The 55,103-nt window shown below is 69.2% G+C and carries 56 protein-coding genes, 1 tRNA gene and 1 riboswitch (2 of these 58 cut by a window edge); of the genes, 29 read left to right on the forward strand and 28 right to left on the reverse strand.

What is annotated here, in order from left to right:
• Positions 1-111: the 3' portion of an N-acetylglucosamine-6-phosphate deacetylase gene (gene nagA / locus E3O39_RS06540; protein ID WP_241984995.1), read on the forward strand. Its footprint begins 1,026 nt before the window's first position; only the last 111 of its 1,137 coding nucleotides appear in the window; the start codon falls outside the window, past its left edge; the stop codon is at positions 109-111.
• Between the two features lie 19 nt (positions 112-130).
• On the opposite strand, the gene E3O39_RS06545 is transcribed toward nagA, so the two are convergent.
• From E3O39_RS06545 to E3O39_RS06560, 4 genes are read right to left on the reverse strand one after another with little or no spacing between them, the layout of a single operon-like run.
• A complete protein-coding gene (locus tag E3O39_RS06545) occupies positions 131-568 on the reverse strand; it encodes a cupin domain-containing protein (RefSeq protein WP_198413389.1) in 438 nt (145 codons plus the stop codon).
• Between the two features lie 32 nt (positions 569-600).
• Positions 601-1,020, reverse strand: coding sequence for a cytoplasmic protein (locus tag E3O39_RS06550; RefSeq protein ID WP_198413390.1), 420 nt, complete (start codon positions 1,018-1,020; stop codon positions 601-603).
• Between the two features lie 43 nt (positions 1,021-1,063).
• The gene (locus tag E3O39_RS06555) at positions 1,064-1,387 is read right to left on the reverse strand and encodes an MGMT family protein (protein ID WP_134449972.1); all 324 of its coding nucleotides are present in this window, start codon (positions 1,385-1,387) and stop codon (positions 1,064-1,066) included.
• A 22-nt stretch (positions 1,388-1,409) separates the two neighbouring features.
• A complete protein-coding gene (locus E3O39_RS06560) occupies positions 1,410-1,862 on the reverse strand; it encodes a GNAT family N-acetyltransferase (RefSeq protein ID WP_134449973.1) in 453 nt (150 codons plus the stop codon).
• A gap of 153 nt (positions 1,863-2,015) precedes the next feature.
• On the opposite strand from E3O39_RS06560, the gene E3O39_RS06565 reads away from it, so the two are divergent.
• Entirely contained in the window at positions 2,016-3,230 is a 1,215-nt protein-coding gene (locus E3O39_RS06565; protein WP_134449974.1) for an NADP-dependent isocitrate dehydrogenase, read from the forward strand.
• Here the strand turns inward: E3O39_RS06565 and E3O39_RS06570 are convergent.
• Positions 3,227-4,066, reverse strand: a complete 840-nt coding sequence (locus tag E3O39_RS06570) for a putative protein N(5)-glutamine methyltransferase (RefSeq protein ID WP_134449975.1) — start codon at positions 4,064-4,066, stop codon at positions 3,227-3,229. The genes E3O39_RS06565 and E3O39_RS06570 overlap by 4 nt on opposite strands.
• Before the next feature lie 115 nt (positions 4,067-4,181).
• On the opposite strand from E3O39_RS06570, the gene E3O39_RS06575 reads away from it, so the two are divergent.
• The 4 genes from E3O39_RS06575 to E3O39_RS06590 all read left to right on the forward strand — a co-directional run bounded on the left by E3O39_RS06575 (position 4,182) and on the right by E3O39_RS06590 (position 10,137).
• A complete protein-coding gene (locus E3O39_RS06575) occupies positions 4,182-4,772 on the forward strand; it encodes a hypothetical protein (protein ID WP_134449976.1) in 591 nt (196 codons plus the stop codon).
• A gap of 147 nt (positions 4,773-4,919) precedes the next feature.
• Complete coding sequence (locus tag E3O39_RS06580) at positions 4,920-6,842, forward strand: FAD-dependent oxidoreductase (RefSeq protein WP_134449977.1); 1,923 nt, start codon at positions 4,920-4,922, stop codon at positions 6,840-6,842.
• Positions 6,843-6,955: 113 nt separating this feature from the next.
• The gene (locus E3O39_RS06585; RefSeq protein ID WP_134449978.1) at positions 6,956-8,857 is read left to right on the forward strand and encodes a heavy metal translocating P-type ATPase; all 1,902 of its coding nucleotides are present in this window, start codon (positions 6,956-6,958) and stop codon (positions 8,855-8,857) included.
• A 53-nt stretch (positions 8,858-8,910) separates the two neighbouring features.
• Positions 8,911-10,137, forward strand: coding sequence for an MFS transporter (locus E3O39_RS06590; protein ID WP_134449979.1), 1,227 nt, complete (start codon positions 8,911-8,913; stop codon positions 10,135-10,137).
• A 14-nt stretch (positions 10,138-10,151) separates the two neighbouring features.
• Here E3O39_RS06590 and E3O39_RS06595 read toward each other — a convergent pair whose 3' ends face one another.
• Together E3O39_RS06595 and purU are read right to left on the reverse strand one after the other, a co-directional pair.
• Positions 10,152-10,508 (reverse strand): YrdB family protein, encoded by a 357-nt coding sequence (locus E3O39_RS06595; RefSeq protein ID WP_134449980.1) that lies wholly within the window; start codon positions 10,506-10,508, stop codon positions 10,152-10,154.
• Positions 10,509-10,603: 95 nt separating this feature from the next.
• Entirely contained in the window at positions 10,604-11,476 is an 873-nt protein-coding gene (gene purU, locus E3O39_RS06600) for a formyltetrahydrofolate deformylase (RefSeq protein ID WP_134449981.1), read from the reverse strand.
• A 156-nt stretch (positions 11,477-11,632) separates the two neighbouring features.
• On the opposite strand from purU, the gene E3O39_RS06605 reads away from it, so the two are divergent.
• Positions 11,633-13,057 carry an MFS transporter gene (locus E3O39_RS06605; RefSeq protein ID WP_134449982.1) on the forward strand — a complete coding sequence of 475 codons (1,425 nt, stop codon included), beginning with the start codon at positions 11,633-11,635 and terminating at the stop codon, positions 13,055-13,057.
• Here E3O39_RS06605 and E3O39_RS06610 read toward each other — a convergent pair.
• The 3 genes from E3O39_RS06610 to E3O39_RS06620 form a co-directional block, all read right to left on the reverse strand.
• Positions 12,965-13,498, reverse strand: coding sequence for a hypothetical protein (locus tag E3O39_RS06610; protein WP_134449983.1), 534 nt, complete (start codon positions 13,496-13,498; stop codon positions 12,965-12,967). The two genes, E3O39_RS06605 and E3O39_RS06610, sit on opposite strands and share 93 nt — an antisense overlap.
• Complete coding sequence (locus tag E3O39_RS06615; protein ID WP_134449984.1) at positions 13,498-14,928, reverse strand: glycosyltransferase family 2 protein; 1,431 nt, start codon at positions 14,926-14,928, stop codon at positions 13,498-13,500. The genes E3O39_RS06610 and E3O39_RS06615 overlap by 1 nt, the downstream gene beginning before the upstream one ends.
• Before the next feature lie 87 nt (positions 14,929-15,015).
• Positions 15,016-16,629 carry an amino acid permease gene (locus E3O39_RS06620; protein ID WP_134449985.1) on the reverse strand — a complete coding sequence of 538 codons (1,614 nt, stop codon included), beginning with the start codon at positions 16,627-16,629 and terminating at the stop codon, positions 15,016-15,018.
• A gap of 137 nt (positions 16,630-16,766) precedes the next feature.
• On the opposite strand from E3O39_RS06620, the gene E3O39_RS06625 reads away from it, so the two are divergent.
• The 8 genes from E3O39_RS06625 (at position 16,767) to E3O39_RS06660 (ending at position 25,598) form a co-directional block, all read left to right on the forward strand.
• Positions 16,767-19,739 carry a Na+/H+ antiporter subunit A gene (locus E3O39_RS06625; protein ID WP_134449986.1) on the forward strand — a complete coding sequence of 991 codons (2,973 nt, stop codon included), beginning with the start codon at positions 16,767-16,769 and terminating at the stop codon, positions 19,737-19,739.
• Positions 19,736-20,278: a sodium:proton antiporter gene (locus tag E3O39_RS06630; RefSeq protein ID WP_134449987.1), complete on the forward strand. Its 543-nt coding sequence runs from the start codon at positions 19,736-19,738 to the stop codon at positions 20,276-20,278. The genes E3O39_RS06625 and E3O39_RS06630 overlap by 4 nt, the downstream gene beginning before the upstream one ends.
• On the forward strand, positions 20,275-21,843 hold the full coding sequence (locus E3O39_RS06635; RefSeq protein ID WP_134449988.1) for a Na+/H+ antiporter subunit D: 1,569 nt from the start codon (positions 20,275-20,277) through the stop codon (positions 21,841-21,843). The genes E3O39_RS06630 and E3O39_RS06635 overlap by 4 nt, the downstream gene beginning before the upstream one ends.
• Complete coding sequence (locus E3O39_RS06640) at positions 21,840-22,514, forward strand: Na+/H+ antiporter subunit E (protein WP_134449989.1); 675 nt, start codon at positions 21,840-21,842, stop codon at positions 22,512-22,514. Before E3O39_RS06635 ends, E3O39_RS06640 begins: the two co-directional genes overlap by 4 nt.
• On the forward strand, positions 22,514-22,777 hold the full coding sequence (locus tag E3O39_RS06645) for a monovalent cation/H+ antiporter complex subunit F (RefSeq protein WP_174774608.1): 264 nt from the start codon (positions 22,514-22,516) through the stop codon (positions 22,775-22,777). Before E3O39_RS06640 ends, E3O39_RS06645 begins: the two co-directional genes overlap by 1 nt.
• Complete coding sequence (gene mnhG, locus E3O39_RS06650) at positions 22,774-23,130, forward strand: monovalent cation/H(+) antiporter subunit G (RefSeq protein WP_134449991.1); 357 nt, start codon at positions 22,774-22,776, stop codon at positions 23,128-23,130. Before E3O39_RS06645 ends, mnhG begins: the two co-directional genes overlap by 4 nt.
• Before the next feature lie 5 nt (positions 23,131-23,135).
• A riboswitch (ZMP/ZTP riboswitch) is annotated at positions 23,136-23,225 on the forward strand.
• A gap of 24 nt (positions 23,226-23,249) precedes the next feature.
• Positions 23,250-24,548, forward strand: coding sequence for a serine hydroxymethyltransferase (gene glyA, locus E3O39_RS06655; RefSeq protein ID WP_134449992.1), 1,299 nt, complete (start codon positions 23,250-23,252; stop codon positions 24,546-24,548).
• Positions 24,549-24,716: 168 nt separating this feature from the next.
• Positions 24,717-25,598 (forward strand): bifunctional methylenetetrahydrofolate dehydrogenase/methenyltetrahydrofolate cyclohydrolase, encoded by an 882-nt coding sequence (locus tag E3O39_RS06660; RefSeq protein ID WP_134449993.1) that lies wholly within the window; start codon positions 24,717-24,719, stop codon positions 25,596-25,598.
• Positions 25,599-25,743: 145 nt separating this feature from the next.
• Here E3O39_RS06660 and E3O39_RS06665 read toward each other — a convergent pair whose 3' ends face one another.
• Positions 25,744-26,280 carry a gamma carbonic anhydrase family protein gene (locus E3O39_RS06665; RefSeq protein WP_134449994.1) on the reverse strand — a complete coding sequence of 179 codons (537 nt, stop codon included), beginning with the start codon at positions 26,278-26,280 and terminating at the stop codon, positions 25,744-25,746.
• Between the two features lie 165 nt (positions 26,281-26,445).
• Here E3O39_RS06665 and E3O39_RS06670 point away from each other — a divergent pair, with 165 nt between their 5' ends.
• Positions 26,446-26,934: a YbaK/EbsC family protein gene (locus E3O39_RS06670; protein WP_134449995.1), complete on the forward strand. Its 489-nt coding sequence runs from the start codon at positions 26,446-26,448 to the stop codon at positions 26,932-26,934.
• A gap of 99 nt (positions 26,935-27,033) precedes the next feature.
• Here E3O39_RS06670 and galK read toward each other — a convergent pair whose 3' ends face one another.
• On the reverse strand, positions 27,034-28,194 hold the full coding sequence (galK, locus tag E3O39_RS06675; protein WP_134449996.1) for a galactokinase: 1,161 nt from the start codon (positions 28,192-28,194) through the stop codon (positions 27,034-27,036).
• Entirely contained in the window at positions 28,191-29,351 is a 1,161-nt protein-coding gene (gene galT, locus E3O39_RS06680; RefSeq protein ID WP_134449997.1) for a galactose-1-phosphate uridylyltransferase, read from the reverse strand. Before galT ends, galK begins: the two co-directional genes overlap by 4 nt.
• A 97-nt stretch (positions 29,352-29,448) precedes the next feature.
• On the opposite strand from galT, the gene E3O39_RS06685 reads away from it, so the two are divergent.
• From E3O39_RS06685 to E3O39_RS06695, 3 genes are read left to right on the forward strand one after another with little or no spacing between them, the layout of a single operon-like run.
• Positions 29,449-30,276 carry a DeoR/GlpR family DNA-binding transcription regulator gene (locus E3O39_RS06685; RefSeq protein ID WP_134449998.1) on the forward strand — a complete coding sequence of 276 codons (828 nt, stop codon included), beginning with the start codon at positions 29,449-29,451 and terminating at the stop codon, positions 30,274-30,276.
• A gap of 9 nt (positions 30,277-30,285) precedes the next feature.
• Positions 30,286-31,224 carry an aldose 1-epimerase family protein gene (locus tag E3O39_RS06690; protein ID WP_134449999.1) on the forward strand — a complete coding sequence of 313 codons (939 nt, stop codon included), beginning with the start codon at positions 30,286-30,288 and terminating at the stop codon, positions 31,222-31,224.
• A 10-nt stretch (positions 31,225-31,234) separates the two neighbouring features.
• The gene (locus tag E3O39_RS06695) at positions 31,235-32,575 is read left to right on the forward strand and encodes a DUF445 domain-containing protein (RefSeq protein ID WP_134450000.1); all 1,341 of its coding nucleotides are present in this window, start codon (positions 31,235-31,237) and stop codon (positions 32,573-32,575) included.
• Positions 32,576-32,687: 112 nt separating this feature from the next.
• On the opposite strand, the gene E3O39_RS06700 is transcribed toward E3O39_RS06695, so the two are convergent.
• From E3O39_RS06700 to E3O39_RS06710, 3 genes are all read right to left on the reverse strand, one after another.
• Complete coding sequence (locus E3O39_RS06700; RefSeq protein WP_134450001.1) at positions 32,688-33,149, reverse strand: hypothetical protein; 462 nt, start codon at positions 33,147-33,149, stop codon at positions 32,688-32,690.
• A 119-nt stretch (positions 33,150-33,268) separates the two neighbouring features.
• Positions 33,269-34,435, reverse strand: coding sequence for a cation:proton antiporter (locus tag E3O39_RS06705; protein WP_134450002.1), 1,167 nt, complete (start codon positions 34,433-34,435; stop codon positions 33,269-33,271).
• A gap of 43 nt (positions 34,436-34,478) precedes the next feature.
• Positions 34,479-34,862, reverse strand: a complete 384-nt coding sequence (locus tag E3O39_RS06710; RefSeq protein WP_134450003.1) for a hypothetical protein — start codon at positions 34,860-34,862, stop codon at positions 34,479-34,481.
• Between the two features lie 113 nt (positions 34,863-34,975).
• Here E3O39_RS06710 and E3O39_RS06715 point away from each other — a divergent pair, with 113 nt between their 5' ends.
• Complete coding sequence (locus tag E3O39_RS06715) at positions 34,976-35,950, forward strand: GGDEF domain-containing protein (RefSeq protein WP_166787423.1); 975 nt, start codon at positions 34,976-34,978, stop codon at positions 35,948-35,950.
• Here the strand turns inward: E3O39_RS06715 and E3O39_RS06720 are convergent.
• The 3 genes from E3O39_RS06720 to E3O39_RS06730 all read right to left on the reverse strand — a co-directional run bounded on the left by E3O39_RS06720 (position 35,947) and on the right by E3O39_RS06730 (position 37,648).
• Positions 35,947-36,705 carry an SDR family oxidoreductase gene (locus E3O39_RS06720; RefSeq protein WP_134450005.1) on the reverse strand — a complete coding sequence of 253 codons (759 nt, stop codon included), beginning with the start codon at positions 36,703-36,705 and terminating at the stop codon, positions 35,947-35,949. The two genes, E3O39_RS06715 and E3O39_RS06720, sit on opposite strands and share 4 nt — an antisense overlap.
• Before the next feature lie 103 nt (positions 36,706-36,808).
• Positions 36,809-37,507, reverse strand: coding sequence for a TetR/AcrR family transcriptional regulator (locus E3O39_RS06725; RefSeq protein ID WP_134450006.1), 699 nt, complete (start codon positions 37,505-37,507; stop codon positions 36,809-36,811).
• 68 nt (positions 37,508-37,575) lie between these two features.
• A tRNA-Lys gene (locus E3O39_RS06730) sits at positions 37,576-37,648 on the reverse strand.
• A gap of 144 nt (positions 37,649-37,792) precedes the next feature.
• On the opposite strand from E3O39_RS06730, the gene E3O39_RS06735 reads away from it, so the two are divergent.
• From E3O39_RS06735 to E3O39_RS06750, 4 genes are all read left to right on the forward strand, one after another.
• Positions 37,793-38,437, forward strand: coding sequence for a DNA-directed RNA polymerase subunit beta (locus E3O39_RS06735; protein ID WP_134450007.1), 645 nt, complete (start codon positions 37,793-37,795; stop codon positions 38,435-38,437).
• Between the two features lie 201 nt (positions 38,438-38,638).
• On the forward strand, positions 38,639-39,223 hold the full coding sequence (locus E3O39_RS06740) for a sigma-70 family RNA polymerase sigma factor (protein ID WP_241975328.1): 585 nt from the start codon (positions 38,639-38,641) through the stop codon (positions 39,221-39,223).
• A complete protein-coding gene (locus tag E3O39_RS06745) occupies positions 39,220-40,125 on the forward strand; it encodes an anti-sigma factor domain-containing protein (protein WP_134450009.1) in 906 nt (301 codons plus the stop codon). The genes E3O39_RS06740 and E3O39_RS06745 overlap by 4 nt, the downstream gene beginning before the upstream one ends.
• A 20-nt stretch (positions 40,126-40,145) precedes the next feature.
• Positions 40,146-41,033 carry an aminodeoxychorismate lyase gene (locus E3O39_RS06750; protein ID WP_134450010.1) on the forward strand — a complete coding sequence of 296 codons (888 nt, stop codon included), beginning with the start codon at positions 40,146-40,148 and terminating at the stop codon, positions 41,031-41,033.
• A 30-nt stretch (positions 41,034-41,063) separates the two neighbouring features.
• Here E3O39_RS06750 and pstB read toward each other — a convergent pair whose 3' ends face one another.
• From pstB to E3O39_RS06790, 8 genes are all read right to left on the reverse strand, one after another.
• Positions 41,064-41,843, reverse strand: coding sequence for a phosphate ABC transporter ATP-binding protein PstB (gene pstB, locus E3O39_RS06755; protein ID WP_134450011.1), 780 nt, complete (start codon positions 41,841-41,843; stop codon positions 41,064-41,066).
• A gap of 37 nt (positions 41,844-41,880) precedes the next feature.
• Positions 41,881-42,981 carry a phosphate ABC transporter permease PstA gene (gene pstA, locus E3O39_RS06760; RefSeq protein ID WP_134450012.1) on the reverse strand — a complete coding sequence of 367 codons (1,101 nt, stop codon included), beginning with the start codon at positions 42,979-42,981 and terminating at the stop codon, positions 41,881-41,883.
• Positions 42,981-43,925, reverse strand: coding sequence for a phosphate ABC transporter permease subunit PstC (gene pstC / locus E3O39_RS06765; protein WP_134450013.1), 945 nt, complete (start codon positions 43,923-43,925; stop codon positions 42,981-42,983). Before pstC ends, pstA begins: the two co-directional genes overlap by 1 nt.
• A 162-nt stretch (positions 43,926-44,087) precedes the next feature.
• Positions 44,088-45,185 (reverse strand): phosphate ABC transporter substrate-binding protein PstS, encoded by a 1,098-nt coding sequence (pstS, locus tag E3O39_RS06770; protein WP_134450014.1) that lies wholly within the window; start codon positions 45,183-45,185, stop codon positions 44,088-44,090.
• 158 nt (positions 45,186-45,343) lie between these two features.
• Positions 45,344-46,294 carry an NUDIX domain-containing protein gene (locus tag E3O39_RS06775; RefSeq protein WP_134450015.1) on the reverse strand — a complete coding sequence of 317 codons (951 nt, stop codon included), beginning with the start codon at positions 46,292-46,294 and terminating at the stop codon, positions 45,344-45,346.
• Complete coding sequence (locus tag E3O39_RS06780) at positions 46,291-48,465, reverse strand: RNA degradosome polyphosphate kinase (RefSeq protein ID WP_134450016.1); 2,175 nt, start codon at positions 48,463-48,465, stop codon at positions 46,291-46,293. Before E3O39_RS06780 ends, E3O39_RS06775 begins: the two co-directional genes overlap by 4 nt.
• A gap of 56 nt (positions 48,466-48,521) precedes the next feature.
• Positions 48,522-49,436, reverse strand: coding sequence for a mycothiol synthase (mshD, locus tag E3O39_RS06785; RefSeq protein ID WP_198413391.1), 915 nt, complete (start codon positions 49,434-49,436; stop codon positions 48,522-48,524).
• Entirely contained in the window at positions 49,411-50,103 is a 693-nt protein-coding gene (locus E3O39_RS06790; protein WP_241975327.1) for a response regulator transcription factor, read from the reverse strand. Before E3O39_RS06790 ends, mshD begins: the two co-directional genes overlap by 26 nt.
• An 83-nt stretch (positions 50,104-50,186) precedes the next feature.
• On the opposite strand from E3O39_RS06790, the gene E3O39_RS06795 reads away from it, so the two are divergent.
• The 4 genes from E3O39_RS06795 (at position 50,187) to E3O39_RS06810 (ending at position 53,343) form a co-directional block, all read left to right on the forward strand.
• Positions 50,187-50,450, forward strand: coding sequence for a hypothetical protein (locus tag E3O39_RS06795; protein ID WP_134450018.1), 264 nt, complete (start codon positions 50,187-50,189; stop codon positions 50,448-50,450).
• A gap of 191 nt (positions 50,451-50,641) precedes the next feature.
• Positions 50,642-51,301, forward strand: a complete 660-nt coding sequence (locus tag E3O39_RS06800) for an FABP family protein (RefSeq protein WP_134450019.1) — start codon at positions 50,642-50,644, stop codon at positions 51,299-51,301.
• A 67-nt stretch (positions 51,302-51,368) separates the two neighbouring features.
• A complete protein-coding gene (locus E3O39_RS06805) occupies positions 51,369-52,550 on the forward strand; it encodes a folate-binding protein YgfZ (protein ID WP_134450020.1) in 1,182 nt (393 codons plus the stop codon).
• Positions 52,551-52,596: 46 nt separating this feature from the next.
• Positions 52,597-53,343 carry a phosphoglyceromutase gene (locus E3O39_RS06810; RefSeq protein WP_134450021.1) on the forward strand — a complete coding sequence of 249 codons (747 nt, stop codon included), beginning with the start codon at positions 52,597-52,599 and terminating at the stop codon, positions 53,341-53,343.
• 126 nt (positions 53,344-53,469) lie between these two features.
• Here the strand turns inward: E3O39_RS06810 and phoU are convergent, their stop codons facing one another.
• Positions 53,470-54,132, reverse strand: coding sequence for a phosphate signaling complex protein PhoU (gene phoU / locus E3O39_RS06815; RefSeq protein WP_134450022.1), 663 nt, complete (start codon positions 54,130-54,132; stop codon positions 53,470-53,472).
• Between the two features lie 180 nt (positions 54,133-54,312).
• Here phoU and E3O39_RS06820 point away from each other — a divergent pair, with 180 nt between their 5' ends.
• Positions 54,313-55,103, forward strand: partial view of a cell wall metabolism sensor histidine kinase WalK gene (locus E3O39_RS06820; protein WP_134450023.1) — the 5' portion only. It continues 364 nt past the right edge of the window; only the first 791 of its 1,155 coding nucleotides appear in the window; its start codon is at positions 54,313-54,315; its stop codon lies beyond the right edge, outside the window.

The raw sequence follows: 55,103 nt of genomic DNA on the forward strand, positions 1-55,103 counted from the left end.
ACCGACTGCGGCCGCCTCGCCGCGGGGCAGCCGGCCGACCTGATCGTCCTCGATGCCGGGCTCTACGTCACCGCGACCATGCGGTCAGGCGACTGGTGCCTGCCGGCCTGAGCCGGCAGGGGAGACCGGCCTAGGCGAAGCCCCAGGCCTTCTCCTCGTCGCTCGAGGCGTCCGACAACGGGATGCCGATCAGCGGGCGCGGCGCCGGCCCGAGCGGGTGCAGGCTGGGATCGGGGGCGCGCACGGCCTGTTCCTTGAGCTCGACGAAGATCGCGTGGGTCGGCGTGGTGCCGATGTTCACGCCGGCGTGTTCCTGGGCAGGGAGCCAGGCGGTCTCGCCGGCCGGGAGTTCGACATCGACCTCCCTGCCTTCGAAGGAGAGCCTCCGGGAGTATGCGCTCAGCGTGATCATCACGCTGTCTGGGTGCTCGTGCGGGTTGGTGGTGTCGCCGGGGGCATCAAGGAATTCGAGCACGCGAACGCGGTCGTTTTCGAGCAATACCCGGTAGACGCCGGGATCCGTCACGAGCGGATCGAGGGACTGTGTGGCGTTCTGTTCACTGGACATGCCGCACGCTAACACCGTTTGCCTGCGGCGCGCTAGGAGAAGCCCCAGACGTTCGCCTCATCGTCGGTGTCCGGCGTCGACGGTGCGGCGGACTGCGGCCCGAGCGGCCGCTCGTCCGTGCGCCCTCGGGGATGCCGCGAAGGCTCCTTGAGTTCGATGAAGATCGAGTGCGTGTCGGTATGGCCGGTGTTCGCACCGGTGTGTTCCTGGGCGGGAAGCCATCGTGCGACCCCGGCGGGAAGCTCGACGTCGACGGCGCGGCCGTCCGACGAGATCCGCCGGCTGAATTCGCTCAGGGTGACCATGACACTGTCCGGATGCCGGTGCGGCGCGGTCGCGGCACCGGGCGTGTCCCGGTATTCGAGGACGCGTACCCGCTCATTCTCGAGGATCACCCGGTAGAGGCCGGGATTGGTGACGACGGGGTCCTGAAAGCCTTCTGCACTGTCCATGCGGGCACCGTACCCGGTGCCGGCGGTGCCCGCGAGGGGCAGGTCAGGTCGGTGACCAGCGCGCAGCCCGGTAATCGACCCGGTAGCCGGACTCCGCGGTGCCCAGGAGGACGAGCGGGGTGCCTTCTTCGCGGTAGTGCGGCAGCGCCCTGGCCTCGTGCGCGACCGGCGGGTGGCCGCCGGCCCGGACCACCCGCCACCAGGGGACATCCGCCCCATAGTGCGCCATGATCTGGCCGACGACACGGGCGCCGCGAGAGCCGAGCACCGCCGCGACGTCGCCGTAGGTCATCACCCGCCCGGCGGGAATCGAGTCGACGATGCCGAGGACATGCGTGACGAAGTCGCTGTCGGGGGCGAGGCGCATGGCCGGCGGAACCGTCTGGCCGCTACAGCTTGAGCGAACCGATCATCTCGCCGTATGCCGTCTCGCCGATGTCGACGAAGCCGATCCGGTGGAAGAACGACTCCGGTCCTTCTTCGCCGGGTTCCCAGATCACGGTGATGTGGTCGAAGCCCCGCTTCCTGGCCTCCTGGGCGAGTGACTCCGCTGCGAATTTGCCGACGCCCTTGCCCTGGGCGCTCGCGTCTACGTTGATCCTCCAGATGCAGGCCCGGAATTCCTCGTGCTCCGAATCGGGGTCGAAGTTGCCGTGGATGAACCCGGCCACCTCGCCGTCGAGCAACACGACGCGCTGCCACGCGGTCGCGGGATTGATCACGGAAGCCGCCACCGCATAGGAGACGGGAGCGATGTACAGCTCCTGGCCCGGTTTGAGACTGAGGCTATTGGCCGCAACAATGTTGCGTGCGGACAGTTCTTCCAGACGTAGTTCACCCATGGCAACAGGCTAACCTGCGGCTGACCGGCGTGGTAGTCGGGTTTTGTGCGCCGGGCAGGACCGGACCGAAAACTGTCTCGATGTCGAGACAGTTGCGGGGGCCTTGTAGAATTGGCTCGGCCACGTGGCCGGTACCATTCTGAGGAGAATTCATTGGCGAAGATCAAGGTTGAAGGCACCGTCGTCGAGCTCGACGGGGACGAGATGACGCGCATCATCTGGCAGGCCATCAAGGACACGCTCATCCACCCGTACCTCGACATCGACCTCGAGTACTACGACCTGTCGATCCAGAAACGCGATGAGACCGACGACCAGATCACGATCGACGCTGCCCACGCCATCCAGAAGCACGGCGTCGGCGTGAAGTGCGCGACCATCACCCCGGACGAGGCCAGGGTCGAGGAATTCGGCCTCAAGAAGATGTGGGCGTCTCCCAACGGCACGATCCGCAACATCCTCGGCGGCACGATCTTCCGTGAGCCGATCATCATTTCCAACATCCCGCGCCTGGTGCCCGGCTGGAACAAGCCGATCATCATCGGCCGCCACGCCTTCGGCGACCAGTACCGCGCCACGAACTTCCGCTTCGAGGGGGAGGGCACGCTCAGCATGACCTTCACGCCGAAGGACGGCTCGGAGGCGCAGACCTTCGAGGTCTTCCAGTCCCCGGGCAGCGGTGTCGCGATGGGCATGTACAACCTCGACAGCTCGATCCGTGACTTCGCCCGTGCCTCGCTCAACTACGGCCTCGTGCGGAACTACCCGGTCTACCTGTCGACCAAGAACACCATCCTCAAGGCATACGACGGCCGGTTCAAGGACATCTTCCAGGAGATCTTCGACACCGAGTTCAAGGCCCGCTATGAGGCTGCCGGCCTCACCTACGAGCACCGCCTGATCGACGACATGGTCGCATCCGCCATGAAGTGGGAAGGCGGCTACGTCTGGGCCTGCAAGAACTACGACGGCGACGTGCAGTCGGACACCGTCGCGCAGGGCTTCGGCTCGCTCGGCCTGATGACGAGCGTGCTCTCCACTCCCGACGGCAAGGTCGTTGAGGCAGAGGCAGCGCACGGCACCGTGACCCGCCACTACCGCCAGCACCAGCAGGGCAAGCCCACCTCGACGAACCCGATCGCCTCGATCTATGCCTGGACCCGCGGCCTCTCGCACCGGGCCAAGCTCGACGGCAACCCGGCGCTCGCCGAGTTCGCCGAGACCCTCGAGGACGTCGTCATCAAGACCGTCGAAAGCGGCCAGATGACCAAGGACCTCGCATTGCTGGTCGGCCCGGAGCAGGGCTACCAGACGACCGAGGAATTCCTCGCCGCCATCGCGACGAACCTGCAGACGCGCCTGGCCTAACCGGCCCCGCTCGTCCGGGAGAGGCCCTCGACCCCTGGGGTCGGGGGCCTCACCCGTGTGCCGATCACAACGGTCCCGTCGACGTCGTCGTGGTGCGCGGTACGGGGGAGCAGGCCGTTCCTGGCGAACAACGCGCTCGTCACCGGCGCCTGGCGCGCACTCGTCTCGATCAGGAGATGGCCGCCGGGGGCGAGCCAGCCTGCCGCCGCCGCCGCGACCCTTCGCTGCACGTCGAGCCCGTCAGAACCGCCGTCGAGCGCCAGCCGGTGCTCGTGCACCCGGGCCTCCGGCGGCATCCGCTCGATGGAGCCGGTCGGCACGTATGGCGCGTTGACGAGCAGGAGCGCGATCCGACCGCGCAGGGCCAGGGGCAGGGGGGCGAAAAGATCGCCCTCGACCACGGTTCGGCCAGGGAGGTTGACGCGGGCGCAGCGGACTGCGACCGGGTCGAGGTCCGCCGCCAGGAGGTCGAGCCCCAGCCCCGGCAGGGCCGAGAGCAGGGCGGCACCGACCGCTCCCGTGCCGCAGCAGAGGTCGACGACGATCGCACCGGGACCGGCGAGCCCTGCGGCCTCGCGCACAAGCGCCTCCGTGCGTCGCCGCGGCACGAAGACCCCGGGTTCGACGTGCACCCGCAGCCCGCAGAACAGCGCCCAGCCGAGGACGTACTCGAGCGGCTCCCCGCCCACCCTGCGCTCGAGCAGGTCCTCGAGCTCGTCCGCCGACCGGGCCTCGCCAACGAGGAGCTCCGCTTCCTCCTCGGCGAAGACGCATCCCGCCGCGCGGAGGCGTTCGACGACGCCGGGGAAGGCCGCGGCGGGATCGACAGGGGACATCGGAACCTTTCGGGTATTGCGCGCGGCATACGCACGGGAGTCGAATGCCCATAAAATCAGTGCAGGAGACATAGTTTCTCACCTGGACGAGAAAGCGACGCGGCATGGCACCTGAATGGCATTCGGTGTCCCGCACGCGACCCTCGCGTCGGATGCGGCGCCGCGGATGAACGCCATGGAACGGATCATCGACGAGGGCCTCCTCATCGCCCTCTCCGCGGTGCGGATGGCCGTGAAGAACCACATCATCGTCGGGGCTCTCCGCGAGCACGACAACTTCGACGAATCGTCCTACCAGACGGTCGCGCGCGATGAACTGCTCCTTCTTGCGGCGCAGAACGAAGAGGATGCCGCCCGCGTCGCGCAGGAAAGACGGGAACTCGCGTCCCGGCGCTGGTCGCAGGGCTTCACCGAGGATGAGCGGCTCGACATCGGCAGGCTCGGCCGCCGTCGTCGCGCCCACAAGGGTCTCGCCCTCATCCTGCACGCGGTCGCGGACGACGACAAGAAACTGGCCGCGATCGTCGAGGACGCGCAACACGACGCGAGTTATGAGATCCGGAAGGCCCTCGCCGCACGCCTGATCCGCCAGACGATCGACGGCCACGCCCCTGGCTACGCGCGGATGCGTGAGGAGCGGATCAAATACCTGCTCGCGATCGACTTCGCGATGCTTCGGGACCGGACATCCGGAACGAATCCATAGCGATTCTTCGGTTTTCACTCTGGCGGCTCACCTAGGATTGAAACAATTCAGGTCGTTGCTCTTGCTCCATTTTTCCCGCCCGATTTCCCGCCCGGGATGCGCCCCAGGTCGACGACGACCATCGGTCATCGCACGGGAAAGAACACCATGACAGGCTTCGCACACGTCCTCAAACCGGGTCGCATCGGTACCCTCGAACTCCCGAACCGGGTGATCATGGCGCCGATGGGCACCGAGATGGGCACCCCGGAGGGGCTCTTCACCGCTCAAGAGATCGCGTATTACACCGAACGCGCCCGCGGGGGCACTGGCCTCGTGATGACCGGCATCAGCGCCGTCTCCGAGGACTACGAGACGCTCAACGCCGGACTCTGCTGCGTGCACACCGATGCCGCGCTTCCGGGCCTCACCGCCCTCGCCGAATCGATCCACGCCGTCCGCGGGCTGGTCTCCCTGCAGCTCACCGCGGGCCTCGGGCGCAACATCAACGTGATCGACCCGGACCGGCTGCCGATCTCCGCCTCCGACAACCCGCACTATGCAGACCCGAGCGTGCTCTGCCGGCCGCTCGAGATCGACGAGATCCACCTGCTCGTCCGCCGCTTCGGCGAAGCCGCAGCCCGCGCCGCCGCCGCGGGGATGGATGCGATCGACATCCACGGCCACACGGGCTACCTGATCGACCAGTTCATGAGCGTCTGCTGGAACCGCCGCACGGATGTCTACGGCGGCAGTGTCGAGAACCGCTGCCGGTTCGCGACCGAGATCATCGCCGCCGTCAAGGCCAACGCGCCCGGCCTGCCCGTCAGCTTCCGCCTCTCTGTCAACCACCGTTTCGCCGGGGGCCGCACGACGGCGGAGGGCCAGGCCATCGCCGTCGTACTCGCCGCGGCAGGGCTCGACCTCATCATCGCCGACGACGGGTCATACGAAGCCATGGACTACGTCTTCCCGCCGTACTACCTCGGCGAAGCGTGCATGGTCCCGGCGGCCCGCGCACTCAAGGACGTCGTGTCCATCCCCGTGATGGCCGTCGGCAACCTCACCCCGGAGAACGCGGAGGCCGCCCTCGCCGCGGGCGACGCCGACTTCGCCGGCATCGGGCGCGGACTGATCGCGGATCCGGAGTGGGCGGGCAAGCTCACCGCGGGCGATCGCGCGGACATCCGACCGTGCATCCGCTGCAACTCGATGTGCGTCGGCAACGCCTTCTTCGCCCTGCCGCTCGGCTGCGCCGTCAACCCGCAGGTCGGCTTCGAGCGCGAACGCCGCGTCGAGAAGGCGGATGTCCTCAAACACGTCGTCGTGATCGGCGGCGGCCCCGGCGGACTCGAATCCGCACGGGTCGCCGCGCTCCGCGGCCACTCCGTCGACCTCTACGAGGCAGGGCCCCAGCTCGGCGGCGTGCTGCTGCCCGCGGCGACCCCGGAGTTCAAGAAGGAACTGCGTGCGATGATCGGCTGGTGGGAACGCCAGTTCACCCACCTCCCCGTGACCGTGCACCTCGACACGACCATCGACGCGGACTCCCTCGCGACGTTCGAGGCCGACGAGATCATCGTCGCGACCGGTTCTCTTCCGCTCCTGCCGTCCATCCCCGGCCTCGACGGTGCGAACGTGATCGACGTGCTCGACTTCCACCGCGGCGTCCCCGTCGGCCATAGTGTCGTCATCGCGGGTGGCGGCCTCTCGGGCTGCGACGCCGCCCTCGAACTCGCCGGACAGGGCTGCAACGTCACGATCGTCGAACTCGCCGACGAGCTCGCCCGCGACATGATCGTGATCAACCGGATCACCCTGCTGCGCGAACTCGGTGAGAAGGGCGTCCGGATCCTCACCGGGCACACCGTCACCTCCGTCGACGCCGACGGCCTCACCGCGACCGGCCCGGACGGCGCCGTACACGTCACCGCGTCCACGGTGATCGCGGCCTTCGGGGTGCGTCCGAACACGGCGCTCACGCTCGCGCTCGAAGGGCGAGCCAACGTGCATCCGCTCGGCGACTGTGTGCACCCGGCCAAGGTCGGCGAGGCCATCAACGCGGCCTTCCTGACCGCGCTCGTGCTCTGAGACGAACGCCCTCGAGACGGATGCCCGGCGCGCGTCGCCGGCCGGGCATCCGCCCCGGACAGGCGAGCCTCACCTTGCTGGCGGTGGGCGGGGGACGGGACGAGACTTGAAGCATGTCCCGTCTGTTCGCCGCCGTACGGCGGTATCCGCTTGTCGCCGCGACCATCGTGCTCGGGGTGGTCGGAATCGGGCTGGCCCTCGCCGGCTTCGCCGACAGCCTGGCCTGGCTGTTCGGCGGCTTCGGCCTGTTCGTCGCCGCGATCTCAGCCGTGGGCATGGTCAAGCAGCTGCGCCACGGCAGTTTCGGCGTCGACCTGCTCGCGATCACCGCCATCGTCGCAACGGTGCTCGTCGGCGAGTACGTCGCGACCATCCTGATCGTGCTGATGCTCACCGGGGGCGCCGCCCTCGAAGACTTCGCCGTGAACCGTGCCAAGCGCGAACTCAACGCCCTGCTCAACCGGGCGCCGCAGATCGCGCACCGCCTGAGATCCGCAGGCGACCTGGCCGACGTCGAGGATCTGCCAGCCACTGCTGTGCAGCCGGGTGACCTCCTGCTCGTGCGCCCGGCCGAGATCGTTCCCGTCGACGGTGTGCTCGAGTCCGCCAGCGCGGCCTTCGACGAGTCCTCGCTGACCGGGGAGAGCCTCCCCGTCGAACGCAACAAGGGCGAGGGCATCCTCTCGGGGTCGATCAACGGCCAGGCCGCCGCCACCATCCGCGCAACCGCGACCGCGGCGAACAGCCAGTACCAGCAGATCGTGGCCCTCGTCGAGGAGGCCTCCGCGAGCAAGGCACCCGTCGTCCGGCTCGCCGACCGGTACGCGGTGCCGTTCACCGCGGTCGCCCTGTCCCTGGCTGCGCTCGCCTGGATCCTGACCGGTGAGCCGGTCCGCTTCGCCGAGGTGCTCGTCGTCGCCACCCCGTGCCCGCTGCTGATCTCTGCTCCGATCGCGTTCATGGGAGGCATGAGCCGCGCGGCGCGCAACGGAATCATCGTCAAGGGCGGCGGGGTGCTCGAAGCGCTGTCCCGCGCCAGGACCATCGTCTTCGACAAGACCGGAACCCTGACCCACGGCACCCCCGCCATCGCCCGGGTGCTGCCCGCCGCCGGGTTCGACGCCGACGAGGTGCTGGCGCTCGCCGCGTCCGCCGAACAGTACTCGTCCCACGTGCTCGCGGCATCCGTGATCGCGGAGGCGCGCAGCCGCGGCCTCGAGCTCCTCGCGACCGCGACGGCGAGCGAGGTGCCGGCACACGGCGTCGTCGCCAGGCTCGACGGCCGCGAGGTGACCGTGGGCAAGCTCTCCTTCGTGGCGGAGACCGCGCCGGCGGCCGTCGCCGCCCCGCTCGACGGCGGGGAACTCGCCATCTACGTCGCCGTGGACGGGAGCTTCGCCGGCAGCATCGTCGCGAGCGACCAGCTGCGCGGCAATGCCCGCCAGACGATCGACGCCCTCGGGGAGCTCGGAATCCGCAACACGGTCATGCTCACCGGGGACGCCCGGCCGACGGCCGAGCACATCGCCGCGCTCGTGGGAATCACGAACGTCCAGGCCGACTGCCTGCCTGTCGACAAGGTCGAGGGCGTGCGGGCGATCACGGAGCGTCCGGTGATCATGGTCGGCGACGGTGTCAATGACGCTCCTGTGCTCGCGGTGGCGGATGTCGGCATCGCGATGGGCGCGCGCGGCGCGACCGCGGCGAGCGAGTCAGCAGACGTCGTCATCCTGATCGACGACCTCTCGCGCACGGCCAGGGCGGTCGCGATCGGGCAGGACACGATCCGGATCGCGTTGCAGAGCATCTGGATCGGTATTGCGCTGAGCCTGGTCCTGATGGTCTTCGCCGCGTTCGGGCTGATCCCGGCGACGATCGGGGCGCTCCTGCAGGAGCTCGTCGACCTCGCGACGATCCTCAACGCGCTCCGTGCGATCGGCGGGCGGCGGGATGCCGCGCTCGCTGCCGGGAGCGTACCGGTGCACCGCGAACCGGCGACGGCGCTCGCGCGCTGAGCCGCGGCATCCGCCCGCGCGGCGACACCGCCGCGACGGCCTAGCCTGAGTAGATGCGCCTCTTCCGCCCCCGCACGCCGCCCACAGGGGTGGATGGGCAGCCGCGACTCTCCCGGGACGTGCTCGTCCTCGGCGTGATCGCCTTCTTCGTCATGGTCGGTTTCGGCGTCGTCGTCCCGGTGCTCCCGGTCTACGTGCGCAGCTTCGGCGTCGGCAACCTCGAGATCGGCGCGGTCGTCTCCGCGTTCGCGCTGATGCGGTTCGTCGCGAGCCCGTTCTGCGGGCGCCTGATCGACTGGGCGGGGGAGCGGACCATCCTCGCGGCGGGCATCGGCATCGTCGCACTCTCGAGTGGGCTCGCGGGCATCGCCCAGAACTACCCGCAGTTGCTCCTGTTGCGCGGGGCAGGCGGCATCGGCTCCGCGATGTTCACCGTCTCGGCGATGACGCTCCTGCTCGGCTCGACTGCTCCGGGCATCCGCGGCCGCGCCATCGGCTTCTATCAGGGCGGGTTCCTGCTCGGCGGCATGGCCGGCCCCGCCCTCGGCGGCCTGCTCGCGACGATCTCGCTCACGGCGCCCTTCTTCTTCTACGCCGGCACGCTCGCGATCGCCGGTGTGCTCGGGCTGCTGCTGCTGAGCCCCGGCTATCGCAACGCGACGGCGGATGCGTCCGGAGCGTCGGCGCCCAGGGTCCCGTTCCGCGCTGTGCTCGCCGACCCCCGGTTCCGGGCCGCGTGCCTGGCCAACTTCGCGCAGGGCTGGACCTCGTTCGGTGTGCGCAACGCGCTGATCCCCGTTCTCGTCGTCGAGGTACTGCGCGGCCCGAGCTCCTGGACCGGTGTTGCCTTCGCTGTCGCGGCGGTCGCCCAGACCCTCGCACTCGCGCCCGCGGCCCGCTTCGTCGACACCGTCGGACGCCGCCCGGCGATCATCGGAGCCTGCCTGCTCGCCGCCGTGACCATCTTCGCGGTGCCGTTCGCGCCGAACATCGTGGTCCTCACGGTGCTGCTCTGCGTCTACGGGGTCGCGTCGGCGTTCCTCGGTACGGCTCCCGCCGCCGCGGTCGGCGACGCAGCGGGGGCCGGTGGCGGACGCCCGGTCGCGGTCTTCTCGATGTTCTCGGACTTCGGCGCGATCATCGGCCCGCTCGCGGCGGGCCTGCTCGCCGATTCCGTCTCGTACCCGGTCGCGTTCGGTGTCGGTGCGCTGTTCTTCCTCGCGACGAGCGCCCTCGCCCTGCGGATGCCGCGCGAGACTCGGGCGGTCCGTCCCGCCTGACCCGGGCGAGCGAGCTAGCGCAGTTCTGCGCGACCGGAGAGGACGCCGCTGACCGTCGCGACGACCGCGAAGACGCCGCCGATGACCGGCAGGCCCATGTCCCACCACGCGATCGCGGCAGCGCCGAACACGGCGATCTCGATGATCGCCTTGCCGAACGGGTCGAGCCGGAAGACGGCCTTCGGCGACCGGAACAGCGCCCAGAGGATGATCGCGAACGCGGGGGCGACGATGCCGACGAGCAGCGCGGGCCACGGGAACGGCCAGGTCGTGAAGCCCCAGACCGCGAGGGTGACGAACGCGAACAGTTCGAGAAGGAACCGCAGAACGTCGTTGAACCCGATCTTCGGCAGGGCACGGGAGTCAGTCACCCGCCCACTCTACCGTTCCCCGAACATCACCTTTCCGGTCGAGAGCGGCCGGCGGAACGGTCACTCCCGACCGGAAGGGGAACGGATGCCGGCGGCTACTTGAAGATGATCGTCCGGGCCCCGTCGAGCAGCACCCGGTGCTCGGCGAACCAGGTCACCGCCTGAGTGAGGGTGCGGCTCTCCTCGTCCTGGCCGATCGCGACGAGCTCGGCCGGCGTGCGGGAGTGGTCCACCCGGACCACGTTCTGCTCGATGATCGGTCCCTCGTCGAGGTCGCTCGTCACGAAGTGAGCCGTCGCCCCGATCAGCTTGACCCCGCGCGCGTGGGCCTGCTTGTACGGGTTCGCACCCTTGAACCCGGGCAGGAACGAGTGGTGGATGTTGATGGCCCGGCCCTCGAGGACCGCGCACAGTTCAGGGGACAGGATCTGCATGTACCGCGCGAGCACGACGAGCTCGATGTCGTTGTCCTCGATCGCCTCGATCACCCGGGCTTCGAAGGCGGCCTTGCTCGCGGCATCCGTGATGGGGAGCGATTCGAACGGCACCCCGTAGAAGCCGACGAGGTCGCGCAGGGTGCCGTGGTTGCTCAGCACCAGCGGGATCTCGATCGGCACCTGGCCGCCCCGGTGCCGGAAGAGCAGGTCGTTCACGCAGTTGCCCGCCGTCGAGGCGAGCACGAGGGTGCGGAGCGGGCGGCCGACGACGTCGATCACCGACGTCATCGCGTAGCGCTCGGCGACAGGTGCGAGCGCCGCCGTGAGCTCCTCGCGTGAGGCGGGAGTCTCGATCTGGAGTCGCATGAAGAACCGGCCGGTGTCGGCGCTCGTGAACTGCTGGCTCTCGGTGATGTTGCCGTGAGCCTGCACGATGGCGCCGCTCACGGCGTGGACGATGCCCGGCTGGTCGACGCAGACGAGGGCGATGACCCAGTGGTGGTGTGCGGGCAGCGGAGTGGAACTAGTCATCCGTCTAGGCTATCGGCTGCCGTCAGGCTGTCGGTTAGGCTGGATGTGGCCGGCACAAGCGACAGGCCCCGGGCGCGCACGCTGCGCGCACACGATCCGGCTGGCGCCGGCCCGGCCCCGCGCGGGCTGCAGGCCCAGCCCTCTGTGAGCACACCCATGTCCCTGACTTCGCCGATCGAGCTGCCCCGCTTCGATCCCGCCAACACCGCCACCGCGCACTCCGACCGCCCCCGCACCGGCTCGGTCGCCTCGACGCCTCCTGCCCGCTTCCCGTGGATCGGGCTGCTCGCCCTCTCCGGTGCCGTGTTCCTCTCCGTCACCAGCGAGATGCTGCCGACCGGCCTGCTCCCGGAGATGAGCGGATCGCTCGGAGTGCCGCAGTCGCAGACCGGCCTGCTTGTGAGCTGGTTCGCGTTCACCGTCGTGCTCACGAGCACGCCGCTGGCCCTGCTCACGAAACGGCTGCCCCGGCACGGACTGATCGTGTTCGTGCTCCTGGTCTTCGCGCTCAGCAACGTGCTCACCGCGCTCGCCCCGAGCTACGAACTCGTCGTCGCCACCCGGGTGCTCGGCGGCCTCGCCCACGGCCTGTTCTGGGGCGTCGTCGGGGCGTACTCCGCCCACCTCGTGCCCAAGGAACAGATCGGTCGGGCGATCTCGATCACGATCTCCGGCGGCACCCTCGCCTTCGTCTTCGGCGTGCCGCTCGGGACGGCGGCCGGGCATGCGCTCGGCTGGCGGCTGTCCTTCGTGCTGCTCGCCGTGCTCATGCTCATCGGCGCGGCCCTCGTCTGGCGGTTCCTGCCGAAGGTCGAGCACTACGTCTCCCCGCCGCGCGGCGACCGGGGCGTACCGGCGCAGGCAGCGGATGCCGCGGCATCCGCCCCCGACGCCCCGGACGCGAGCGCTGCGCCGCTCGAGATCACGTCAGCAGCCGTGACCGACCAGGCAGCCGTGACCGACCCGGCCCCGACAGCAGCCCCGCGCCCCCAGGCCCCCGCTCGCCGGGACCCCACGATCGCTCCCGTCGCCCTGATCTGCGTCATCGCAGCCCTGATCATGATCGGTCACTACTCCTTCTACACGTACATCGCGCCGTTCCTGATCGACGGCCTCGGGGTCGATCCGTCCGCGATCGCCCCGTTCCTGTTCGCCTACGGGATCGCCGGTGCCGTCGGACTGCTTCTGAGCGGCACGGTGTTCGCCGCCCGGCCCCAGCTCGGCCTCGTGCTCGGCCTCGTCGTGAGCGCGGTCAGCGTGTCCGCGCTGAGCATCTGGAGCGGCTTGCTCCCGGTCGCCATCGTCGCGTTCCTGCTCTGGGGCATCGCGTTCGGAGCCCTGCCCGCCCTGCTGCAGACCCGACTGATGCACACGGCGTCCCGTCGTATCCGCGACACCGCGAGCGCCTTCTACACGACCGCGTTCAACACCGGCATCGGCGGCGGCGCCCTCCTCGGAGGGATCCTCCTCGAACGCTCGGGCATCACGTCAGTGCCGTTCGTCTACGTCGGGATCCTCGTCGCCGCGCTCGCGCTCGTGCTGGTGAGCCAGCTGGTGATCCGGCGCCGGTCGGCCGCGTAGCGCGGCATGCGGTGCCACGTGCCTAGCCACGTGCGTAGCCGCGTGCGTCCCGGCGTGCGCCTCCGCGTGCGTCCCGCCGTGCGTCGACGCGAGCGCTCCGCTGTGCGCTCCCGCATGCACTCCTGCGAGCGGATGCGCCGACTCGCGCACCCGGCGCACGGATGCCTCGAGGGTCGTCACGGCGACCGTGGTCGGGGGAGGCGGCGGCCGCACAGGTATTTCCGCCACCGCGTAGATGCTGCGGGCGGCGGCCCGCCGGTTGCTGCCCCTGACCCAGTCGGTGAAATAGATCTTCGGCAGGATCTTGGCGACGGCCAGGACCACGTAGATGACGGTATTGATCCCGACGAAGGCCGAGAAGACGGCGAAGAACTCCGAGGCGAGGATCGTGTCGGGTAGCAGGATGCCTGCGGGCACCTGGCTGAGGACGTGGACCGGCATCAGGCGGCGCTCCCGGTTCCGACCTTCATGCTTGCGTGTTCCCAGGCGGCATGCCTGCCGAGGGTGATGTCGACGATGCCCTTGACGTAGACCACGTTCAGGAACATGTCGAAGCAGAGTTCGGGGAGCACGGTGACCGCGAGCAGGCGGGCCCGCCAGCCGCCCTTCCACACGGTGACCACGCGTTCGGTGACGAAGACGAGGCCCAGGCAGAGCCAGAAGGGGAACCAGATCCAGGTGCTGACCGCGAGCAGGGTCAGCACCATCAGCGACAGGAACGAGGTCAGGGCGATGACGCTGTACCCGATGCCGAGCTGCTGCGCCCAGTAGCGGAGGGTCGCCGGGGTCAGGCCGTAGGTGCCGATGTTCTCGAGGGCGCCGCGTTGCCACCGCAGGCGCTGCTGCCAGAGCGCGGGGAGCGTCGGCATCAGCTCCGTCACCACGGTGCACTGGGTGGGGGAGGTGATCAGTCCGCCGAGGGACTTCAACGCGAGGGTCAGCTCGTTGTCCTCGGTGAGGGCGTAGGTGTCGTAGACGTCGCCGGGCACCCCGGGAATGGTGACACCCCGGTTCTCGGCCACGGACCGCAGCGCGAGGGGCCGGAACAACGACGCCGTCCCGGTCAGGACGAAGACACGGCCGCGCCGCCTGGCGAGTTCCCGCGAGTAGCGCACGTACTCGTTGCGCTGCAGGAGTCCGAGCAGGCCGAACCCCGGCTCCCCGTAGAAGAGGCCCCCGATCGCCATCAGGGCGCGATCGCTCGTGAACCGGGCGACGGCCTCGGCGAGGAAGCCGTCATCGAGCGCGGTGTCCGCGTCCATGATCATGACGATGTCATTGTCGAGCTGTCCGGGCAGGACCCGTTTGAGTGCCTGGTTCAGGGCACCCGCCTTCTTCTGGGTGTTGCCCACGGATTCGACGACCTCGACGCCGTGTTCTCGGGCGATGCTGACAGTGTCGTCGGTGCAGTTGTCCGCGACGACGATGACGCGCTCCGGCGGATGCGACTGGGTGAGAAGAGAGGCCAGGGTCACGGGGAGCGATAGGGCCTCGTTGTGAGCCGGGATCAGCACGGTCACCGTCACAGGTCCGGCGAAGACTCCTCCCTGCGGGGCCATCACGATCTTCGGTGCGAGCGGGGTCAGGTGCGCGTTGGAGGACCGTCGGGAGCGGTTCGTCGCGCGGCGTTCGAGCAGGGCGATGCCGGCGGCGAAGAGCACGGAGAGGGCGATGGCGCCGAGGATCGCCCGGGGGCCCGGCGCGCTCGGGTCGTACGACACCGGGAGCACGCCGAAGAGCACGATCTGGGAGGGGGCCGCACCGGGGGCGTGCTCGCCAGAGGCGACCAGGAACCAGAGCACGGCCGCCGCGCCCGTGGCGAGTCCCGCGATCACGAGGCCGACCGTCCGGCCCAGTTTTTGTGCCCCCATATAACAAATCGTATCCGTCCGCGCGTCAGATCATGCACACTCTCGCGCGGTGCAGCAGGGGCCCACCGGGATACGCCGCGCAGGGGTCTACCGCGGAGGCCGCCCGGTCCCGTTCTCGTCGGCGAGCGGCCGGTTCGCCTTGATCGGGAAGGCCCCGGTCTTGCCGTCGCGGGCGAGCGCGATCTGCAGGATCCGGCCGCGGCACGCATACCAGCCGACCACGAGCGCCGGGATGATCACGATCAGGGAACTGATCGTGAGCGTGCCGACCGGCCAGTCGAAGGCCATCAGCACGAGAACCGTCGCCAGGAACCCGAGGCTCGCATAACCGGTGTATGGAGCCCCGAACAGGCGGAACGCCGGCCGTTTCAGGATCCCGCGCTTCGCCCAGGCCTGCAGGCGCAGCTGGCAGAGCACGATCATCCCCCACGCGCTGATGATCCCGATCGCCGCCATGTTGAGCACGATCTCGAACGCCTCATCCGGCACGATCGCATTGAGGCCGACACCGAGCAGGGTGACGAAGCCCGTCAAGAGGATGCCGCCGAACGGCACCCCGGTCCGGCTCACCTTTCCGGCGAAGCGCGGCGCCGATCCCGCGAGCGACATCGACCGGAGGATCCGTCCCGTCGAGTAGAGGCCGGCATTGAGCGAGGACAGCGCCGCGGTCAGCACGACGAGGTTCATGATCACGTCGACCCCGCCGACGCCGATGCTGCCGAAGAACGTCACGAAGGGGCTGACGCCTGCCTGGTATGCGGTGTACGGCAGCAGCAGCGAGAGCAGCAGGATCGAGCCGACGTAGAAGACCGCGATGCGCACGATCACGGTGTTGATCGCCTTGGGCATCACCGTCTCCGGATGGGCGGTCTCTCCGGCGGTCGTGCCGACGAGTTCGATCGAGGCGTAGGCGAAGACGACGCCCTGCACGACGACGATCGAGGCGAGCACCCCGTTGGGGAACCAGCCGCCGTTGTCCGCGATCAGGCTGAAGCCGGCCTCCTGGCCCGGGATCGGGGTGCCGAAGATCACCATCCAGGTGCCGACGAGCAGGAAGGACACGATCGCAACGACCTTGATCAGCGCGAACCAGAACTCGAGCTCGCCGAAGACGCTCACCGACAGCAGGTTGAGGCACAGCACGACCGCGAGGGCCGTCAGCGCGTAGAGCCACTGCGGCACGCTCCCGAACGGCGCCCAGTACTTGGCGAAGAAGTTCATGTACAGCGCGACGGCGGTGACATCGACGATCGCCGTCATCACCCAGTTGATCCAGTACAGCCAGCCGGTGACGAACGCGGCCTTCTCGCCGAAGAATTCGCGCGCATACGAGACGAAGGAGCCGGACGACGGGCGGTGCAGGACGAGCTCGCCGAGTGCGCGCAGGATCAGGAACGCGAAGAACCCGCAGATCGCGTAGACGAAGACGAGGGAAGGACCCGCTGAGGCGAGCCGGCCGCCGGCGCCGAGGAAGAGCCCGGTGCCGATCGCGCCGCCGATCGCGATCATCTGCACCTGCCGGCCCTTGAGCCCCTTGTGCAGGCCCGCATCCTCGTGCACGCTCGTCGCATCGTGGATGTGCTCGAGCGGCGTCTCGACGGGCAGGCCGTGGTGCCCGTGCTCGTGAGGCTGCGCTGGCTCTGCCTCAGCCCCTGACCCGGTCGGATCGGGGCGTTGCGGCCCCCGGATGGCACTCGTCATGGGGGCACTTCCGATCCATTTGCTTTTCGCCCACCCTACCGGTGGGGCGCCGGCGCCCCCTAACAGGGTTCGTCCACCGGGCACTCGGTAGACTGGTTTTCCGTACCCCTGACCCGAGAAACAGAGCCGGAGGCCGCATGACGACGATCCTCCTCGCCTTCCTGGCGCTGTCCGTCCTGACGCCGGCGCTCACCCGCGTGCTGTCCACCAAGGTGTTCTACCTGATCGCGCTTCTGCCTGCGGCGGCGTTCGTCTTCACGCTCACGCAGACCGCGACGGTCATGCGCGGAGGTTCCGAAGCCTCGAGCATCCCGTGGATCCCGCAGCTCGGCGTCGCGCTGTCCTTCCGCGTCGACACCCTCGCCTGGCTGCTCGCCCTCGTCGTGACCGGCGTCGGCGCCCTCGTTCTCGTGTACTGCGCCCGCTACTTCGACGCTGACGAACCGGCGCTCGGCCGTTTCGCAGCCTGCCTCCTCGCCTTCGCAGGCACCATGTACGGGCTCGTGACCGCGGACGACGTGGTCGTGATGTTCATGTTCTGGGAGATCACGAGCGTGCTCTCCTACCTGTTGATCGGCCATTACACCTTCCGCAGGGAGAGCAGGGGCGCCGCGCTCCAGGCCCTGATCGTGACGACCTTCGGCGGACTCGTCATGCTCGTCGGCGTCGTGATGCTCAGCGTCGAGGGAGGGACGACCTCGCTCGCCCTGCTCGTCGCCCAACCCGTCACCGGCCCGGTCGCGACCTGGGCCATCCTGCTCATCCTCGTCGGGGCCCTGTCCAAGTCGGCTCTCGTCCCCTTCCACTTCTGGCTCCCCGCCGCGATGGCCGCCCCCACCCCGGTCAGCGCCTACCTGCACGCCGCCGCCATGGTCAAGGCCGGCATCTACCTCGTCGCCCGGCTCGCCCCCGGGTATGCAGACACCGAGGGGTGGATGCCGGTGCTCATGACGATCGGCGTCTGGACCATGCTCGTGGGCGCCTGGCGTTCCCTGCGGCAGCACGACCTCAAGCTCGTGCTCGCCTACGGAACCGTGAGCCAGCTCGGCTTCATCATGGTCGTCGTCGGTTTCGGCACCCGCGACGCGGCGCTCGCCGGGGCCGCGCTCCTCCTCGCCCACGCGCTCTACAAGGCGGCGCTCTTCCTCGTCGTGGGGATCATCGACCACCGCGCGGGCACCCGCGACCTCCGGAAGCTCTCCGGAATCGGCCGCAGCGACCCGGCGCTCGCCGTGATCGCGCTCGTCGCCGTGGCGTCGATGGCCGGCCTTCCACCCCTGCTCGGATTCGTCGCCAAGGAGGCCGTCTTCACAGCGTTCCTCGAGGCGGCACTGCACGGCGACGGCTGGGGCTGGGTGGCGCTCGCCGGTACGGCGGTGGGCTCCCTGCTGACCGTGGCGTACAGCATCCGCTTCTTCCACGGCGCGTTCGGGACGAGGGCGGCGCTCGCGCAGACGGCCCTGCACCCGAGCCGCTGGGACATCCTGATCGCCCCGGGACTGCTCGCCGTCGCGACGATCGCGCTCGGCCCGCTGGCCGGCCGGCTCGACCCGCTGCTCGCGCCGTACGCGGACACCGTCCCCGGCGGAGGGCACGCGCACCTCGCCCTCTGGCACGGATTCGAACCCGCCCTGGGCATCACCGCTGTCGTGCTCACGCTCGGCGCCGTGATGTTCTGGAAGCGTCGCGGGGTCGCGGTGCTGCAGGAGCGGGTGCCCGGCACCGTCGACGCCGGTCGCGGCTACGGGCTGCTCGTGCGCAGCGTCGATCGCACAGCGGCGAGGCTCACCCACTTCGCGCAGCGCGGCGGCCTGCCGCAGTACCTCGGCACGATCCTCGTGGTCTTCGTGCTCGCGCTCGGCTTCGCCTCCCTGGTCAACCGGACCTGGCCGGACTCGTTCGTGCTCTGGGATTACCCGGGCCAGGTCATCATCGCCGTGATCATGGGCGTTGCGGCGATCGCGGCGTCGCGGTCAGGGCAGCGGATGACGTCGGTGCTGCTCGCGGGAGTCACCGCCTATGGCCTCGTGGCCCTGTTCGCCTTCCACGGCGCACCCGACCTCGCCCTGACCCAGGCTCTCGTGGAGACGATGACCCTCGTGGTCTTCGTGCTCGTGCTGCGCCGGCTGCCGGCGAGGGTCACCCGCCCGAACGCGCCGTTGCATCGCAGGCGCCGCGCCCTGATCGGGGTGCTGGTCGGGGCGACGATGGGCACCGTCGCCATGATCGCCCTCGGCGCCCGGCAGGCGCCGAGCATCGCGCTCGAGCTGCCGCGCCTGACGCTCGAGGCGCACGGCACCAACATCGTCAACGTCGCACTCGTCGACATCCGGGCCTGGGACACGATGGGGGAGGTGTCCGTGCTCATCGTCGTCGCGACCGGCGTCGCGAGCCTGCTCTTCGTGTCCGGGCGCACCGAGACCCTGCCGCGTCTGAAGGGCTCCCGCACCCAGCGGTCACCGCGCAACCGTCGCCGCGTCGTCGCCGACCCGCAGGCCTCCTCGGCCGGCCACGCCGTCACCCGGCAGTCCTGGCTGCTCGCCGGGCGCACGATCAAGCCGGAGGACCGGTCGATCCTGATCGAGGTCATCGTGCGGCTTCTCTTCCACCCCGCGATCGTCGTGTCGGTGTTCCTGCTCTTCGCCGGGCACAACGCGCCAGGGGGCGGATTCGCCGGCGGGCTCCTCGCCGGGCTCGCCCTCGTCGCCCGCTACCTCGCCGGAGGACGCTACGAACTCGGCGAAGCCGCCCCGATCGACCCGGGCAAGATCCTCGGCCTCGGAGTGATCCTCGCCGTCGGCACCGCGGTCGCCTCACTGTTCGTCACCGGGATCCCCCTGCAGTCGGCGTACGCGAGCGTCGACGTTCCCGTGCTCGGGCACCTCTCCTTCGGCACCTCCACTGTTTTCGACATCGGCGTCTACCTCGTCGTGATCGGCCTGGCACTCGACATCCTCCGCAGCCTCGGCAGCGAGATCGACCGGCAGAGCGAGGCCGGTGAGGCTCCGCCCGCCGGGTCCGACGCCTCCGCGACCGGTTCCGGCTCCGATGCCGCGGGTGCCCCGGTGTCAGAACCGGGCGCGGAGCCGGTGCCGGAGGTGGTCCCGTGAGCGCCTCCCTGACCCTCGTCGTCGTCATGGCCGTGCTCTACGCGGCCGGCGTCTACATCATGCTCGAGCGCAGCCTGACCCGGGTGCTGATCGGGTTCGTGCTCGTCGGGAACGCGACCAACCTGCTGATCTTCATCATGAGCGGCCGGCCCGGCAGCTCGCCGATCATCACCGGAACCGCGAGCGATGCCGACATGGTCGATCCCGTGCCGCAGATCCTGATGCTGACCGCGATCGTGATCAATTTCGGCGTGACCGCCCTCATCCTCGCCCTGGTCTATCGCGCCTGGTGGCTTGCCCAGCTCGGCGACGAGGGCGACACCCTCACCGACGAGCACGCTGCGGAGACCGCGTCCTCCGCGGAGCAGGACTTCCGGTCCTCCGCGGACGATGACGCGGCCGTGCGCGCCTCCCTCGACGCGAGCGATCACGACGACGCGAGCGATCGCGACGACCCCGATGATCACGACGACCCGGACGACTACGATCACGACGACGGAGCGCCCGCCCGCCCCGGGAACACGGATGCCGCCCGATGAACCTTGCGACCATCCTCGTCCCCCTCGTCGTCGCCGTCCCGCTGCTCGGCAGCGCGATCACGCTCGCCCTCGGCCGGCGCACCGTGACCCAGATCGCTGTCGGCGTCGCCTCGCTGACCACGGTCGCCCTGATCAGCGCCACGCTCCTCGTGCTCGTCGACCAGCAGGGACCCGCCGTCGTGCACGTCGGCGGCTGGCAGGCGCCGTGGGGGATCGTGCTCGTCGTGGACCGACTCTCGGCTCTCATGCTGCTCGTCTCGGCCGTGATGCTCCTCGGCGTGCTGCTCTTCGCCGTCGGCCAGGGCATCATCGACGGCGACAGGGAAACCCCCGTCTCGATCTTCCACCCGACCTACCTCGTGCTCGCCGCCGGGCTGTTCAACGCCTTCATCGCCGGTGACCTGTTCAACCTCTACGTCGGCTTCGAGATGCTGCTCTCGGCCAGCTATGTGCTGCTCACCCTCGGTGGTACCGGTGCGCGCATCCGTGCCGGCGTCACCTACATCGTCGTGAGCCTGGTCTCGTCGATCCTCTTCCTCAGCTCGATCGCCCTGATCTACGGCGCGACGGGGACCGTGACCCTCGCCCTCCTCGCCGAACGCATCCCCGCCTTGCCCGGAGACGTGCAGGGCATCCTCGGGCTGATGCTCCTCCTCGCCTTCTCTGTGAAGGCCGCCGTGTTCCCGCTGTCGTTCTGGCTCCCGGATTCCTACCCGACCGCACCCGCCCCGGTCACGGCGGTCTTCGCGGGCCTGCTCACCAAGGTCGGCGTCTACGCGATCCTGCGCACCCAGACCCTGCTCTTCCCGAGCAACCCGTTCCAGGTGCCGCTCCTCATCGTCGCCGCGCTCACGATGCTGATCGGCATTCTCGGCGCACTCGCCCAGGCCGACATCAAGAGGCTGCTGTCCTTCACCCTGGTCAGCCACATCGGCTACCTGATCTTCGGCATCGCGATCGGCACCCCGCTCGCCCTCGCCGCGACGATCTTCTACGTCGTGCACCACATCAGCGTCCAGACCACCCTGTTCCTTTCGGCCGGGCTCATCGAGCGCGTCGGGGGCACGACTTCCCTCGCCCGGCTGGGCGGCATGCTTAAGGCCGCTCCCGTCGTCGCAGTGCTGTTCTTCATCGGCGCGATGAACCTCGGCGGCATCCCGCCGTTCTCCGGCTTCCTCGGCAAGTTCGCCCTGTTCCAGGCCGGGGCGCAGCTCGGCACCCCGCTCGCGTGGGCGGTGATCGGGGCGGGAGCGGCCACCTCGCTCCTGACCCTCTACGCCCTCGCCCGCGCGTGGAACATGGCCTTCTGGCGCCCGCGCCGCGAGGTCGAGAACTACGACTCGGCCATGCTCGACCGCCTCACCGACGACCCGCACGACGACGGCACCGTCGTGACCAAGACCGTCTCCCGGCTCATGGTCGGCGCGACCGCCGGGCTGCTCGTGCTGACCATCGGGCTGACGGTCTTCGCGGGTCCCGTGTTCGACTTCGCGGCGCGGGCCGCCGCCGACATCGAGGCCCCGAGCGACTATGTCGACGCGGTCTTCCCTGGCGGCACACCGTGACGACCCGCGCGGAGCGCCGCGCCGCCCTCCTGAACCAGCTCCCGCTCTGGCTCGGGCTCGTACTGCTCTGGATGCTGCTCTGGGGCCGCTTCTCCTGGCTCAACCTCCTGACCGGAGCCCTGCTCGCCGCGCTCGTCTCCGTCGTGTTCTACCTGCCCGCCGTGCAGCTGAGCGGCCGGATCAGCCCGGCAGGCGCCCTCGCGTTCCTGCTGCGGCTGTTCGGCGACATCGTGCGCGCGTCCGTGCAGGTCGCCTGGCTGGCCCTCAGGCCCCTCAGGAGGCCCGCCGGTCCGGACAGCGCGATCATCGCGGTGCCGCTCCGCACCCGGAGCGACCTCATCCTGACCTGGACGGCCGTTGCGACCTCGATCGTGCCCGGATCGATCGTCATCGACACCGACCGGGTGAGCTCCACGCTCTACCTGCACGTGCTGAACGTGCGCACGCACGCCCAGATCGACCGGTTCCGGGTGAGCGTGCTCGCGACCGAGCGGCGCATCGTGCGCGCGTTCGGCTCGCGCGAAGACCTCGAACGACTCGCCCTCGGCGATGCTGTGGCCGCCGTTGCGGCGGCAACGGGCGCCGTGGCCGGGGACGCGCGCGCGGCATCCGCTCGGAATGACGACGACAGGGACCGCCGGAACCTGGACGACACGGGAAAGGAAACCTGATGGGAGTCGTCGTGATCGTAGCCGCCGTGCTGTTCGGCGCCGGGGGACTGTGCGCGGTGTACCGCATCATTCGCGGCCCGTCTGTCCTCGACCGCGTGATCGCCTCCGACGTGCTCGTCGCGACCGTGATCTGCGCGCTCGGCGCGGAGATGGCGATCAACCGGCACGTCGACACCCTGCCGGTGCTGCTCGTGCTCGCCCTGTTCGCGGTGCTCGGCTCGCTCGCCGTCGGCCGCTTCCTCGGCGGGAAGGAGCACTCGTGAGCGCGGTGATCGGCGATGTGGTGACGGCGGTGCTCGTGCTCTCCGCCGCGCTGATGTGCCTCGCGGCCGGCGTCGGCCTGCTGCGCTTCCCGGATGTGCTCAGCAGGCTGCACGCGGCGACCAAGCCGCAGATCTTCGGCCTCATCGCCGTGACGGTGGATGTCGCGGTCAACAACTTCACCCTCGGCACCGTCACGCTCTCGGTCGCGATCGTGGCCTTCCAGGCGCTCACCGCCCCGATGGCCGCGCACCTCATCGCCAGGGTCGCGCACGACACCGACCGGTTCCGGCCGGAACTGCTCGTCGTCGACGAGCTCGGACGCGCGAACCGGCGCGGAGACCGCGGCGCCTGATAGGATTTGCGTGTCGCAACTGGCGTAGCACGAAAGATGGGTCACCATCGGGGAGCGACTGACACGGTTAGTGGCCGCACGCCTGGGCCACGACGATTAATTCAAGTCTGAGGAGACCCGTGTCCGAATCTGTGCCTGGTACCACGCTGCATTCCACCTTCAACGAGCCGCTCGAGGTCGTCGACCCCGAGATCGCCGCCGTCCTCGAACTCGAACTGGGTCGCCAGCGCGACTACCTCGAGATGATCGCGAGCGAGAACTTCGTGCCGCGCGCCATCCTGCAGTCGCAGGGCTCCGTGCTCACCAACAAGTACGCCGAGGGCTACCCGGGGCGTCGCTACTACGGCGGATGCGAGTTCGTCGACGTCGCAGAGGAGCTCGCGATCGCGCGGGCCAAGTCCCTCTTCGGCGCAGCGTACGCGAACGTGCAGCCGCACTCCGGTGCCACCGCGAACGCCGCTGTGCTCTCCGCGATCGCAACGCCCGGCGACACCATCCTCGGCCTCGAGCTCGCCCACGGCGGCCACCTCACCCACGGGATGAAGCTCAACTTCTCCGGCAAGCTCTACAACCCGGTCGCGTACGGCGTCGACCCGGACACCTTCCTCGTCGACATGGACGTCGTCCGCGACAAGGCCCTCGAGCACAAGCCGAAGGTCATCATCGCCGGCTGGTCCGCATACCCCCGCCACCTCGACTTCGCCGCGTTCCGCGCGATCGCCGACGAGGTCGGCGCCCTGCTCTGGGTCGACATGGCGCACTTCGCCGGGCTCGTCGCCGCCGGCCTGCACCCGTCACCGGTGCCGCACGCCGACGTCGTGTCCTCGACCGTGCACAAGACCCTCGCCGGCCCCCGGTCCGGCTTCATCCTGTCCCGGGACACCGCGCTCGCGAAGAAGCTCAACTCGAACGTGTTCCCCGGGCAGCAGGGCGGTCCGCTCATGCACGTCATCGCCGCCAAGGCGACCGCGTTCAAGCTCGCGGCCGAGCCGGAATTCAAGGAACGCCAGGAGCGCACCCTGCGCGGGGCCAGCATCCTCGCCGCCCGCCTGACGGCAGACGACTCGCGCGCCGCCGGCGTCGACGTGCTCACCGGCGGCACCGACGTGCATCTCGTGCTCGCCGACCTGCGCCACTCCGAGATCAACGGACAGCAGGCCGAGGACGCCCTCCACGAGGTCGGCATCACGGTCAACCGCAACTCGGTGCCGTTCGACCCGCGCCCGCCGATGGTCACGAGCGGCCTGCGGATCGGCACGCCCGCCCTCGCGACCCGCGGCTTCGGCGACGCCGAGTTCACCGTCGTGTCCGACGTCATCGCTGAGGCCCTCAAGCCCGGCGCCGACGTGCAGGCGCTCCGCGCCCGGGTCAAGACGCTCACCGAGGCCTTCCCGCTGTACCCCGGCCTGCACCAGTAGCGCACGCCGCATCCTGCACCACCACCCCCTGACGAATTCGACGGAGTTTTTGGGAAACACGCACGTGGGAAGCCCGTTTTCGGGGTTTTCGACCAGAAACTCCGTCGAATTGGTTCGGCGAACGCGGGGGTCAACCGCGCTCGAAAGCACCAAACGATTGGATCACGCATGACGGCAATCACCCTCGACGGAGTCGCGACCGCGTCCGCCGTGAAGACCGAACTCATCGCCCGTGTCACCGAGCTGCGTGCGCACGGGATCGTTCCCGGGCTCGGCACCCTGCTCGTGGGCGATGACCCGGGTTCACGTTCGTACGTCGCGGGCAAGCACCGCGACTGCGCCGAAGTCGGCATCGAGTCGATCCGCATCGACCTGCCCGCATCGGCGACGACCGCGGATGTCCGCGCCGCGATCAAGGACCTGAACTCCAGCCGCGAGGTCACCGGCTACATCATCCAGTTGCCGCTTCCCGTCGGCCACAACGAGAACGCCATGCTCGAACTGATCGACCCGGCCAAGGACGCGGACGGCCTGCACCCGACCAACCTCGGCAGGCTCGTCCTCGGCATCGAAGGCAAGCTCAGCTCGCCGCTGCCGTGCACGCCGGCCGGGATCGTCGAGCTGCTACGCCGCTACGATGTGCCGATCGTCGGCCGCAAGGTCGTCGTGATCGGCCGCGGGCTCACCGTCGGGAGGCCGCTCGGCCTGCTCTTCACCCGCAAGGGCCTCGACGCGACCGTCACCCTCACCCACTCGCGCACGGTCGACCTGCCGGAGGAGGTCCGCCGCGCGGACATCGTCGTGGCCGCGGTCGGTGTGCCGCACCTGGTCCAGGCTGACTGGATCAAGCCGGGCGCCGCAGTTCTCGACGTCGGCATCACCCGCCTGGTCGACCCCGTCACCGGCAAGGGCGTCCTCACCGGCGACGTGCACCCCGACGTCGCAGAGGTCGCAGGCTACCTCTCCCCGAACCCCCGCGGCGTCGGACCGATGACCCGCGCCATGCTGCTCGGCAACGTGGTCAAGGCCGCCGAGCGCGCCCTGCTCTAGCCCAGCCCCGCGCTTCCCAGCACCCGCCGCGTCGCCCCCGGGAAACGCTCGCGTGATCGCTGAGGTGTCGCATATCGACCTTCGCGTCGACGTTTAACGTCGATATGCGACACCTCACGGAACCGGCCCGGCCGTCCCGGGCGGGTCAGGCGAGGGCGGCGGTGTGCAGGGCGGCGTGGTCGAGGTAATTCGCGGCGTTCTGGCGGATGCCCGCGACCTCGGCATCCGTCAGGGGCCGGCGCACCTTGGCCGGGACCCCCGCGACGAGCGAGTACGACGGCACGATCGTGCCCTCCAGCACGACGGCCCCGGCCGCGACGAGGGAACCCGTCCCGATCACGGCGCCGTTGAGCACGGTCGCCTTCATGCCGATCAGGGCGCCGTCCTCGACGACGCAGCCGTGCAGCACCGCGCCGTGCCCGACGGACACGTCCCGGCCCACGATGAGCGGGAAACCGTGGTCGACGTGGCAGGAGACGTTGTCCTGCAGGTTCGAGCCTGCCCCGATCCGGATCGGTTCCACCTCCGCGCGCAGCACCGAGTTGTACCAGACGCTTGCGTGTTCGGCGAGGATCACATGCCCCACGAGCACCGCACCAGGGGCGACGAACGCGGAGTCCGCGATGCTCGGCCCCGGCCGGTCGGGAAGAGTGATGATGCGGGCGGCGCTGTCTGCAGTCATACGCGCCAGCCTAGTGCGGCATCCGTCCCGCGCCCTTCCCCTGTCTCAACTCCAGAAGTGGCCTGCGCCGAATTCAGGAGTTGAGCAGTCCTGGCCCCGGGAAAGCGCTTGTGCGACCCGAAACGGGCCGCAACTCCTGAATTCGGGACGGGATAGGCTGGCGCGATGGTGAGCACCGCACACCCCGCCGTCGACCGCGTGCGGGAGGCGCTCGCCGCCTTCGGGCTCGCGCCGGACATCCGCTGGCTCGATGAGGCGGCGACGACCGCGCAGCAGGCCGCCGACGCCCTCGGCATCGAGCCGGGCGCGATCGCCAACTCCCTCGTCTTCACCCTCGACGGCGAGCCGTTGCTCGTGCTGACCTCTGGAGCTCACCGCGTCGACACGCAGTGGCTTGGCGAGAGGCTCGGCGGCACGATCGGCCGGGCGTCGAAGGAACTCGTCAAGAGCGCGACCGGGCAGGTCATCGGCGGCGTTGCGCCGGTCGGGCACCCGCGGCCGCTCCGCACCCTTGTCGACGTGGACCTGGACGGGTATCCCGAAGTGTGGGCGGCTGCCGGCCACGCCCACACCGTCTTCCCGACCAGCTTTGCCGAACTGCTCCGCATCACTGCAGGAACGGCCACGCCCGTCATCCCGCCCGAATCGGCATAACTCCTGCAGGTTCCGGGCCGGCTGCCGCGCCGCCCAGTGTTCTACTGAAAGCGCCGCAGCGGCCGGACCGATGTGCAGGAAGGGGAAGCCGGGGAGGGGTCAGCCCTCGCGGCCGGCGCCGTCGGCCGCGCGCACCACGAAGGTGTCCGGGGCGCCGAACCCGGCATCCGCGAACGCGGACCGGACCGCAGCGGTGACCGCGGGGATCAGCTCGTGCGGCGTGAGCGCGATCGCGGCACCGCCGAAGCCGCCTCCCGTCATCCGCGCGCCGACGGCACCCGCGCCGCGCGCCGCGACGACCGCGAGGTCGAGTTCGGGAACCGAGATCTCGAAGTCGTCGCGCATCGAGGTGTGCGAGGCGTCGAGAAGCGCGCCGATCGCGGACGGGCCGGACTCGCGCAGCGTGCGCACGGTGTCGAGCACCCGCTGGTTCTCGGTGATCACGTGCCGCACCCGGCGGAACGTCTCGTCGTCGAGCAGCTCAGCGGCCCGCGCGAGGTCGACGACCCCGAGGTCGCGGAGCGAGTCGACGCCGAGCAGCCGGGCGCCGAGTTCGCAGGATGCCCGGCGCGAGGCGTACCCGCCCGTCGAGTGCTCGTGGCTCACCTTCGTGTCGATGATCAGCAGCTCGAGTCCCGCCGCGTCGAAGCCGAGCGGAACGACCTCGGACTCGAGCGTGCGGCAGTCGAGGAAGACCGCGGAGTCCTTCTCTCCGAGCAGGGAGGCGGACTGGTCCATGATGCCCGTCGGCGCCCCGACGGCGCGGTTCTCGGCGAGCTGGCCCACCCGGGCGAGGGTGCGCCGGTCGAAGCCGAGCCCCCAGACGTCGTTGAGGGCGACCGCGATCGCGCTCTCGATCGCCGCCGACGACGACAGGCCGGCCCCGATCGGCACGTCCGAGACGATGTACACGTCGAAACCGGCCACCGTCGACAGCGGCGCCCCGAATTCGCCGAGCGCCCAGGCGACTCCGAGCGGGTACGCCGACCAGCCCGCGAGGATGTCGGGGGTCAGCCCGTCGAGGGAGACCTCGACGATCTCGTCGGAGAACGAGCTCGCCACCCGCATCAGCCGGTCGCTCCTCGCAGCCAGCGCGATCACGGTGCGCCGGTCGATCGCGAACGGCAGCACGAAGCCGTCGTTGTAGTCGGTGTGCTCCCCGATCAGGTTCACCCGTCCGGGCGCCGACCAGAGGCCGTCCGGCTCGCCGGCGAAGCGCTTGGCGAAACCTGCGGTCGCTGCGGAATCGAGGGCGCTCATGCGCGGGCCTCGCTCGCGGCATCCGCGGCCATCGACCGTTCGACGGCGGCACGGATGCCCGCAGCCGCCTGCTCGGGAGTGACGTCGCCGATCCACGCACCCATCGCAGCCTCCGATCCGGCGAGATACTTCAGCTTGTCCTCTGCCCGGCGCGGGCTCGTGACTTGCAGCATCAGGCGGATGTCGTCCCGGTGGGTGTGCACGGGGGCCTGGTGCCACGCCGCGATGTACGGTGTCGGCGTCGAATAGATCGCGTCGATGCCGCGCAGGAGCCGCCGGTAGAGCACCGCGAGTTCGTCGCGTTCGGCGAGGCTCGTCGCCGCGAAGTCGGGGATCTGGCGGTGCGGCAGCATGTGCACCTCGATGGGCCAGCGGGCCGCGAAGGGCACGAACGCGGTCCAGTGCTCGCCGCGGATGATGACCCGGTCGGCGGCCTGTTCGCTCGCGAGCACGTCGGCGAAGAGAGTGGGACCGTAGGTTTCGAGCGACGCGATCACGCGCTGGGTACGTGGGGTGACGTACGGGTACGAGTAGATCTGGCCGTGCGGATGCCGCAGCGTCACGCCGATCGCCTCGCCGCGGTTCTCGAAGGGGAACACCTGCTGGATGCCCGGGAGCTGCGAGAGCACGTGGGTGCGTTCGGCCCATGCCTCGATCACGGTGCGGGCCCGGGTGACGGAGAGGCTCGCGAAGGAGCCCTCGTTCTCGGGACTGAAGCAGACGACCTCGCAGCGCCCGACCGAGGTGCGGGTGCGCCCGAGGCCGATCTCGGAGAGCTCGGCGAGCCCTGCCGGCGCGTTCGCGTCGGTGAGCAAGGGCCCGAAGGACGGCGACTTGTTCTCGAACACGGCGACGTCGTAGTTGCTCGGTACCTCGCTCGGGTTCTCCGGCGTCGACGGCGCGAGCGGGTCGAGGTTCGCCGGCGGCAGGAACACCCGGTTCTGGCGTGCAGACGCGATCGAGACCCATTCGCCGCTGAGCGGGTCCTGGCGCATGCTCGCCGTCGGCGGGCGCGGGTCGAGCTGGCGGGTATCGGCGGCGCGTTCGGGCGAGAGCCGCGTATCCGGGTCGTCGAAGTAGATGAGGTCCCGGCCGTCGGCCAGGGTGTGGTGGTGACGGGTGATTCCGGGTGCGGCGACGAAGCCTGCGCTATCCATGACGGTGTCCATAACCCTCACCACGTTAGCGGATCTGCGCAACCGAAACCAGCAGTTTCTAATTGATAACTAAAAGAAAGTAAGCGAAGATAGGGTTATGACATTCGAGACGCCGGCAGACCGCGAGCTGCTCCCGCAGCACCAGCGCAGGGAGCAGATCCGCCGGCTCGTCGACGAGCGCGGCTTCGTGCGGGTGAGTGAGCTGCGCGAGGCCTTCGGTGTGTCCGGGGTCACCGCGCGCGCCGACCTCGACGCCCTCGAGACGGAGGGGCTCGTGCACCGGGTGCACGGGGGAGCGGTGCCCGCGCTGGCCCAGGGGTCGACGCTCGCCGCGGACACAGAGCCCTCTTTCGAAGAGTCGCTCGGGGCATCCGTGATACCGAAGCAGCAGATCGGGGCGCTCGCCGCATCCCTCGTCGTGAGCGGGCAGAGCGTGATCCTCGACGTCGGCACGACCAACCTCGCCATCGCCCGTGCCCTGCTCGCCCGTTCCGAGCTGAGCGACGTCGTCGTGATCACCAACGGGCTCAGCATCGCCCTCGAGCTCGAGCCCGCCATCCCGCGCTTCACGGTGATCGTCACGGGCGGTTCGCTCCGGCCGTTGCAGCACTCCCTCGTCGAGCCGCTCGCCGCGACCGTGCTCAGCCAGGTCCACGCCGACCTCGCCTTCATCGGCTGCAACGGCGTCGACGCGGGAGGCGGGGTCACGAACATCAACCTGCCGGAAGCCGGCGTCAAGACCCTCATGCTCCAGGCGGCGACCCGGGCGATCGTGGTCGCGGACGGCTCCAAGCTCGGCCGGGTGCACCTCGGCAGGGTCGGCCCCCTCGATGCCTTCGATTCCCTGCTGACGGATGCCGCAGCGCACCCCGATGCGCTGGCCCGGCTCCGCGAGGCCGGACTCACCGTGCTCCAGGGCGAATAGGCTGGTCCCATGCGCGCAGCCACCGGAACCCAGTACGAACTGACACACGAGACCCCGGACGGGCGGGCCACGGCGACGATCACCGAGGTCGCCGCCGGGATCCGGGCTTATGCCCTGAACGGCATAGACCTCGTGGAGACCTTCGCTGCGGCGGTCGAGCCGCCGATGTCCGCGGGCATCGTGCTCGTGCCGTGGCCCAACCGCATCCGCGACGGGATCTGGCGGCACGGCGAGGACAGGCAGCAGCTCAGCATCACCGAGCCCCTCCTGAACAACGCCATTCACGGACTCCTCCGCTTCACCCCGTATCGCCTCGTCGAGCGGGACGCTGCGGCGGTGACCCTCGCCGCGACCGTGTTCCCCCAGTCCGGCTTCCCGTTCCAGCTCGACACGAGCGTGACCTATGCCCTCACCGACACGGGCCTCGAGGTCACCCACACCGTCCACAACGTCGGCACAGAGAACGCCCCCGTGGCCATCGGCGTGCACCCGTACCTCAAGATCGGCGACGTCCCCACAGAGGACCTCGTGCTGCGCGTCGACGCGGACACGCACCTCGAAGTGGATGCCCGGCTCAACCCGACCGGTGTCGACACCCCGGTCGGCGGCACAGGCTACGACCTCCGTGCCGGTGTGCGCGTCGCCGATCTCGCGCTCGACGACGCCTTCGGCGGCGCCGGACGCGAGCACTCGCTCACCGCTCCGGACGGCCGCAGGGTCACCGTCTGGGGCGACGAGAACATGCGGTACGTGCAGGTCTTCACCCCGACCGAGTTTCCCGTCACGGCGAGCGATGGCGCGAGCCCCATGCCCGGCCGCGCCGTCGCGATCGAGCCGATGACCGCGCCCGCCGACGCCTTCAACTCGGGGGCCGGCCTCCGCTGGCTCGCGCCGGACGAGTCCTGGACCGTGCGATGGGCCATCCGCCCGACCGGATTCCAGGCCTAGGCTCGCATCCATGGCGCTGACGCGCGAACCGACGCCGGGCCGGTCGACACCCGGTCGGCCGAAGCCCCGCGGCACCAGGCGGCGCCGTACCGCCGTGCTTAGCCCCGCAGACGCGGCCCGGCTGGTGGCGCTGGTCAGGATGAAGCGGCTCGCCCTCGCGCTGCTCCTCCTGATGGCGCTCGTCTTCGCGGTCTCGTTTGCGCTGCAGGATCGTATTCCCGCACTGCACTACGTCAGGGCCGCCGCCGAGGGCGGCATGGTCGGCGCCCTCGCCGACTGGTTCGCCGTGACCGCGCTGTTCCGGTATCCGCTCGGCCTGCGCATCCCGCACACCAACATCATCGCGAGCCGCAAAGACGAGATCGGCGCGAGCCTCGGCGAATTCGTGGGCACCAACTTCCTCTCCGAGCAGGTCGTCCGCGGCAAGCTCGACTCGATCGGGGTGTCCAGGAGACTCGGCACCTGGTTGAAGCAGCCAGACAACGCCAGCAGGCTCACCGAGGAGATCTCCGTCGCCGGCACCGGGCTGCTCACTCTCCTGAGCGACGACGCGATCAAGGACCTCATCGAGACCGTGGCGCGCGATCACCTCGTGCGTCCGGAGTGGGCGCCGCCGATCGGCAGGGTCGGCGCGCGCCTGCTCGCCTCCGGGCAGCAGCACGCGGTCGTCGACCTGCTCCTGGATCGCGCGGAGGCCTGGCTCGAAGCCCACCCGGAGGCCTTCGGAAAGGCCGTGTCCGCTCGGCTGCCCGGCTGGCTCCCCGGCTTCGTCGACCGCCTCGTCGACGACAGGGCGCACCGCGAGGTACTCGGGTTCGTCGCCGCCGTACGGGCGGATGCCGCGCATCCGCTTCGCGAGGCCATCGACCGTTACCTCGTCGAGCTGGCCGACGACCTCGAGCACGACCCGGCGATGATCAACCGGGTCGAGACCCTGAAGCTCGAGCTCCTGGACAGCGCCCGCCTGCGCGAGTTTGCGAGCGAGACCTGGGAGGCCGTGAAGGTGTCCCTCGTGGCGTCGCTCGGCGACCCGTCGAGCGACCTGAGGGACGGCATCCGTGCGACCGTGATCGAGGTGGGCGAGCGGCTCGCCGGCGACGGCGCGCTCGGAGGGCGCATCGATCGCTGGATCGCCGACTCGGTCACGTACCTCGTGCGGACCTACCGGGACGAGATCGCCGGTGTCATCACCGAGACGGTCGAACGCTGGGATGCCGCGGAGACGAGCGAGAAGATCGAGCTGCAGGTCGGACGCGACCTCCAGTACATCCGGATCAACGGCACCGTCGTCGGCTCTCTTGCGGGGCTCGCGATCTTCGCCGTCGCCCAGGCCGCCGTCACCCTCCTCTAAGCCGAGCGTCTAAGCAAAGTACACCAGAGCAGAGCGGAGCCTCCGTGGCCCGACGCGGCGAGGCCCCGACCGGTATCACCCGGTCGGGGCCTCGCCCGGTCACGGTGGCTGCTCAGGCGGCGCGGCGCAAGCGGGTCGGCGCTTCCGTATCGAGCGGATGCCGCGTCCCGGTCGGTCGTGCCTGCGCGCGTGCCGCGGCGGTCACGATGCCGCCCTGCGGGATCCGGATGTCACGGTCGACGACGGCTCCGCTCTGTACCCGGGCGCCGTCTCCGATCCGGGAGTGGCTTCCGAGACGGGCGGCCGCGCCGATCACGGCGTCGACGCCGACGTGCACGTTCTGGCCGATGAAGGCCCGCGCTCCGACAAGGGCGTTGTGGTCGATCCAGCTGCCCGGTCCGATCCAGGCCTCCGCACCCACCTTGGCTCCGCTCTCGACGTATGCCGTTCCGGAGATGAAGGCGGACGGATCGACCCGCGCCCCGCCGGAGACCAGTCCGCGTCCGTTCGCGTGCCGGCGGTACTTTTCGATGGTGCCGGTTTCGGTCTCGACTTCTTCGTTAATTCTTTCCACGTGCGACCTCCTTGAATTGTCGCGTCACCCCGCAGCTCCCGCTCCGCTGTGTGCCCGCAGCGCGCGTGGCGCGACTGCGGAGCGACAAGTCTGGCGGCTGAGCCCGAGTGCTGACCGTGTCAACGCTGTGTGCTCCCCGAGAATTCCCCGGGCGGTCGCCCGGCCTGCCTCCTGGAGGCGACGCCCGCAGCCACGGTCGCGACACCGATCGTGATCAGGGCGCCGAGGATCAGAGCGGCCGCCTCGCCAGGCGCAAGCAGCTTCAGCTGGGTCCCGATCGTCGCCGCCGCAACCGGCACGCCGAGCTGGGCGGCCGCAAGCAGACCGTACGGCAGTGGCAGGCCGAGCAGCCGGGCCGAGGCATGCGCGACGACGGCGCCGAGACCGAGGACGAGACCGAGCAGGACCATTCCGGGCCGGGTCAGGAGGTCGAGCACGTTGAGCGAGGCGCCGAGCCACACGTAGAAGAGCGGCCCGAGGAAGCCGTCGGCGATCGCGAACAGTTGCCGGGCGAGGCGCCTCGGCTCTCCGACCATCGCGACGGCCAGCCCGAAGGAGAACCCGGCGAGCATGATCGAGACGTGGCTCACCACCGCGAGGGCGGCGAACGCGAACAGGATCGTCAGCTGCACCCGCAGTTCGAGGGCGAACTTGCGGTCCTCGGACACCCGGTGCAGTCGGAGCCGGGCGCCATTCTTCTCGAGTCGCGACAGCACGAGATACAGCAGCGCCGCGGATGCCGCGACCGCTGTGGCGCCGAGCGCGGCCGAGCCTGCATTGGCCGGGTCGATCACGATCGGCAGGGCGACGATCGCAGCGACGTCGGCGATCGCGACCTGCGCGGTCACCTGCAGCACCGACGGGCCGGTCAGTTTCAGCGAGTCGATCACCGGCAGCACGAGCGCCGCAGACGACGACGCGAGCAGCACCGCGTACAGCGGCGCATGGCCGGTACCGAAGAGCACCGCCGTCGCCACGCCGAGCACGATCGCGATGCCGGCGGCCAGACCGGCCCTGGCCGTGCCCTTGCCGAGCGCCGAACGTATACCGGCATCACGCACCGGAACGTGGGTGCCTGCCACGAACATGATCAGTGCGAACCCGACGTCAGCGAGCAGGGTCAGGGTCGGATCGCTCGAGTCGACGAGTCCGAGCCCGGTGCGGCCGACGAGGATTCCAGCGAGGAGCTCGCCGAGCATGACCGGAACCCGCCAGCGCTGCGGGGTCGCCAGCAGCGGGCCGAGCAGGCCGACCAGGGAGATGATCGCAAGGGTCTGGAACGTCATCGGGGTGTCCGGACAGGCAACCGGCAGTGCACCATGGGCGCGGTTAGAGCGTCAGGTCCGCCAGCTGAACCGGGATGTCGGTGTTCTCGTTCGTGAGGTACGTCGCGCAGACGCGGTGGTAGCCATCCGCGATGTGCAGCGGAACCGCGGCAGGCAGATTGCCGCGCACGAGCAGGATCGGGCCCAGCCGGCGACCCTCGCGGATCAGCCTGAGGTAATTGGCGACGTGCGGGTTCTCCGGCGTGAGCAGGGGGAGACCGGCGGCGCGCAGGATGTCCTTGGCCTTGTGGAAGGTGATGGGCGCTGCCTCGAGGGCGAGCGAGGTCGCCTCGACCGCGTGCTCGTTCACGAGCAACCGCAGGTAGTCGGCCGCCTTCGGGTAGTTCTCCGGGATGGGCTCCTCGAGCCACTTGACCTTCCTGGGCATTGCGACTCCTCGTGCCGGGCATCCGTTGGTGGGGCGATAGCCTGAGCGTAGTACGAATGGGTGTGCCCATTCGAGCGGCTCGGGCCGATGGCCTGAGGATCGGGAGAAGACACGTGCGGCGAGAGAGCGGTCCAACGGCGGCCTCGCTGATCCCGCCGTTCGCCTACGTCACGTCGGCCGCCGGCTTCGTCATCGTCATCAGCGGCCTGGTGGATGCTGCGACCTCGGCAGGGGGCGGGCTCGGCTCGCTGTGGACCTGGCTCTGGACCCTCGTGGCCGCCGTCGTCTCCGCGCTGCCCGTCGCGTTCGGAGCCCGCTTCCCGCGCTGGGTCGGGCTCGCGGGAACCCTCGTGTTCTTCGCGGTGACCGCGCTGCAGATGGCGGTCTCGACTGCCCCGATCCTGTCGGTGAACAACCTGGTGCTCTACCCGATGTTCGCCTGTTATCTCGGCTGGTTCTACCGTCCGTTCGTGTCGCGACTGGCGGTCGGATTCGCGTTCGGGGCCTCCGGCATCGCGCTCGCCGTGAATCCCTTCGACGCCGTCCAGATCACCTGGGTCAACCTGGCTCTCGCGTCGCTCTTCTGCCGGGAGGCCGCTGGGTATCTGCGGGCCAAGCTCGACCGGGAGATCACCACCGACCCGCTCACCGGCGTCCTGAACCGGTCGGGGCTGGATGCCCGTCTCGACCTCGAGCTCGCCAGGGGAACGCGTACCGGGCAACCGATGACCGTCGCGATTCTCGATCTCGATGACTTCAAACGCCTCAACGACGAGCACGGGCATGCGGAAGGGGATCGCGTGCTGGTGGCCTTCGCGGGCTGCCTGAGACGCAACACGCGACCCTATGACTCGGTCGTGCGCCTGGGCGGTGATGAGTTCCTGCTGCTGATGACGTCCACGACGGTGGAGCAGGCCAGGGAGATGCTCGCGCGGATCTCCGCACCGGGCGGTCTGGACTGGTCGTCGGGACTGGCAGAAGCCCGCCCCGGAGATGACGCCCACAGCATCCGCGAGCGCGCGGACCAGGAGCTCTATGCCGAGAAGCGGCGCAAACGGAGCGGCCGCATGGGAGTCAGCGGGGGCTAGGCGAGCCCGCCGTTGGTGAAGATGACCTGGCCGTTGACCCAGCGGGCGGGGCCGGCGAGGAACGCGACGGTCTCGGCGATGTCGGTGGGCTGGCCGAGCCTTTCCAGGGGGACGGCCGCGGCGAGGTTCGTGATCGTGGCCTCGTCCTTGCCGTTCAGGAACAGGGCGGTCGCGGTCGGGCCGGGGGCGACCGCGTTGACGGTCACGTCCTTGCCGCGCAGTTCACGGGCGAGGATGAGCGTGATGCTCTCGACCGCGGCCTTGCTCGCCACGTAGGCGCCGTAGCCGGGGAACTGGGTGCGGGTGACGGAGGTGGAGAAGTTGATGATCGCTCCGCCCGGGCGGACCCGGCGGGCCGCCTGCTGGGAGATCACGACGGTGCCACGGATGTTGGTGCGGTAGATCCGGTCGAGGTCGGCGAGGTCGAGGGTCGCGATCGGCGAGAGGAGCATGATGCCTGCCGTGTTCACGACGACGTCGATCCCGCCGAACTCCGCCTCCACCGCGTCGAACGCGGCCGACATGGCTCCCTCGTCGGCGACGTCGCCGCCGATCGCGATGGCGCGGCCGCCCGCGGCCTTGACCGCGGCGACGGTCTCATCGGCTTTCGCCTGGTTGCCGGCGTAGTGCACGCCGAGGGCGAAGCCGTCGTCTGCAAGTCGCTCGACGACGGCGCGTCCGATGCCGCCGGACCCGCCGGTGACGAGGGCGACCCGGGAGCCCTGGATGGTGGGACTGGTGCCGATGGTACTCATGGGGGATTCGCTTTCTGTTGCACTGCGGTGGTGCGCGCCCTGTTTCGGGCGCGACGGATGACGCCCCGGCGGGACGCCTGAAGACCTGCGGTGGGGCTGGCTGTCAGTCGGAGGGCGACGAGGACTGGATGCGCTCCAGCCATTCGTCGAGCAGCCCGGCCTCGCGGCCCGTGAAGAGAGCAGGGGGCAGGGTGGGACGGCTCGTGCGGAGGGTGATCGCCGCAATGCGGGCGGATTCGCCGGCGTCCGGAGCGGGCGCGGTGTCGGATACCAGCCCGCCGAGGACGATGTCACGCATCATCGACGAAATGGCCGGGTCGGGATAGAGCGCAGGGCGGAGGATCAGGGCGAGAGCGACTCCGGTATTCGCCGCCATCACCACCCGTGCCGCGATCTCAGGAGCAACGCGCAGCCGTCCCTGCGCGGCCAGGCGTTCGAGCACGCTCTGGAGGAGTCGCATGGCTTCGTTCGCTGATTCCGCCTTGGCGACGGATCCTGACCCGAACAGGAGCCGGTAGGCGTTCGGCTGGGCGAGGGCGAACGCATTGTGGCTGTCCCAGCCGGCCCGCAGGTCGCTCAACGGATCGGCGGATTCCTCGGCTGCGCGCTTCATGCCCAGGTACTGGTCCCAGACCTGATCGACCGTGGCCGCGAGCAGGCCCTCCTTGTCGCCGAACAGCCGGTAGATGACCGGTTGCTGCACTCCCGCCGCTTCGCACACGGCGCGCGTCGAGATGTCCCCGCCAGGGGACTGCGCCAGCAACTCGGCCGTCGCGTCGATTATCACTGATCGTGTGCTCATGTGACTGACGCTAACACGAGAGTGTTATCACCGCAACCGCTGCGCACATACTGCTGCTAACACAAGAGTGGGCCCCGTCGGGCTCGAACCGACGACCCAAGGATTAAAAGTCCTTTGCTCTACCAACTGAGCTAGAGGCCCGCGGTAAATAATCTACCGTGGATTCGGGCAAGGTTTTTCTGGGTACCGTGGGGAGGGTCCCCTCACGGACGGATTCGCCCCGCGAGGCCCCACCAGACACGCACCCAACACGCACGAGTCACGCACGAGACACGGAGGATTCGATTGGCAGAGGACTTCCACAAGCCCACCCAGTTCTCGGGCAGCAAGTTCGAATCCTTCGAGGGTGGCCAGGATCCGGCGGCAATCAGCCGCGTCGCGCACGAGACCGCTCATGCACTGCTCGCCCGGGTGCGGAACGACCCCGATCCCGAGGTCGTCGAGCGCCTCGTCGCGTACACCGACGAACACGGTATCGACGCGGTCGCCGAGCTGTGGTCGCGCGCAACGCCGCGCAGCCTGCCCGGCGCGCTCTGGCGGATCTACCTCGTCCGCCTGCTCATCCGCCAGGATCCTGAAGGCACGTCGTTCCTCTACCAGCGCGGCACCGAGGTCACCGTGGCGATCGACCCCGTCATCGCCGGAGCCGCCGCGCCGACCGGACCCGCTGAGATCATCGCCCTCGCCGACCAGATCCTCCGCGGCATCTTCACGGGCGACTTCGCCGTCGCGCTCGACCGTGCCGCGGCGTTCTGCCGGGTCATCGCAAGCGGATGCGCGAGTGTCGCCGACGACCTTGACGCGACGGAACTCGCCGCATCGGGGGTGTCCCGCGCCTCAGAGCTGACCACTCGCGCCCTGCGGTTCTCGACGACGGCCCAGGAGTTCGGATCGTGCGCCCGGTTGTGGCGCAGCGATTCGCTCGACTAGGAATAAACATCCGTCCTCGTCGTTTACACTGGATGCTGGTCGGGCCGCAGTAACCCCGGGCTCCAATATTCGCCGCTCTGAGCGGCCTCGCGCCGAGAGGCGTTCTGCGGCCCGGCCTTCAGCCTTTTCTGACCAATCCATTTCGTGTTCGGCGCCGAACACTAGTCATGGAACGGGATAAGACCTGACATGCTGGTTCTCATGACTGCTGACTTCGCCGCTGACACCGAGTCGACAGCGCCTCCCTCAAAAGAGGAGCTGCTTACCCGGGTCGCCACTGGCGACCAGGCGGCCTTCGGGGAACTGTACGACCAGATGGCCCCTCGGGTGCTCGGTCTGGTCAAGCGCCTGCTCATCGACCACGCCCAGTCGGAAGAAGTGACCCAGGAGATCTTCCTGGAGATCTGGCAATCGGCGACGCGGTACGAGCCGGCGCGTGGCGGGGCTTCCACCTGGATCATGACCATGGCGCACCGTCGTGCGGTCGACCGGATCAGGTCGTCGCAGGCCGGCCGCGACCGGGACACGAAGATCGGCATCCGCGACCTCGCGGTTGCCTACGACGACGTGTCCGAGACCGTAGAAACACGAATCGAGCATGAAAGGGTGGAGAAGGCGATGTCCAGACTGACCGAACTGCAACGCCAGGCGATCAGTCTTGCCTACTACGGGGGCTTCAGCCAGAGCGAAGTCGCCGCCCAACTGCATATCCCGCTCGGGACCGTGAAGACGAGGCTCAGGGACGGGCTCATCCGCCTTCGCGACGAACTGGGCGTGGCATCATGACCGGCACCGAGAACACCGGCACCCCGGAGCGCAACCCCGGCGAGCTGTCCGGCGCCTACGCGCTCAACGCCCTCGAGGCCAGGGAGCGCGCCGCCTTCGAGGCGCACCTGGAGTCCTCCGAAGAGGCCCGAATCGAGTCCGCCGAACTGAGCGACACGGCGGTGGCCCTGGGTCTCGCGACCGCCCCCGTGCAGCCCTCAGCCGCCCTCAAGGCCTCGCTGATGGCGAAACTCTCCTCGACCCCGCAACTCGCCCCCCTCGCCGGGCCGGCGAGCACCCGGACAACAGCACCGGCAGCGGATGCCGCCCCCGCGGCTCCCGGCCTCGCCGCCGTCCCGCCCGTTCCCCCGTCCGCAGCCGGCGCGGGCAGCCGCTCGGTTTCCGGCGCGAGCGCAGCAGAGCGGGCCAGAAAGCGCTGGTTCCAGCGCCCCGCGAGCCTGCTGGCCGCTGCGGCCGCTGCGGTCGCCCTGTTCATCGGCGGTACCTTCGTCGGCCTGGGACTGGCCGGCACCTCGGGCACGTCCGATTCCTTCGCGGCCCAGCAGGCGGCATCCCTCGCCCAGCTCAACGCGGCACCCGACGTGCAGCGCGCCTCGGCGACGACCGCGGACGGCCACCAGGCCACCCTGGTCTGGTCCGATACGAGCAGCCTTTCGGCGCTCGTCGTCGACGGCCTGCCTGCGCTTTCCGGCGACAAGGACTACCAGCTCTGGTACATCGGAGCCGGGGGAGCGGTCTCGGCCGGTCTCCTCGACACGAGCGTCAGCGCGAGCGGCGGAACCGCCTGGCGGGTCCTCGACGGCAGCCTCACCTCAGGCGACACGATCGGCATGACCGTGGAACCCAAGGGCGGCTCGAAGCAACCCACCACGACGCCGATCGTGGCCATCCAGAGTTCCTGATCCGCAACTAGGCTCGGGGCATGACGCTGCCATTCACCCTTCTGATCGACCCGGTGCCCGCCGATTCCGCCCAGGCGGACTTTGCGGGCACCTTCCACGAGATGGATTCGGCCGCTCCGGCTCTCCGGGTGGGGGAGCTGAGCACCCAGCGCGGTGACGGCATCTTCGAGACCCTCAGCGTCGTCGACGGGCACCCGCAGGAGGTCGAGGCGCACATCACCCGCCTGAGGCACTCGGCGGAGATCTGCGACCTCCCGGTGCCGAACCCGGCGCAGTGGCGAGAGGCCATCGCCTACGCGGTGGCGCGGGTTCCGCACGAGGGCGAGCTCGCCCTCAAGTTCGTACTCAGCCGCGGCGTCCAATCCGGGCCTGCACCGACCGCGTGGCTGCACGCGACCCGCGCGCCGGACCACTCCGCCGCGCGCGAGAACGGGGTGCGGGTGATCACCCTCGACCGCGGGTACCCGCGCGGGGTCGCCGAGGTCGCCCCGTGGCTGCTGATGGGTGCGAAGACACTCAGCTACGCGATCAACATGGCCGCCCTCCGCGAGGCGCGGCGCCGTGGGGCCGACGACACGATCTTCCTCACGCACGACGGCTACGTCATGGAGGGCCCGACGTCGAGCGTGGTCATCCGTTCGAACGGCGTCTACGTGACGCCGGCGCCGAGCGGTGCGATCCTGCACGGCACCACCCAGCAGAGCCTCTTCGAGCACCTCAGGGAGCAGGGCGAACCGGTGGAGTACCGCGACATCACGGTCGCGGAGCTGCGGGCGGCGGATGCCGTCTGGCTGTTGTCGAGCATCCGCCTGGTCGTGGCCGTGACCGAACTCGACGGCCTGCCGCTCGCGACCGACCTGCCGCGCACCCGCGTCTTCAACGCGTACCTGCTCGGCCGCACCGACTAGACCGCCGAAGCGGTCGGGGCAGGCGCGGGTTTAGCCGAAGCGACCGGAGACGTAGTCCTCGGTCGCCTGCACCGACGGGTTGGAGAAGATCGTCGTGGTGTCGTTGTACTCGATGAGCTTGCCCGGCTTGCCGGTGCCGGCGATGTTGAAGAAGCCGGTGCGGTCGGAGACCCGGGATGCCTGCTGCATGTTGTGCGTGACGATCACGATCGTATATTCGGCCTTCATCTCCTCGATGAGGTCCTCGATCGCGAGGGTGGAGATCGGGTCGAGGGCCGAGCACGGCTCGTCCATCAGGATCACGTCGGGCTGCACGGCGATCGCACGGGCGATGCAGAGCCGCTGCTGCTGGCCGCCGGAGAGGCTCGAGCCTGGCTTGTCGAGGCGGTCCTTGACCTCGTTCCAGAGGTTGGCGCCCTGGAGGGACTTCTCGATGAGGGCATCCGCGTCCGACTTGGAGATGCGGCGGTTGTTGAGCTTCACGCCGGCGAGGACGTTGTCGCCGATCGACATGGTCGGGAACGGGTTCGGCCGCTGGAACACCATGCCGACCTGGCGGCGCACGAGTACCGGGTCGACGCCGGGGCCGTAGAGGTTGTTGCCGTCGATGAGCACCTCGCCCGTGACGTAGGCGCCCGGGATGACTTCGTGCATCCGGTTCAGGGTGCGGAGGAAGGTGGACTTACCGCACCCGCTCGGCCCGATCAGGGCGGTCACCGTGCGGGGCTCGATCGTCAGCGTGACGTTTTCGACAGCGAGGAACTTGCTGTAATAGACGTTGAGGTCGTTGACTTCAATGCGCTTGGACATGTGATCCTTCGAGTTGCGGCCAGCGGCCGGGTGGAGCCTAGCGGCCGAGCTTGGGGGAGAAGATTCTGGCGATGAGCCTCGCGAGGCCGTTCAGGAGCATGACGATGAGCACCAGGGTGAGTGCGCCGGCCCAGGCCCTGTCGAGATACGCCTGGGTGTCCGTGCCCTGGTTCGCGTACTGGGTGTACACGAACACCGGGAGGGTCATCATCCGCTGGCTGAACAGGTCGTAGTTCATGCTCGCCGTGAAGCCGGAGATGATCAGCAGCGGGGCCGTCTCGCCGATGACCCGGGAGATCGAGATCATGATTCCCGTGACGATGCCGGCGATCGAGGTCGGAAGCACCACCTTGAGAATGGTCAGCCACTTCGGCACGCCGAGGGCGTATGCGGCCTCGCGCAGCTCGTTCGGCACGAGTTTGAGCATTTCCTCGCTCGAGCGCACCACGACCGGGATCATCAGCACCGAGAGAGCGATGGCACCGCCGAAGCCGAAGCGGATGCCCGCATCCTGGAACAGCAGGGAGAAGAAGGCGAAGGCGAACAGGCCTGCCACGATCGAGGGGATGCCGGTCATCACGTCCACGAAGAAGGTGATTGCCTGGGCCAGCCGGCCGCGTCCGTACTCGGTGAGGTAGATAGCGGCGAGCAGGCCGATCGGCACCGAGATGAGCGTGGCGACGCCGGTGATCTCGAGGGTGCCCATGACGGCGTGCAGGGCGCCGCCGCCCGCGCCGACGACGTTGCGCTGCGACTCGGTGAAGAACGTCGGGGTGAGGAAGGCCGGCAGCCCGTTGACGACCGTCGTGAAGACAAGTGAGATCAACGGCAGCAGTGCGATCACGAAGGCGGCGGTGACGAGGGCGGTGACGAGGCGGTCCTTCGCCCGGCGCACGCCTTCGACGGCGTAGGAGAGCGCGTAGATGGCGACGCAGTAGAGCACTGTGCCGAAGAAGACCGTGCCGACGATGTTGAAGCCGGAGGTGGCCCCCGACAGCTGGAGCACCAGGAAGACCGCTCCGGTGACGATCCAGCTTGCCAGCAGGACGTAGAGCGTGGAGTTCCTCGGCAGCTTGCCGGCGGCGTATGCGTTGGCCTGGGGCGTGTTCGCGGCCCGGGTGGCGGTCGTGCTGCTCATCAGTTCGCTCCCGAGAAGGCCTTGCGGCGGTTGATGATGTAGCGGGCGATCATGTTGACCGCGAGGGTGATGACGAAGAGGATCAGGCCGGTGGCGAGGAGGATGTTCACGCCGACGCCGTGCGCCTCAGGAAAGTTCAGGGCGATGTTCGCGGCGATGGTCGTCGGGTTCTGCGAGGTCAGCAGTTGGAAGAGCACCGTCGGGCTCGGCGAGAGCACCATCGCGACCGCCATCGTCTCGCCGAGGGCGCGGCCGAGGCCGAGCATCGAGGCGGAGATGATGCCGGAGCGGCCGAAGGGAAGCACCGCCATTGAGATCATCTCCCAGCGGGTGGCGCCGAGGGCGAGGGAGGCTTCCTCGTAGAGCACCGGAGTCTGCAGGAAGATCTCCCGGCAGAGTGCGGTGATGATCGGAAGCACCATCACCGCGAGCACGATGGCGACGGTGAGGATGGTGCGCCCGGTGCCGGAGACCGGTCCGGCGAAGAGCGGGAACCAGCCGAACCAGTCGACGAGGTTCGCGTAGAACGGCTGGACGAGCGGGGCCAGCACGCCGATGCCCCACAGGCCGAAGACCACGGACGGCACGGCGGCGAGGAGGTCGATGACGTAGCCCAGGCCCTGGGCGATCCGCCGGGGGGCGTAGTGCGAGATGAAGAGGGCGATGCCGATCGCGAGCGGGATCGCGATGATCATGGCCAGCAGTGCCGACCAGAGCGTGCCGAAGGCGAGCGGCCAGACGTAGGCCCAGAAGTTGGTGAAGCCGCCGCTGAAATCGGCGGGTGCCGCGACGAAGGCCGGCAGGCTCTGGACGAGCAGGAACCCGGCGACGGCGGCGAGCACGGCGAGGATCAGGCTGCCGGCGACGACGGTCGCCGTTGAGAAGATCACATCGCCGGGACGCTGGGGGGCGCGGATTCGATCGCGGGCAACTACGGAGGTCATGCCGGGCGTCTCCCTGAGGTTCGGGTGGTGAAGCGAAAACGATGCGCGGTCCGGGGGCCGTACACCCCAGTCTGCCCGGTCCGGGCCGCTGATACGACGCGGGCCCGGACCGGGCAGACTTCGGTGGAGCTGGTAGTGCGGGTCGTGCCGGTGAAACGGGTGTTACTTGACGGTCGCGAGAACCGCGGCGACCTTGTCGGCCAGGTCGGTCGAGAGCGGCGCTGCGCCACCGGCGGATGCGGCGACCTTCTGGCCGTCAGCACTGGCCATGTACGTCACGTACGCCTTGACGAGCTCGCCCTGGGCGGGCTTGGCGTATTCGGTGCAGACGACCGCGTAGCTGACCAGCACGAGCGGGTAGTGCGTCGCGTCGGTCGTGGTGCGGTTGATCTTGATGGCGAGGTCGCTCGCGTCGCGGCCCGTGACGAGCGGGGACTCGGCGACGACGGCGGCCGCGGCTTCCGCGGTGTAACCGACGAAGGTGTCGCCGACCTTGATCTTCGCAACGCCGAGCTTGCCGGCCTTGGATGCGTCCGCGTAGCCGATCGTGCCGACGCCGTTGGTCACGGCGTCAACGACACCGGAGGTGCCCTTGGCGCCTTCGCCGCCCTGGATCGGGAATGCGTCGGCTGCCTTGTCGGTCCACACGGTCGGTGCGGTCTGGAAGAGGTAGTCGGTGAAGTTCTTCGTGGTGCCCGAGTCGTCCGAGCGGTGCACGGCGGTGATCGCCGTTGCCGGAAGGGTTACGCCGGAGTTGAGCGCGGCGATGGCCGGGTCGTTCCAGGTCGTGATCTCGCCGCGGAAGATGTGCGCGAGGGTTGCGGAGTCGAGCTTGAGGTCCGTGACGCCGGCGACGTTGAAGATGACCGCGATCGGGGAGATGTAGACGGGCAGGTCGACGGCCTTGGCGCCGGCGGCGCAGGACGCGAACGTTCCGGCGAGCTCGGTGTCGTTGAGCGCGGAGTCGCTGCCGGCGAAGTCGGAGCCGCCCGCGATGAAGGTGGAGCGGCCCGCGCCGGAGCCGGACGGGTCGTAGTTGACCGTGACGTTCGGGTTGGAGGTCTGGAACGCTGCGATCCAGGCTTCCTGGGCGGAGCCCTGGGCGGACGAGCCGGCGCCGGTGAGCGTTCCGGTCAAGGTGCTGGTCGTCGCTGCGGTGGTGCTCGAGCCGGTTCCGGCTTCGTTGGAGGCACACGAGGACAGTGCGAGAGCGGCGGCGACGGCGATGACTGCGGGTCGGCCAAAACGCTTGAGATTCACGAATTTTCCCTTTCGAGGGTTGACAGCAGTGAAACTGACTGCAGGGCGGGGCCGGTGCTGGCCCCGGTCAGACGATAATCCGACGGCTTAACGACACCCCCTCCGGAAGATGAACGGAAGGTTAACGTGAACGGGCTGTTCGGCGGGCCGGCGGGCCCTCAGACGCTCGGTCGGTAGGTTTCGATGCCGAGGATCCCGGCGCTCGGGTTCTCGCGGGACAGGTGCACGACGGAGAACGATCCGATGTCGAGGTGGGAGGCCTCCTCGATGTAGAGGCCGAAGGTGCTCCCCGTGGCGAGCGCGATCTCGTGCAGGATCTCGGGCAGCACCGGGCCGTGGCTGCAGATGACGGCGGTCTTGCGGGAGCGGATGCGCTTGCCGATGCCGGCGCGGACATCCGCTACGCCCTGTTCGAAGGCGTCCTGGCTGAAGAGCTCCGTGCGCTTGATCGGGATGCCTGTCGCGGCCGCGAGCGGGGCGACGGTCGTGATGCACCGGGTGGCCGTGCTCGAAACGATGCGGCGCGGGCGCCACGCCGCCACGGTCGGCACGAGTTCGACGGCCTGGGCGACGCCGCGTTCGGTGAGGGGACGGGTGCTGTCCGGGCCGGCCCAGCTTGAACCGGTGACGGCCTTGCCGTGCCGGAGGGCGATGAGGGCGAAGGTCGTCGTCACGCCCCTGTCGACGAGTTCGGCGAAGGCGTCGATGATCTCGACGTCCTGCGCGTAGCTGAGGTAGCTGCGTGCCTTTTTGATCGTGACCCATTCGATAGCCGCGATCTCGCTGTTCGGCACGAAGGTCGAGCGCTGGATCTCCTCGGGGTGCACCTCGGCTGCCCAGTACTGCACGATCTTTTCCCTGCCGTTTCCGAGCGAGTACCGCGATTCGCCGAGCGGCACGCCCAGGGCGACCGCGAGTCCGGTTTCTTCCTCGATCTCCCGCACGGCCGTCTGCGGCAGCGTTTCGCCGGGGTCGACCTTCCCCTTGGGGATGGTGACGTCGCCGTAGACCGTGCGGTGCACGAGCAGGACGTTCATCTTGCCGTCGATCAGGCGCCAGCAGACCGCACCGGCAGCGTGGATCGCTCCGTTCGGGAGGACCGCACTCATCGGCGACCCGTCGGCCGAACGCGTCGGGAGATCTGCTGCATCAATCGGTCCTGCATGTCGTCGAGCGGCTTTCCGGAGTCATCGAGGTGGTGGCGGGTCCATTCGCCGGTGTTGTCGAGCCACCAGGATGCCGTGCGGTCGTCCATGGCGCGGTTGAACAGCCCATCGATCTCCGTGAGGTGATCGGGGTCGACGAGGCGCACAAGGGCCTCGACGCGTCGGTCGAGGTTGCGGTGCATCATGTCGGCGCTGCCGATGTACACCTGGGTGTCCCCGCCGTTGTGGAAGGAGAAGATCCGGGAGTGCTCGAGGTAGCGGCCGAGAATCGACCGCACCTTGATCGTCTCGCTGACACCGGGGAGGCCCGGCGTGAGGCTGCAGATGCCGCGCACCCAGACCTCGACGGGGACCCTGGCCTGGCTGGCCCGGTAGAGCGCGTCGATGATGGCCTCGTCGACCATCGAGTTGACCTTGATGCGGATGCCGGAGGGCTTGCCGTCGAGGGCGGCCTGCGTCTCCTGGTTGATCGCCTTCAACAGCCCGCGACGCAGGTGCAGGGGCGCGACGAGAAGCCGCTTGAACTTCTTCTCGATCGCGTACCCGGAGAGCTCGTTGAACAGGCGGGTCAGGTCCTTGCCGACCTGGGGGTCCGCGGTCAGCAGGCCGAGGTCCTCGTAGAGCCTGCTGGTCTTCGGGTTGTAGTTACCGGTGCCGATGTGGCTGTAGTGCCGCAGCACGCCGTTCTCGTTGCGCACGACGAGGGCGAGCTTGCAGTGCGTCTTGAGGCCGACGAGGCCGTAGACGACGTGCACGCCGGACTTCTCGAGCTTGCGTGCCCAGGAGATGTTGGCCTGCTCGTCGAAGCGGGCCTTGATTTCGACGAGGGCGAGCACCTGCTTGCCGGATTCGGCGGCAGCGATGAGAGCCTCGACGATCGGGCTGTCGCCGGAGGTGCGGTACAGCGTCTGCTTGATGGCGAGCACGTCGGGGTCGGCGGCGGCCTGCTCGAGGAATGCCTGCACGCTCGTCGCGAAGGACTCGTACGGGTGGTGCAGCAGGATGTCGCGGCGCGCGATCGAGCTGAAGATGTCGGGCTCGGCGTTCGGCTCTGGCGCGAGGAGCTGAACGGCCGTGGTCGGCACATGCTTGACGTAGCGCAGGTCCGGGCGGTCGACGCGCAGGTCGAACAGTCCGCCGAGATCGAGCGGGGCGGGCAGCCGGTACACCTCCTGCTCGGTGACGTCGAGTTCGCGCACGAGCAGGCCGAGGGTGACCTCGTCCATGTCCTCGGTGATCTCGAGGCGGATGGGCGGGCCGAACCGGCGGCGCAGCAGTTCCTTCTCGAGGGCCTTGATCAGGTTCTCGGTCTCGTCTTCCTCGATCTCGACGTCCTCGTTCCTGGTGACCCGGAAGACGTGGTGTTCGAGGATGTCCATGCCGGGGAACAGGTCGCCGAGGTGATTGGCGATGAGGTCCTCGAGCATGATGAAGCGCACGTTGTCGAAGCCCTCGCGGCGGTCGACGCGCACGAAGCGCGGCAGCATCGTCGGCACTTTGAGCCTCGCGAACTCCTGCTTGCCGGTCTTCGAGTTGCGTACCCGGACGGCGAGGTTGAGGGAGAGGCCGGAGATGTAGGGGAACGGATGCACCGGGTCGACCGCGAGGGGCATCAGTACCGGGAAGATCTGGTTGGAGAAGTAGTCGCGGAGCGAGCGGTGGTCGGCCTCGTCGAGGCTGTCCCAGGTGGCGATGTGGATGCCGGCGGCCATCATGGCCGGGCTGACGAGGTCCTGGAAGGCGCGGGCGTGCCGGTCCTGGAGCACATGCGCCATCGCCGAGATGTCGGAGAGGGCGTCCTGCGGTGCGGTACCGATGTTCGTCGGCACGGCGAGTCCGGTCAGGATGCGGCGCTTGAGTCCCGCGACGCGGACCATGAAGAACTCATCGAGGTTGCTCGAGAAGATGGCGAGGAAGTTCGCGCGCTCGAGAACCGGGAGCAGCGGGTCCTCGGCGAGTTCGAGCACCCTCTGGTTGAACGCGAGCCAGCTCAATTCCCGGTCGAGATACCGGTTGGTGGGGAGTTCCGGGTCGTCCTTGCCGGTCAGGGGATCGAAATCGTCATCGAAGTCGCTTCCGAGACCCGATTCGTCCTGAATGTTTTCGCCGTCCATGAGTCCATCCTGACACCGCAGGACCTGCCGGTGCGACGGTTCCGGGTGAACAGTGCCTATCGGGTTCGGCGGCGGTACTGGACGTCGACACTGCGATCGGTGAATCCGAGGGACCGATACAGCCGAACGGCAGGCACATTGTCGCCCTCGACGTAGAGCGTCGCGCTGGTCGCCCCGCGCCGGCGCAGACGCTCGAGCCCCGCGGTCATCAGCCGGCGTCCGAGGCCGTGCCCGCTCCACTCGGGGCTCACCCCCACCACGTAGATCTCACCCTCGGCTGCTCCCGGCTCGATCTTCAGCCAGTTGTAGCCGACCAGGGCGTCGCCGACGCGGGCGACGAGGAAGTCGCCCGCGTCGAACCAGGCCTCGTTCATGCGGTCGGCGAGGTCGGCCGCTGTGATGCCGCCCTGCTCGGGGTGGGTTGCGAAGGTCCGCGCGTTCAGGGTCACCCAGGCGTCGGCGTCGGCGGCGGGGTCGAACGCGGTGATCACGATCGCGTCGTCCTTCTCCCGGGAGGAAGCCTCCTCCGGGGCGGCGGATGCCGGGGGAGCGGACGATGCGTGGAGCGCCAGTTCCAGCTGGAGCAGTCGACGGACGGCGTCGAAGCCGAAGCGCCCGGCGAGGGCGCGGGCCGCCGGGTGATCGCCGTGCGCCCAGGCGGTCAGGCCGTCCGGCGCATCCACCGCGTACGCGGGATCGCCGAAGAGCTCGGTCAGGGCCGCGGTGGCGTGGCCGTGCCTGCGGAACCCGGGGTGCACGACGAGGTCGAGCTCACCAGAGCCGAGGACGAGGGCTCCGACGGCGGCGTCGCCGTCGCGAAGCAGAAAGGGAGTGCGGCGCCCGGCCGCAAGATCGAGGGTGGCCTGCTCGTTGAGCGGGGCATACCCGTCGACGCGTTCGGCGGCATCCGTCACTGCGGCCCAGGAGAGCGCGAAGGCGCTGTCGTCAGGCCCGTGCGACGGACTGATCACGCACGGCCTCTGGTTCCTGCACATTGAAGCGGTATCCGACGTTGCGCACGGTGCCGATCAGGGATTCCTGGTCGCCGAGCTTGGCGCGGAGGCGGCGGACGTGCACGTCGACCGTGCGGGTACCGCCGAAGTAGTCGTAGCCCCAGACCTCGCTGAGCAGCTGCTCACGCGTGAAGACCCGGGAGGGATGGGCCGCGAGGAAGCGGAGCAGCTCGAATTCCTTGTACGTGAGGTCGAGCGGTCGGCCGTAGACCTTCGCGGAATAGCTCGCCTCGTCGATGACGACACCGGCGGCGCGGATCAGCGCGGACTCCTCGGCCCGCGGCGTGCGGCCGGCGGCGAGGCGGATGCGGGCGTCGACCTCGGCGGGACCCGCCGTGTCGAGGATGACGTCGTCGATGCCCCAGCCGGGGCTGACCGCGGCGAGGCCGCCCTCGGTGATCACGAGCAGCAGCGGGACCTGACTGCCCGTCGTCTGCATGATCTGGCACAGCGACTTCGCGGCCATCAGGTTGGTGCGGGCGTCGACGAGGATGACATCGGAGTCCGGGGCGGTGATGAGCTGGTCGGGCTGGGCCGGAATGACGCGGATTCCATGCGAGAGCAACGCCAGCGCCGGCAGGACCTCCCCGCCGACCGCGGAGGTCAGGATCAATAATTGCGCCACGCGGGCCCTCCAACCATTGTTGGCCAATCCTAGCGTGCAGCCACGTGCAGCCGATTGCTCCCCTGGCAGGGCACAATGGAAGAGTGAAGTGGCAGTGGAGAAGCGTCGGCCTGGTCTGGGCGTTCGCCGTGGTCTGTTCTGTGCTCACCGGGGCCCTCGCGGCGCCCGGTCGTTCCCTCGTGTGGATCGGCCTCTCCCTCGCGGGGTGCACCATCGGCACCCTCTCCATCCAGCTCGCGACCGGGCAAAAAGAGGGCTACGTGCACCGGGTCACGCTGAGCCTCGTCGGCGCGGTCCTCGTCCTCGCCGCCGCGACCGGAATCTTCGCGCTCGCCGGGCTTCTGTAACGAACTGGTAAAGCCGCGCCGGGTACCCGCGCGCAGGCGTTTCGGCTCTCGCCGGGAGCTAAGGTGGTGTCATGTCAATCCTCGCGCTCGAAATCTTCTTCCTGGGCCTCCTCGCGCTCGCGAGCCTGTCGATCGCCTGGGTCTCCGGCATCGTGTTGTTCAAGCTGTTCCGGGGGCAGCGGTAACCCTCGATGTTCGAGCTCCCGACCCAGCTCCCGTCCGAACTCGTCCCGCTCTCGTGGCTCCTCGGCGTCTGGGAGGGGTCAGGTGTCATCGACTATGCCCTGCCGGACGGTCATCGGGTCTCACGTGAGTTCGGCCAGCGGCTGAGCTTCAGCCATGACGGCCTCCCGCACCTGAACTACAGCTCATACACCTGGCTTGAAGCGGATGCCGCAGCGAGCGTCGACGACGACGCCGAGGCGGTCGACGGGGCTGCATCCGGCTTCGTCGGGAAGACCCCGCTCATGACCGAGACAGGGTACTGGCGCCTGAGTCGTCCCCAGGGCGCCGGCGACCCAGGGCCCGGGCTGCTGCCGGCAGAGGGCGAGCACCCCTATACGACGGCGTCCGCCGTGGAGACGCTCCGCAATGCCGACGGCGGCTTCGACATCGACGTGACGCTCGTGCATCCCGGCGGTGCCGCCGAGATCTACCTCGGCCAGGTCAAGGGGCCACGGATCGACCTCGCGACCGACGCGGTGATGCGTACCCAGGGCGCGAAGGCGTACTCGGCCGCGACCCGGTTGTACGGTCTCGTCGACGGCCACCTGCTCTGGGCGTGGGACATCGCCGCCCTCGGCCAGAGCCTGCGCACGCACGCCTCCGGCCGCCTCAAGCGGGTCGAATAATCCCGGCGGTTCCCGCGTTGTCCCCGATGTGCGCCTCAGCGTTACGCAAACCCCGGAAGAAGTCCTCATGACCCCGCCGACAGCATCCGCTTCAGCCCTGCTCGACCTGCCCGGCGCCGTGCAGGCGACCGGCCCCGATGCCGGCGTCGCCGCCCACTACGGCAACCCGATGATCGAACAGCGTCACCTGCTCGCCGGCGAGGCCATCGTCGACCTCTCCAACCGTGCGGTGCTCGGCGTCTCCGGCCCGGACCGGCTGACCTGGCTCAACTCGATCACGAGCCAGGAACTGCGCTTTCTGAAGCCGGGGGAGTCGGCCGAGACCCTCGTGCTCGACCCGACCGGGCACGTCGAGCACGCGGTGCGGCTCGTCGACGACGGCATGGAGGCGTGGCTCGTCGTCGAGGCCGCCGAACTGCCCGCGCTGCTTACGTGGCTCGACCGGATGCGCTTCATGCTGCGGGTCGAACTGCGCGACCGCACCGATGAGTACGCCGTCATCGGCACGATGGGGAGCATCGGCGACCTCGCCGCTGCCGCGCCCGCGCTCGAACCCGCCGCGCCGAACGGAACCCCCCTCGTCTGGCATGACCCGTGGGCTGCCGTCGTCACCGGCGGCTTCCAGTATGCGGAAGACCCCGCGCATCCCGGTGCTGACTGGCACTGGACCGAGGCCCTCGTGCCCCGCACCGCGCTTCCGGCCGTGACTCTGGCCGTCCGCCGCGGCACCGTGCGCGCGGCCGGCCTGCTCGCCCTCGAGGCGCTCCGGATCGCGGCCTGGCGGCCCCGCCGGGCGACAGAGGTCGACGACAGGACCCTCCCGCACGAGCTCGACTGGCTGCGCAGCGCCGTGCATCTGAACAAGGGCTGTTACCGCGGCCAGGAGACCGTCGCGAAGGTGCACAACCTCGGGCACCCCCCGCGGCGGCTCGTGCTTCTGCACCTCGACGGCTCCCAGGGCGTGCTGCCGGTGCACGGCGACGAAGTCCAGGCCGTCCGTCGCCTCCCCGACGGCGACACGGAGCGTCGCGGCGTCGGCTCGATCACCTCGAGTGCTATCCACTACGAGCTCGGCCCGATCGCCCTCGCCGTCGTCAAACGCACCGTGCCTGCAACGGTCGTGCTCCAGGTGCTGAGCGAGGAGATCGCGGTCGCCGCGACCCAGCAGGTCATCGTTCCGCAGTCGGCCGGCTCGGTCGCCGAGATCCCCCGGCTGCCCCGGCTGGGCATCCGCACCCCCGGGCACTGACCCCCGGCCACCGACCACCGCCCCGGCTCTCGATAGAGTTGGAGTCATGTCATACAATCTCATCCTCCTTCGCCATGGCCAGAGCCTATGGAACCAAGAGAACCTCTTCACCGGTTGGGTAGACGTTCGCCTGAGCGAGCAGGGAGCTGCCGAGGCCAAGCGCGCCGGCGAGCTCCTCGCAGAGTCCGGCCTCCTGCCCGACGTCCTGCACACGTCACTCCTTAGCCGCGCCATCCAGACTGCGAACATCGCGCTCGAGGAAGCCGACCGCCTCTGGATCCCCGTGAAGCGCTCCTGGCGCCTCAACGAGCGCCACTACGGCGCCCTGCAGGGCCTCGACAAGGCGGAGACCCTCGCCAAGTTCGGCCCGGAGCAGTTCCAGCTCTGGCGCCGCTCCTTCGACGTGCCGCCGCCCGTGCTCGCCGACGATTCCCCCTGGTCCCAGGCGCACGACCCGCGCTACGCGGGCCTCGGCGAGGAGCTGCCCCGCACAGAGTGCCTGAGCGACGTCGTCGACCGGATGCTGCCCTACTGGGAGTCCGACATCGCGACGGACCTCCGTGCAGGCAAGACCGTTCTCGTCACCGCCCACGGCAACTCGCTGCGCGCCCTCGTGAAGCACCTCGACAACATCAGCGACGCGGACATCGCCGAGCTCAACATCCCGACCGGAATCCCGCTCGTCTACCGCCTCGACGAGAACCTCGTCCCGATCGGTGCGGGCCAGTACCTCGACCCCGAGGCCGCCGCCGCCGGTGCCGCGGCCGTCGCCGCCCAGGGCAGCAAGAAGTAGAACTCCCGCCCCATTAGTCCGCTATCGACAGTCCCCACCGAAAACGGCCCCGGAAGCATTCGCTTCCGGGGCCGTTTCGGTTGTGCGGCGTTTCGGTTGTGCGGCGGTTCGAGTGGTGCGGGCGGACTACTGGACGCCGGTCGTGCTCTGCTGCCAGGCCCCCGTGCCGAGGTACTGGATCTTCTTGGCGATCGAGACGGCGTGGTCGGCGAAGCGCTCGTGATACCGGCTCGCGAGGGTCGAGTCGACCGTGTCGGCGGCCTCGCCCTTCCAGGTCTCCGCGAGGACGGCGTCGAAGACGCTCAGGTGCAGGGCGTCGACCTTGTCGTCTTCGTTGCGGATGACCTCGGCGAGCTTGACGTCCTGGGTGGTGAGCAACTCGGTGAGCATCGTCGAGATGGTCACGAGCAGGGCGCCCATCTCGCCGAAGGTGCCCCGCAGGCTCTGCGGAACGACCTTGTCGGGGAAACGGTAGCGGGCGAGCTGCGCGATGTGGGTGGAGAGGTCGCCCATCCGCTCGAGGGACGAACTGATCCGGAGGGCGCTCACCACGATGCGCAGGTCGCGGGCGACCGGCTGCTGGCGCGCCAGGATCGTGATGGCGAGTTCGTCGAGCTCGATGGTGAGTTCGTCGATCTTGTCGTCTTCGCTGATGGCCTCTTCGGCGAGGTTGACGTCGGACTCGTTGAAAGCCCTGGTCGACTTCGCGATCGAGATGCCGACGAGACGGGAGATCTCGACGAGGCGGTCCTGAACCTCGGCGAGCTCCTGCTGGAATACTTCACGCATACGTCTGTGTTCCTTCCTGGGCGCGCGATACGCGCAGAAACGTGGAAACCACCTGGCCCCCAGTGAATCTTTGTCGACAGAGGTTAACGGCAGGTGCCGGAGTGTTGAATACTACCTAAAGTAGCCGCCCAGCGGCCCGGCACGGTTCGTTCCGCTTTTTTGTGTCAGTAATCTGGTGGAATGGAATCATCGTGGCTCGTGCTGGTGTCTCTGGCACTGGGCCTCATGGTCGGTGCCGGGTTCATCAGCCTGCTCCAGATCGCGGAACGCCACGGCCGTCGCGCCTCCGAGGTGGTCAACCCGGCCGTGCCGGACGGCATCGACCAGGTCCTCGACGCACTTGACACCGCGGCCGTCGTGCTCGACCCCTCCAACAATGTGATGAAGACATCCCCGGCCGCCGTGTCGATGGGGATGGTCTGGAACCGGCAGATCGTGCACCCGGAACTCCTCGAGCTCGCCGGTAAGGTGCGGCGCTCCGGGGAACCGATCGCCGAAGACCTGATCCTCTCCCGCGGGCCGTTCGGCGACGCGAGCATGCGCGTGCGCGTGCGCCTGGCCACGCTCGGCACCCGCTACGTGCTGCTGCTCGCCGAGGACCGCACGGAGGCCTTCCGCCTCGACGAGGTGCGCCGCGACTTCGTGGCCAACATCAGCCACGAACTCAAGACCCCGATCGCCGCCGTCGGCCTGCTCGCCGAGGCGCTCAACCAGGCCGCCGACGAGCCGGCGCAGGTGCGCAGGTTCGCCAGCAGGCTCACGACGGAGTCCGGGCGCCTGACCCGGCTGACGCAGGAGATCATCGAGCTCTCCCGGCTCCAGGCACAGGACTCCCTGTCCGAGCCGGAAGACCTCCCGATCGACGACGTCGTCGCGGCGGCCGTCGACCAGAGCCGGGTCGTTGCGGATGCCGCACGCATCACGCTCGCCGTCGGCCAGCCCTCCGGCGCCCTTGTCACGGGCGATGAACG

This window comes from Cryobacterium sp. MDB2-A-1 (genome assembly GCF_004402675.1).
Lineage (GTDB): Bacteria > Actinomycetota > Actinomycetes > Actinomycetales > Microbacteriaceae > Cryobacterium > Cryobacterium glucosi.

What these genes read in the sequence shown, in the direction of transcription:
- phoU (WP_134450022.1), bottom strand. Translation starts at nt 54,132, where the DNA reads ATGCGTGAAGTATTCCAGCAGGAGCTCGCCGAGGTTCAGGACCGCCTC.
- E3O39_RS06550 (WP_198413390.1), bottom strand. Translation starts at nt 1,020, where the DNA reads ATGGACAGTGCAGAAGGCTTTCAGGACCCCGTCGTCACCAATCCCGGC.
- E3O39_RS06690 (WP_134449999.1), top strand. Translation starts at nt 30,286, where the DNA reads ATGCGCGCAGCCACCGGAACCCAGTACGAACTGACACACGAGACCCCG.
- E3O39_RS06775 (WP_134450015.1), bottom strand. Translation starts at nt 46,294, where the DNA reads ATGAGTGCGGTCCTCCCGAACGGAGCGATCCACGCTGCCGGTGCGGTC.
- E3O39_RS06740 (WP_241975328.1), top strand. Translation starts at nt 38,639, where the DNA reads ATGACTGCTGACTTCGCCGCTGACACCGAGTCGACAGCGCCTCCCTCA.
- galK (WP_134449996.1), bottom strand. Translation starts at nt 28,194, where the DNA reads ATGAGCGCCCTCGATTCCGCAGCGACCGCAGGTTTCGCCAAGCGCTTC.
- E3O39_RS06645 (WP_174774608.1), top strand. Translation starts at nt 22,514, where the DNA reads ATGGGAGTCGTCGTGATCGTAGCCGCCGTGCTGTTCGGCGCCGGGGGA.
- E3O39_RS06555 (WP_134449972.1), bottom strand. Translation starts at nt 1,387, where the DNA reads ATGCGCCTCGCCCCCGACAGCGACTTCGTCACGCATGTCCTCGGCATC.
- E3O39_RS06720 (WP_134450005.1), bottom strand. Translation starts at nt 36,705, where the DNA reads ATGAGTACCATCGGCACCAGTCCCACCATCCAGGGCTCCCGGGTCGCC.
- E3O39_RS06685 (WP_134449998.1), top strand. Translation starts at nt 29,449, where the DNA reads ATGACATTCGAGACGCCGGCAGACCGCGAGCTGCTCCCGCAGCACCAG.
- E3O39_RS06695 (WP_134450000.1), top strand. Translation starts at nt 31,235, where the DNA reads ATGGCGCTGACGCGCGAACCGACGCCGGGCCGGTCGACACCCGGTCGG.
- E3O39_RS06670 (WP_134449995.1), top strand. Translation starts at nt 26,446, where the DNA reads ATGGTGAGCACCGCACACCCCGCCGTCGACCGCGTGCGGGAGGCGCTC.
- E3O39_RS06605 (WP_134449982.1), top strand. Translation starts at nt 11,633, where the DNA reads ATGTCCCTGACTTCGCCGATCGAGCTGCCCCGCTTCGATCCCGCCAAC.
- galT (WP_134449997.1), bottom strand. Translation starts at nt 29,351, where the DNA reads ATGGATAGCGCAGGCTTCGTCGCCGCACCCGGAATCACCCGTCACCAC.
- E3O39_RS06665 (WP_134449994.1), bottom strand. Translation starts at nt 26,280, where the DNA reads ATGACTGCAGACAGCGCCGCCCGCATCATCACTCTTCCCGACCGGCCG.
- E3O39_RS06575 (WP_134449976.1), top strand. Translation starts at nt 4,182, where the DNA reads ATGGCATTCGGTGTCCCGCACGCGACCCTCGCGTCGGATGCGGCGCCG.
- E3O39_RS06580 (WP_134449977.1), top strand. Translation starts at nt 4,920, where the DNA reads ATGACAGGCTTCGCACACGTCCTCAAACCGGGTCGCATCGGTACCCTC.
- purU (WP_134449981.1), bottom strand. Translation starts at nt 11,476, where the DNA reads ATGACTAGTTCCACTCCGCTGCCCGCACACCACCACTGGGTCATCGCC.
- E3O39_RS06750 (WP_134450010.1), top strand. Translation starts at nt 40,146, where the DNA reads ATGACGCTGCCATTCACCCTTCTGATCGACCCGGTGCCCGCCGATTCC.
- E3O39_RS06810 (WP_134450021.1), top strand. Translation starts at nt 52,597, where the DNA reads ATGTCATACAATCTCATCCTCCTTCGCCATGGCCAGAGCCTATGGAAC.
- E3O39_RS06585 (WP_134449978.1), top strand. Translation starts at nt 6,956, where the DNA reads ATGTCCCGTCTGTTCGCCGCCGTACGGCGGTATCCGCTTGTCGCCGCG.
- pstB (WP_134450011.1), bottom strand. Translation starts at nt 41,843, where the DNA reads ATGTCCAAGCGCATTGAAGTCAACGACCTCAACGTCTATTACAGCAAG.
- E3O39_RS06590 (WP_134449979.1), top strand. Translation starts at nt 8,911, where the DNA reads ATGCGCCTCTTCCGCCCCCGCACGCCGCCCACAGGGGTGGATGGGCAG.
- E3O39_RS06610 (WP_134449983.1), bottom strand. Translation starts at nt 13,498, where the DNA reads ATGCCGGTCCACGTCCTCAGCCAGGTGCCCGCAGGCATCCTGCTACCC.
- E3O39_RS06660 (WP_134449993.1), top strand. Translation starts at nt 24,717, where the DNA reads ATGACGGCAATCACCCTCGACGGAGTCGCGACCGCGTCCGCCGTGAAG.
- E3O39_RS06725 (WP_134450006.1), bottom strand. Translation starts at nt 37,507, where the DNA reads ATGAGCACACGATCAGTGATAATCGACGCGACGGCCGAGTTGCTGGCG.
- E3O39_RS06615 (WP_134449984.1), bottom strand. Translation starts at nt 14,928, where the DNA reads ATGGGGGCACAAAAACTGGGCCGGACGGTCGGCCTCGTGATCGCGGGA.
- E3O39_RS06635 (WP_134449988.1), top strand. Translation starts at nt 20,275, where the DNA reads ATGAACCTTGCGACCATCCTCGTCCCCCTCGTCGTCGCCGTCCCGCTG.
- E3O39_RS06780 (WP_134450016.1), bottom strand. Translation starts at nt 48,465, where the DNA reads ATGGACGGCGAAAACATTCAGGACGAATCGGGTCTCGGAAGCGACTTC.
- E3O39_RS06745 (WP_134450009.1), top strand. Translation starts at nt 39,220, where the DNA reads ATGACCGGCACCGAGAACACCGGCACCCCGGAGCGCAACCCCGGCGAG.
- E3O39_RS06570 (WP_134449975.1), bottom strand. Translation starts at nt 4,066, where the DNA reads ATGTCCCCTGTCGATCCCGCCGCGGCCTTCCCCGGCGTCGTCGAACGC.
- E3O39_RS06545 (WP_198413389.1), bottom strand. Translation starts at nt 568, where the DNA reads ATGTCCAGTGAACAGAACGCCACACAGTCCCTCGATCCGCTCGTGACG.
- E3O39_RS06705 (WP_134450002.1), bottom strand. Translation starts at nt 34,435, where the DNA reads ATGACGTTCCAGACCCTTGCGATCATCTCCCTGGTCGGCCTGCTCGGC.
- E3O39_RS06710 (WP_134450003.1), bottom strand. Translation starts at nt 34,862, where the DNA reads ATGCCCAGGAAGGTCAAGTGGCTCGAGGAGCCCATCCCGGAGAACTAC.
- E3O39_RS06625 (WP_134449986.1), top strand. Translation starts at nt 16,767, where the DNA reads ATGACGACGATCCTCCTCGCCTTCCTGGCGCTGTCCGTCCTGACGCCG.
- pstA (WP_134450012.1), bottom strand. Translation starts at nt 42,981, where the DNA reads ATGAGCAGCACGACCGCCACCCGGGCCGCGAACACGCCCCAGGCCAAC.
- E3O39_RS06805 (WP_134450020.1), top strand. Translation starts at nt 51,369, where the DNA reads ATGACCCCGCCGACAGCATCCGCTTCAGCCCTGCTCGACCTGCCCGGC.
- pstC (WP_134450013.1), bottom strand. Translation starts at nt 43,925, where the DNA reads ATGACCTCCGTAGTTGCCCGCGATCGAATCCGCGCCCCCCAGCGTCCC.
- E3O39_RS06800 (WP_134450019.1), top strand. Translation starts at nt 50,642, where the DNA reads ATGTTCGAGCTCCCGACCCAGCTCCCGTCCGAACTCGTCCCGCTCTCG.
- E3O39_RS06620 (WP_134449985.1), bottom strand. Translation starts at nt 16,629, where the DNA reads ATGACGAGTGCCATCCGGGGGCCGCAACGCCCCGATCCGACCGGGTCA.
- E3O39_RS06560 (WP_134449973.1), bottom strand. Translation starts at nt 1,862, where the DNA reads ATGGGTGAACTACGTCTGGAAGAACTGTCCGCACGCAACATTGTTGCG.